This window comes from Nocardioides sp. CPCC 206348 (assembly GCF_048654705.1).
Taxonomy (GTDB): domain Bacteria; phylum Actinomycetota; class Actinomycetes; order Propionibacteriales; family Nocardioidaceae; genus Nocardioides.
Genome location: NZ_JBMCZA010000131.1, coordinates 27,327 through 75,818 on the forward strand (window position 1 = coordinate 27,327; position 48,492 = coordinate 75,818).

49 protein-coding genes and 1 riboswitch are annotated in these 48,492 nt (G+C 69.0%); of the genes, 24 read left to right on the forward strand and 25 right to left on the reverse strand.

What is annotated here, in order from left to right; genetic code table 11:
* The first annotated feature begins 1 nt into the window (after position 1).
* From ACOADB_RS08010 to ACOADB_RS08020, 3 genes are all read left to right on the forward strand, one after another.
* Positions 2-1,075, forward strand: a complete 1,074-nt coding sequence (locus tag ACOADB_RS08010; protein ID WP_378597434.1) for a glycerate kinase — start codon at positions 2-4, stop codon at positions 1,073-1,075.
* A gap of 35 nt (positions 1,076-1,110) precedes the next feature.
* On the forward strand, positions 1,111-2,241 hold the full coding sequence (locus ACOADB_RS08015) for an NAD(P)-dependent alcohol dehydrogenase (protein ID WP_378597435.1): 1,131 nt from the start codon (positions 1,111-1,113) through the stop codon (positions 2,239-2,241).
* Between the two features lie 127 nt (positions 2,242-2,368).
* The gene (locus ACOADB_RS08020) at positions 2,369-2,725 is read left to right on the forward strand and encodes a HesB/IscA family protein (RefSeq protein ID WP_056710524.1); all 357 of its coding nucleotides are present in this window, start codon (positions 2,369-2,371) and stop codon (positions 2,723-2,725) included.
* 87 nt (positions 2,726-2,812) lie between these two features.
* On the opposite strand, the gene ACOADB_RS08025 is transcribed toward ACOADB_RS08020, so the two are convergent.
* Positions 2,813-3,025, reverse strand: coding sequence for a hypothetical protein (locus ACOADB_RS08025; protein ID WP_378597436.1), 213 nt, complete (start codon positions 3,023-3,025; stop codon positions 2,813-2,815).
* Between the two features lie 140 nt (positions 3,026-3,165).
* On the opposite strand from ACOADB_RS08025, the gene ACOADB_RS08030 reads away from it, so the two are divergent.
* Positions 3,166-4,098, forward strand: coding sequence for a carbohydrate kinase family protein (locus ACOADB_RS08030; protein ID WP_378597532.1), 933 nt, complete (start codon positions 3,166-3,168; stop codon positions 4,096-4,098).
* A gap of 18 nt (positions 4,099-4,116) precedes the next feature.
* On the opposite strand, the gene ACOADB_RS08035 is transcribed toward ACOADB_RS08030, so the two are convergent.
* Together ACOADB_RS08035 and ACOADB_RS08040 are read right to left on the reverse strand one after the other, a co-directional pair.
* On the reverse strand, positions 4,117-4,341 hold the full coding sequence (locus tag ACOADB_RS08035; protein ID WP_378597437.1) for a sulfurtransferase TusA family protein: 225 nt from the start codon (positions 4,339-4,341) through the stop codon (positions 4,117-4,119).
* Positions 4,342-4,343: 2 nt separating this feature from the next.
* Positions 4,344-5,462, reverse strand: a complete 1,119-nt coding sequence (locus tag ACOADB_RS08040; RefSeq protein ID WP_378597438.1) for a cysteine desulfurase family protein — start codon at positions 5,460-5,462, stop codon at positions 4,344-4,346.
* A gap of 193 nt (positions 5,463-5,655) precedes the next feature.
* On the opposite strand from ACOADB_RS08040, the gene coxB reads away from it, so the two are divergent.
* The 7 genes from coxB to ACOADB_RS08075 all read left to right on the forward strand — a co-directional run bounded on the left by coxB (position 5,656) and on the right by ACOADB_RS08075 (position 12,887).
* A complete protein-coding gene (coxB, locus tag ACOADB_RS08045) occupies positions 5,656-6,477 on the forward strand; it encodes a cytochrome c oxidase subunit II (protein WP_378597439.1) in 822 nt (273 codons plus the stop codon).
* Complete coding sequence (gene ctaD, locus ACOADB_RS08050; RefSeq protein WP_378597440.1) at positions 6,474-8,228, forward strand: cytochrome c oxidase subunit I; 1,755 nt, start codon at positions 6,474-6,476, stop codon at positions 8,226-8,228. Before coxB ends, ctaD begins: the two co-directional genes overlap by 4 nt.
* Entirely contained in the window at positions 8,228-8,659 is a 432-nt protein-coding gene (locus ACOADB_RS08055; protein WP_378597441.1) for a cytochrome c oxidase subunit 4, read from the forward strand. Before ctaD ends, ACOADB_RS08055 begins: the two co-directional genes overlap by 1 nt.
* A gap of 106 nt (positions 8,660-8,765) precedes the next feature.
* Positions 8,766-9,974 (forward strand): L,D-transpeptidase, encoded by a 1,209-nt coding sequence (locus tag ACOADB_RS08060; RefSeq protein ID WP_378597442.1) that lies wholly within the window; start codon positions 8,766-8,768, stop codon positions 9,972-9,974.
* Between the two features lie 38 nt (positions 9,975-10,012).
* Entirely contained in the window at positions 10,013-11,173 is a 1,161-nt protein-coding gene (locus ACOADB_RS08065) for a glycosyltransferase family 4 protein (protein ID WP_378597443.1), read from the forward strand.
* On the forward strand, positions 11,170-12,264 hold the full coding sequence (locus ACOADB_RS08070) for a glycosyltransferase family 4 protein (RefSeq protein WP_378597444.1): 1,095 nt from the start codon (positions 11,170-11,172) through the stop codon (positions 12,262-12,264). The genes ACOADB_RS08065 and ACOADB_RS08070 overlap by 4 nt, the downstream gene beginning before the upstream one ends.
* Positions 12,261-12,887 (forward strand): class I SAM-dependent methyltransferase, encoded by a 627-nt coding sequence (locus ACOADB_RS08075; RefSeq protein WP_378597445.1) that lies wholly within the window; start codon positions 12,261-12,263, stop codon positions 12,885-12,887. Before ACOADB_RS08070 ends, ACOADB_RS08075 begins: the two co-directional genes overlap by 4 nt.
* 8 nt (positions 12,888-12,895) lie before the next feature.
* Here the strand turns inward: ACOADB_RS08075 and ACOADB_RS08080 are convergent, their stop codons facing one another.
* The 9 genes from ACOADB_RS08080 to ACOADB_RS08120 form a co-directional block, all read right to left on the reverse strand.
* Positions 12,896-13,270: a DUF2304 domain-containing protein gene (locus ACOADB_RS08080; protein ID WP_378597446.1), complete on the reverse strand. Its 375-nt coding sequence runs from the start codon at positions 13,268-13,270 to the stop codon at positions 12,896-12,898.
* The gene (locus ACOADB_RS08085) at positions 13,267-13,968 is read right to left on the reverse strand and encodes a glycosyltransferase family 2 protein (RefSeq protein WP_378597447.1); all 702 of its coding nucleotides are present in this window, start codon (positions 13,966-13,968) and stop codon (positions 13,267-13,269) included. The genes ACOADB_RS08080 and ACOADB_RS08085 overlap by 4 nt, the downstream gene beginning before the upstream one ends.
* 87 nt (positions 13,969-14,055) lie before the next feature.
* Complete coding sequence (locus ACOADB_RS08090) at positions 14,056-15,414, reverse strand: hypothetical protein (protein WP_378597448.1); 1,359 nt, start codon at positions 15,412-15,414, stop codon at positions 14,056-14,058.
* Between the two features lie 14 nt (positions 15,415-15,428).
* Positions 15,429-16,769 (reverse strand): hypothetical protein, encoded by a 1,341-nt coding sequence (locus tag ACOADB_RS08095; RefSeq protein WP_378597449.1) that lies wholly within the window; start codon positions 16,767-16,769, stop codon positions 15,429-15,431.
* 50 nt (positions 16,770-16,819) lie between these two features.
* A complete protein-coding gene (locus ACOADB_RS08100) occupies positions 16,820-17,554 on the reverse strand; it encodes a L,D-transpeptidase family protein (protein ID WP_378597450.1) in 735 nt (244 codons plus the stop codon).
* Positions 17,555-17,604: 50 nt separating this feature from the next.
* Positions 17,605-19,311: a cytochrome b gene (locus tag ACOADB_RS08105; protein WP_378597451.1), complete on the reverse strand. Its 1,707-nt coding sequence runs from the start codon at positions 19,309-19,311 to the stop codon at positions 17,605-17,607.
* Between the two features lies 1 nt (position 19,312).
* A complete protein-coding gene (locus tag ACOADB_RS08110) occupies positions 19,313-20,413 on the reverse strand; it encodes a ubiquinol-cytochrome c reductase iron-sulfur subunit (protein WP_378597452.1) in 1,101 nt (366 codons plus the stop codon).
* A complete protein-coding gene (locus ACOADB_RS08115) occupies positions 20,410-21,285 on the reverse strand; it encodes a c-type cytochrome (protein WP_378597453.1) in 876 nt (291 codons plus the stop codon). The genes ACOADB_RS08110 and ACOADB_RS08115 overlap by 4 nt, the downstream gene beginning before the upstream one ends.
* A 70-nt stretch (positions 21,286-21,355) precedes the next feature.
* Positions 21,356-21,946 (reverse strand): cytochrome c oxidase subunit 3, encoded by a 591-nt coding sequence (locus tag ACOADB_RS08120; RefSeq protein ID WP_378597533.1) that lies wholly within the window; start codon positions 21,944-21,946, stop codon positions 21,356-21,358.
* Positions 21,947-22,114: 168 nt separating this feature from the next.
* Between ACOADB_RS08120 and ACOADB_RS08125 the strand changes: the two genes are divergently transcribed.
* Genes ACOADB_RS08125 through trpD form a run of 3 tightly spaced genes read left to right on the forward strand, consistent with a single transcriptional unit; the run spans position 22,115 to position 24,477 of the window.
* Positions 22,115-23,041, forward strand: coding sequence for a cytochrome c oxidase assembly protein (locus ACOADB_RS08125; protein ID WP_378597454.1), 927 nt, complete (start codon positions 22,115-22,117; stop codon positions 23,039-23,041).
* A 10-nt stretch (positions 23,042-23,051) separates the two neighbouring features.
* Positions 23,052-23,453: a hypothetical protein gene (locus ACOADB_RS08130; RefSeq protein WP_378597455.1), complete on the forward strand. Its 402-nt coding sequence runs from the start codon at positions 23,052-23,054 to the stop codon at positions 23,451-23,453.
* Position 23,454: 1 nt separating this feature from the next.
* Positions 23,455-24,477 carry an anthranilate phosphoribosyltransferase gene (gene trpD / locus ACOADB_RS08135; RefSeq protein WP_378597456.1) on the forward strand — a complete coding sequence of 341 codons (1,023 nt, stop codon included), beginning with the start codon at positions 23,455-23,457 and terminating at the stop codon, positions 24,475-24,477.
* Between the two features lie 15 nt (positions 24,478-24,492).
* Here trpD and ACOADB_RS08140 read toward each other — a convergent pair whose 3' ends face one another.
* Genes ACOADB_RS08140 through ACOADB_RS08150 form a run of 3 tightly spaced genes read right to left on the reverse strand, consistent with a single transcriptional unit; the run spans position 24,493 to position 27,937 of the window.
* Entirely contained in the window at positions 24,493-25,923 is a 1,431-nt protein-coding gene (locus tag ACOADB_RS08140; RefSeq protein ID WP_378597457.1) for a hypothetical protein, read from the reverse strand.
* Positions 25,924-25,925: 2 nt separating this feature from the next.
* Complete coding sequence (locus ACOADB_RS08145) at positions 25,926-26,204, reverse strand: Lrp/AsnC family transcriptional regulator (protein WP_056706115.1); 279 nt, start codon at positions 26,202-26,204, stop codon at positions 25,926-25,928.
* Complete coding sequence (locus ACOADB_RS08150) at positions 26,201-27,937, reverse strand: DEDD exonuclease domain-containing protein (RefSeq protein WP_378597458.1); 1,737 nt, start codon at positions 27,935-27,937, stop codon at positions 26,201-26,203. Before ACOADB_RS08150 ends, ACOADB_RS08145 begins: the two co-directional genes overlap by 4 nt.
* Positions 27,938-28,060: 123 nt before the next feature.
* Here ACOADB_RS08150 and ACOADB_RS08155 point away from each other — a divergent pair, with 123 nt between their 5' ends.
* The 4 genes from ACOADB_RS08155 to ACOADB_RS08170 all read left to right on the forward strand — a co-directional run bounded on the left by ACOADB_RS08155 (position 28,061) and on the right by ACOADB_RS08170 (position 32,119).
* Positions 28,061-28,267, forward strand: a complete 207-nt coding sequence (locus tag ACOADB_RS08155; RefSeq protein WP_378597459.1) for a hypothetical protein — start codon at positions 28,061-28,063, stop codon at positions 28,265-28,267.
* 179 nt (positions 28,268-28,446) lie between these two features.
* Positions 28,447-28,625: riboswitch (cyclic di-AMP (ydaO/yuaA leader) on the forward strand.
* Positions 28,626-28,707: 82 nt separating this feature from the next.
* Positions 28,708-29,625 carry an NlpC/P60 family protein gene (locus ACOADB_RS08160; protein WP_378597460.1) on the forward strand — a complete coding sequence of 306 codons (918 nt, stop codon included), beginning with the start codon at positions 28,708-28,710 and terminating at the stop codon, positions 29,623-29,625.
* 12 nt (positions 29,626-29,637) lie between these two features.
* Positions 29,638-30,852, forward strand: a complete 1,215-nt coding sequence (locus ACOADB_RS08165) for a hypothetical protein (RefSeq protein WP_378597461.1) — start codon at positions 29,638-29,640, stop codon at positions 30,850-30,852.
* 4 nt (positions 30,853-30,856) lie between these two features.
* Positions 30,857-32,119, forward strand: coding sequence for a M48 family metalloprotease (locus ACOADB_RS08170; RefSeq protein ID WP_378597462.1), 1,263 nt, complete (start codon positions 30,857-30,859; stop codon positions 32,117-32,119).
* Between the two features lie 4 nt (positions 32,120-32,123).
* Here the strand turns inward: ACOADB_RS08170 and ACOADB_RS08175 are convergent, their stop codons facing one another.
* From ACOADB_RS08175 to ACOADB_RS08220, 10 genes are all read right to left on the reverse strand, one after another.
* Complete coding sequence (locus ACOADB_RS08175; RefSeq protein ID WP_378597463.1) at positions 32,124-32,282, reverse strand: Flp family type IVb pilin; 159 nt, start codon at positions 32,280-32,282, stop codon at positions 32,124-32,126.
* A gap of 88 nt (positions 32,283-32,370) precedes the next feature.
* A complete protein-coding gene (locus ACOADB_RS08180) occupies positions 32,371-32,553 on the reverse strand; it encodes a Flp family type IVb pilin (RefSeq protein WP_378597464.1) in 183 nt (60 codons plus the stop codon).
* Between the two features lie 153 nt (positions 32,554-32,706).
* Positions 32,707-33,357, reverse strand: a complete 651-nt coding sequence (locus ACOADB_RS08185; RefSeq protein ID WP_378597465.1) for a response regulator — start codon at positions 33,355-33,357, stop codon at positions 32,707-32,709.
* On the reverse strand, positions 33,354-34,928 hold the full coding sequence (locus tag ACOADB_RS08190; RefSeq protein ID WP_378597466.1) for a sensor histidine kinase: 1,575 nt from the start codon (positions 34,926-34,928) through the stop codon (positions 33,354-33,356). The genes ACOADB_RS08185 and ACOADB_RS08190 overlap by 4 nt, the downstream gene beginning before the upstream one ends.
* A 19-nt stretch (positions 34,929-34,947) precedes the next feature.
* Positions 34,948-35,868 carry a type II secretion system F family protein gene (locus ACOADB_RS08195; RefSeq protein ID WP_378597467.1) on the reverse strand — a complete coding sequence of 307 codons (921 nt, stop codon included), beginning with the start codon at positions 35,866-35,868 and terminating at the stop codon, positions 34,948-34,950.
* Positions 35,868-37,796, reverse strand: coding sequence for a type II secretion system F family protein (locus ACOADB_RS08200; protein ID WP_378597468.1), 1,929 nt, complete (start codon positions 37,794-37,796; stop codon positions 35,868-35,870). The genes ACOADB_RS08195 and ACOADB_RS08200 overlap by 1 nt, the downstream gene beginning before the upstream one ends.
* The gene (locus ACOADB_RS08205; protein ID WP_378597469.1) at positions 37,796-39,322 is read right to left on the reverse strand and encodes a CpaF family protein; all 1,527 of its coding nucleotides are present in this window, start codon (positions 39,320-39,322) and stop codon (positions 37,796-37,798) included. The genes ACOADB_RS08200 and ACOADB_RS08205 overlap by 1 nt, the downstream gene beginning before the upstream one ends.
* The gene (locus ACOADB_RS08210; RefSeq protein WP_378597470.1) at positions 39,322-40,506 is read right to left on the reverse strand and encodes an AAA family ATPase; all 1,185 of its coding nucleotides are present in this window, start codon (positions 40,504-40,506) and stop codon (positions 39,322-39,324) included. Before ACOADB_RS08210 ends, ACOADB_RS08205 begins: the two co-directional genes overlap by 1 nt.
* A 7-nt stretch (positions 40,507-40,513) precedes the next feature.
* On the reverse strand, positions 40,514-41,224 hold the full coding sequence (locus tag ACOADB_RS08215; protein WP_378597471.1) for a hypothetical protein: 711 nt from the start codon (positions 41,222-41,224) through the stop codon (positions 40,514-40,516).
* A gap of 263 nt (positions 41,225-41,487) precedes the next feature.
* Entirely contained in the window at positions 41,488-43,278 is a 1,791-nt protein-coding gene (locus ACOADB_RS08220; protein ID WP_378597472.1) for an AMP-dependent synthetase/ligase, read from the reverse strand.
* An 87-nt stretch (positions 43,279-43,365) separates the two neighbouring features.
* Between ACOADB_RS08220 and ACOADB_RS08225 the strand changes: the two genes are divergently transcribed.
* The 6 genes from ACOADB_RS08225 to ACOADB_RS08250 form a co-directional block, all read left to right on the forward strand.
* Positions 43,366-43,824, forward strand: a complete 459-nt coding sequence (locus ACOADB_RS08225) for an SRPBCC family protein (RefSeq protein ID WP_378597473.1) — start codon at positions 43,366-43,368, stop codon at positions 43,822-43,824.
* Positions 43,825-43,834: 10 nt separating this feature from the next.
* Positions 43,835-45,067 (forward strand): ArsA family ATPase, encoded by a 1,233-nt coding sequence (locus ACOADB_RS08230; protein WP_378597474.1) that lies wholly within the window; start codon positions 43,835-43,837, stop codon positions 45,065-45,067.
* A complete protein-coding gene (locus tag ACOADB_RS08235) occupies positions 45,064-45,462 on the forward strand; it encodes a hypothetical protein (RefSeq protein WP_378597475.1) in 399 nt (132 codons plus the stop codon). Before ACOADB_RS08230 ends, ACOADB_RS08235 begins: the two co-directional genes overlap by 4 nt.
* A complete protein-coding gene (locus ACOADB_RS08240) occupies positions 45,459-46,418 on the forward strand; it encodes an ROK family glucokinase (RefSeq protein ID WP_378597476.1) in 960 nt (319 codons plus the stop codon). The genes ACOADB_RS08235 and ACOADB_RS08240 overlap by 4 nt, the downstream gene beginning before the upstream one ends.
* Before the next feature lie 10 nt (positions 46,419-46,428).
* On the forward strand, positions 46,429-47,346 hold the full coding sequence (locus ACOADB_RS08245) for an ROK family protein (RefSeq protein ID WP_378597477.1): 918 nt from the start codon (positions 46,429-46,431) through the stop codon (positions 47,344-47,346).
* Positions 47,343-48,492, forward strand: a 1,150-nt coding sequence (locus tag ACOADB_RS08250; RefSeq protein WP_378597478.1) for a hypothetical protein, incomplete at its 3' end; no start/stop codon positions are given. The genes ACOADB_RS08245 and ACOADB_RS08250, both read left to right, overlap by 4 nt.

Below are 48,492 nucleotides of genomic sequence, written 5' to 3' on the forward strand. Positions count from 1 at the left end.
GGTGGCCCCTGACAAGTTCGCCGGCACGCTCACCGCGGTCGAGGCGGCCGAGGCGATCGCGGCCGGCTGGCGACGCCACGCCCCCGACGACGAGGTCGTGCTGGCCCCCATGTCGGACGGCGGACCGGGCTTCGTCGACGTGCTCCACGCGTCCCTCGGCGGCGACCTCCTGGCCGTCACGGTCGAGGCACCTCCCGGCCACGAGGTCCCGGCGACGCTGTTGCTGGTCGACCGGACGGCGTACGTCGAGAGCGCCCAGGCCTGCGGCATCCACCTCACGGGCGGCAAGCTCGGGGAATTCGGTACGACGGTGGGCGTCGGGTCCCTCGTCCTGGAAGCCATCAACGCGGGAGCCGAGCGGGTCGTGGTCGGACTCGGCGGATCCGGCACCATCGACGGGGGAGCGGGGCTGCTGGCCGCGCTCGGCGCATCGGCTGACGTCGCCCTCGACGTCGGCGGCATCTTCCTCAACGGCGTCACCAGCGTCGACCTCAGCATCGCCCGCGGGCTCGTCGACGGGGTGGAGATCATCGCCGCGACCGACGTCGACAACCCGCTGACCGGACTGTTCGGCGCCAGCAAGACGTTCGGTGCGCAGAAGGGGCTCGACGAGGAGATGCAGGTCGTCATGGACGGGTACCTCGAGGAGTTCGCAGTCGCCACCGACCGTCGCCTCGCACTGGCGCCCGGCGCGGGTGCTGCCGGCGGCCTGGGCTTCGCGCTGATGCTGCTCGGCGGGACGCGCGTCAGCGGCATCGGCCTGGTCGCCGACGCGGTGCGCCTGGCCGAGCAGGCGGCGACGGCCGACCTGGTCATCACGGGCGAAGGCGCCTTCGACTTCAGCAGCCGGGCCGGCAAGGTCCCGGCCGGCGTCGCCGCCATCGCTGCCGACGCCCTGCGCCCGTGCGTCGCCCTGGCCGGCCAGGTCCTGGTCGGCTCCCGGGAGATGCGTGCGCTCGGCATGGACGCGGCCTACTCCCTCGTGGACGCCGTGGGGGAGGAGCGCGCCTTCGCCGATCCGGCCGGTGCGCTCACGGAGCTGGCCGCGCGCGTCGCGCGGACCTGGTCCAGCTGATTCCCGAAAAGTGGAACATGTTCTAGATTGCTCGGGTGACTGAACCCCTGCGCACCACTGCCCTCGTCGTCAACGAGCCCGGCGGCGACTTCGTCCTCACCGACGTGCACCTCGAGGCACCCCGGGCCGACGAGGTCCTGGTGCGGGTCGTCGCGACCGGCCTGTGCCACACCGACCTGACCGTGCCCACGATGCTGCCCGCCGAGATGATGCCGACGGTGATGGGGCACGAGGGCACCGGCGTCGTCGAACAGGTCGGCGCGGACGTTGCCGGGATCAAGGTCGGGGACCACGTCGTCATGAGCTTCCGTTCGTGTCGTGCATGCGACGCGTGCAAGGAAGGACACGTCGGCTACTGCGAGCAGTCCCTGCTCCTCAACTACATGGGCATGCGCGCCGACGGATCGACCACGATGACCAGTGCCGACGGCGAACGCGCCGGACAGACCGTCTTCGGCAACTTCTTCGGCCAGTCCAGCTTCGCCCGCCACGCCCTCGCGTACGCCGACAACTGCGTCGTCGTGGACAAGTCCCTCGACCTGGCCCGGCTGGCTCCCTTCGCCTGCGGCTTCCAGACAGGCGCGGGCACCGTGCTCAACCTCCTGGACCCCGCTCCCGGGGAGTCGCTCGTGGTGTTCGGTGCCGGCGGGGTCGGCCTCGCCGCCGTTGCGGCCGCGCGCGGCAAGGGCGTCGAGACGGTCATCGCCGTCGACCCGCTCGCCGCGCGTCGAGCCCTCGTGGAGGAGTACGGCGCCACGGCCATCGACCCCACGGCGGACGGTGCCCCGGCCGTCGAGGAACAGGTCCGGTCGCTCACGGCCGGCGGGGCGTCGTACGCGATCGACACGACGGCGCTGCCCGCGGTCGTGCTCCAGGCGCAGCGGTCGCTGCGCAACCGCGGGATGCTGGTCGCGCTCGGGCTGGGTGCACCGGAGTACATGATCGACGCGATCGACCTGTTGTCGACCGGCAAGACCGTCCGGTCCTCGGTCGAGGGGGAGTCCGACCCGCTGGTGACCATCCCGGAGCTGATCGCGCTCCGCGAAGCGGGCAGGTTCGACGTCGATCACCTCGTGACGACGTATCCCTTCGAGCGGATCGCGGACGCCATAGCCGACACGAAATCGGGTCTCGTGGTCAAGCCCGTCCTCGTCTGGGGGGAATAACCACAACTGTGCGACCATTGGGTCCAGTAGAACCCCTTTCTGACACGACTTTGGAGTGAGCATGAGCGACGCCTGCTGCGGTGGCGGACACAGCCACGAGGCCGAGGCCACCGGTACGACGACGACCATCGCCGAGCCGGTCTCCTTCGACCGCCGTGAAGACCAGATCAACATCAGCCCGGTTGCTGCCGCGAAGGTGGCCAGCCTGCTCGAGCAGGAGGGTCGCTCCGACCTGCAGCTGCGGATCTCGGTGCAGCCCGGTGGCTGCAGCGGCCTGCGCTACCAGCTCTTCTTCGACGAGCGGACCCTCGACGGCGACGTCGTGACCGACTTCGACGGCGTCGGCGTGGTCGTCGACCGGATGAGCGTCCCCTACCTCAACGGTGCGGTGATCGACTTCGTCGACACCATCGAGAAGCAGGGCTTCACGATCGACAACCCGAACGCCACGGGTTCGTGCGCGTGTGGAGACTCGTTCAACTGAGTCCCCCATACAGAAAGCCCCCGCCTCGGCGGGGGCTTTCTTGCGTCGGTGGTCGAGGAGGTCGCGGGGCGACCGTCTCGAGACCTGTCAGTCCAGGTGGAGCTGGAGGGCGTTGGCGAGGCGCTGGGCGGCCTCGGAGATCTCGATGCCGCGCTTGGGCATCTCGCGGGGGAACTCATCGAAGTGAATGCTCGGCGCAGGACGCGTGGCCTTGACGGCCGCCCGGGCGAGCTGGCGGTTGACCGCCTCGCAGTCGGCGTGCAGGTCGCTGGGGGCGGCGATCTCTTCGTACGGGGTCATGCTTCGACGCTAAGCGTTACTCCTGGGTAGACCCAGTGGGACCGCCCCAACTTCGTGTTACGTCTCCGATAACCTTCCGTGTCGTGACTGCACCCACGGGCTCCCTCCTGATCGCTGGATCCATCGCGACCGACCATCTGATGACGTTTGCCGGCAAGTTCTCGGACTCGCTGGTGGTCGATCAGCTCGACAAGCTCTCGGTGTCCTTCCTGGTCAACGACCTCGAGATCCGCCGTGGGGGAGTGGCGCCGAACATGTGCTTCGGCCTCGCGCGCCTGGGGCTGCGTCCGGTGCTCGTCGGGGCGGCCGGCGAGGACTTCGCCGACTACCGCTCGTGGCTCGAGCGCAACGGCGTCGACTGCGACTCCGTCCACATCTCCGACAGCAAGCACACCGCGCGCTTCGTGTGCACCACGGACACGACGATGGCCCAGTTCGCGTCGTTCTACCCGGGCGCGATGAGCGAGGCCAGCCTGATCGAGCTGGCCCCCATCGTCGAGCGCGTCGGTGCGCCGTCGTACGTCCTGATCGGTGCCGACGACCCGGCCGCGATGAAGCGCCACACCGAGGAGTGCCGTCAGCGCGGCTACCCGTTCATCGCCGACTGTTCCCAGCAGCTCGCCTTCGCCGAGGGCGACCTGATCCGCGACCTCATCGAGGGTGCCGCGATCCTGTTCTCCAACGAGTACGAGTCGCACGTCATCGAGAAGAAGACCGGCTGGAGCGCCGAAGAGGTGCTCTCCAAGGTCGACATCCAGGTCACCACGCTCGGCAAGGACGGCGTCCGGGTCACCACCAACGACGGCACCTCGTTCGAGATCCCGGCCGCCAAGGACGTCGCCGCCCTCGAGCCCACCGGTGTCGGTGACGCGTTCCGTGCCGGCTTCCTGGCCGCCCTGTCCTGGGGCTCCTCGCTCGAGCGCGCCGCCCAGGTCGGTTGCGTCCTCGCCGCGTACGTCGTCGAGACGGTCGGCACCCAGGAGTACGACTTCACGACGGAGCAGTTCGTCGACCGGGTCCGTGACTCCTATGGCGACGACGCCGCGGACGAAGTGGCCAAGTTCGTCATCTGAGCCGGTCGGCTGAGCCGGTCAGCTGAGCCGGCGGACGGTGTAGCGGGGCAGGTTGTCGTCGGCGAGGTCCTCGCCGACGTACTCCTGACCCCGCATCCGGCACCACGCCGGTACGTCGTATCGGGCTGCGGGGTCGCGGGCGACCACGGCCAGCAGGTCGCCCACCGCGACCGACGGCAACGCCTTCGCCAGCTCGATGATGGGGCGTGGGCACGGGAAGTCCCGGCAGTCGAGCTCGAGCACGGTCACAGGCCTGCCCGCGCGCGGATGGCGGTGACGGACTCGACCAGCGCGGCACAGAACCCGTCGACCTGGTCGTCGGTGGTGTCGCGGTCCAGGGACACCCGGACGTTGCCATGGGTCAGCGCGCCCATCGCGGCGAGCACGTGGCTGGGTTCCAGCGTCGAGGCCGTGCACGCCGACCCGCTGGCGACGCCGTAGCCGCGCTGCGCGAGGTCCGAGACGATCTCGTCGCCGCCGACGTACAGGCAGGAGAACGTCACGAGGTGCGGGAGCCGGTTGACCGGGTCGCCGACGACCTCGGTGTCGGGGAGCGCGGCGGCAGCCTCCCGGATCCGTTCGACCATCCGGAACTGACGGGTCACCACCTCCTCCCGTTCGGCCAGCACTGCCTGGAGTGCGGCCGCTGCGGCGAGGGCCGCCGGCACGTTCGGGAAGCCGCCTGTGTTGTCCAGTCCGTCCTCGCCGGGGAACGGGCTGGTCCAGCGCGTGCCGCGGCAGACCGCGAGTATCCCGACGCCCGCCGGGCCGCCCCACTTGTGGGCCGACGCGGTGAGGGCGTCCCACCGCTGTGGGAGTACGACGTGCCCGACTGCCGCAGCCGCGTCCACCAGGAGCGGAACGGTCGCCGGCAGGTCCACCTCGTCGACAGGCTGGAGCGTGCCGACCTCCTGGTTGGCGGCCTGCAGGGCGACCACGGCGACGCCTACGCGCCGCGATGCCTCGGCCAGCATGTCGAGGTCGACCCGTCCGGTGCGGTCGACCGGCACGCTCGCGTGTGCGGGGGAGGGACGCCACTCGGCCGCATGCAGGACCGAGGAGTGCTCGATGGCGCTGTGCACGATCCCGGTGCGCCCCGTCGCGGCTGCGAGGCCCAGGAGCCCCCGGTGCACGGCGTCGGTGCCGGAGGCGGTGAAGCCGATCTCGTCGGGGTGCGCGCCGAGGCAGTCGGCGACCACGGCACGGGCGTTGTCGAGGAGCAGGCGCGCGTCCCTGCCGGGTCCGTGCAGGCGCCGCGGGTCGCCGTACCCCCGCTCGAGCGCAGCGAGCAGCGTGTCGCGCGCGGCGGGGTGCAGGCGCTGCGACGAGGCCGCGTCGAGGTACACCTCAGGCGTGCTGCTCACAGGGGCGACGATAGATCAGGGACAGGGGAGCCGCGTGAGCACGCCGCGCCGCGTCCGAACCACTGACCCCACGCCCCGCACGAGTCCCGTCTCCGCTAGTGTTCGCAATTGTTCTGACCCTCGAGAGGAAGGCTCGTTCGTGGGCTGGTGGCTACCCGAGCGCTCGCGTGGATCCCGACGGCATGTGCGTCGCGTGATCCCGCTCGCCGGCATCGTCGTACTCGCGTTCGCGTTGTCCGGATGTTCGACCGATACCCAGTGGGAACGGGTCGGCATGCCGGAAATCGTGACCGTGCAGGGTGAGCACATCCTCCTGCTGTGGCAGGGCGCGTGGATCGCTGCGCTCGTCACGGGCGTGATCACGTGGGCGCTGATCATCGGCGTCCCGATCTGGTTCCGTCGTCGTAGTGACGACGAGGTCCCGGTCCAGACGCGCTACAACCTGCCGATCGAGATCTTCTACACGATCTTCCCGATCGTGATGGTGGTCGCGTTCTTCGCGCAGACCGTCCGGGTGCAGAACATCGCGCTCGAGCACGACCCCAACCCGGACGTCATCGTCAAGGTGGTCGGCCAGAAGTGGTCGTGGACGTTCAACTACCCCGACACCGAGGCGGCGGACGGCAACAACGTCTTCGTCAGCGGCACGGGCGAGGACATCCCGCAGCTGGTCATTCCGGTCGACAAGACCGTCGAGTTCCAGCTGTACAGCCCCGACGTGATCCACAACTTCGGCATCCCGGCCTTCGCCATGCGCATGGACGTCGTTCCCGGCAACGACAACTCCTACCAGGTGACCCCGACCGAGATCGGTGTCTACGACGGCAAGTGCTACGAGCTGTGCGGCGCCTACCACTCGCGGATGCTGTTCACCGTCGCCGTCGTCTCCGACGCCGACTACGAGGCCTACCTGGCCAAGCTGGCCGCTGACCCCGAGCACGTCTCCGAGGAGCCCGTCGACGGCGGCGTCTACTCCGAGAACCTCATCCACGACGACGAGGGAGGGCACGAGTGACCGCGACTGCCACTCGCTCCGCGGACCTCACCGAGCGCAAGCCGCTCGGGCAGCAGGTCGTGCGGGTGCTGACCACGACCGACCACAAGCTGATCGGCAACCTGTACTTCGTCACCGCGATGGGCTGGTTCATCGCCGGCGGCATCATGGCGCTGCTGATCCGGTCGGAGCTGGCCTACCCGGGCAGCCAGATCGTCAACGAGGAGCTCTACAACCAGCTCTTCACGATGCACGGCACGATCATGCTGCTGCTGTTCGCGACGCCGCTGTTCTTCGGCTTCGGCAACGCGATCATGCCGCTGCAGATCGGCGCGCCCGACGTCGCGTTCCCGCGACTGAACATGTTCAGCTACTGGCTGTACCTCTTCGGCGGCCTCATCGCCGGTGCCGGCTTCCTCACCCCGCAGGGCGCCGCGTCCTTCGGCTGGTTCGCCTACACGCCGCTGTCCGACTCGGTGAACAGCCCCGGCGTCGGTGGTGACCTGTGGATCATGGGCCTGTGGATGGCCGGTCTGGGCACGATCCTGGGTGCGGTCAACTTCATCACCACGATCATCTGCATGCGCGCTCCCGGCATGACGATGTTCCGGATGCCGATGTTCGTGTGGACCGTGCTGATCACGGCGATCCTCGTGCTGATCGCCTTCCCGATCCTCGCCGGTGCACTGCTCTCGCTCGAGGCCGACCGCCAGCTCGGGGCCCACGTCTTCGACACCTCGACAGGCGGCGCGATCCTCTGGCAGCACCTGTTCTGGTTCTTCGGGCACCCAGAGGTCTACATCATCGCGCTGCCCTTCTTCGGGATCATCTCCGAGATCCTTCCGGTGTTCAGTCGCAAGCCGCTCTTCGGGTACGTCGGCCTGGTCGGCGCCACGCTGGGCATCGCGATCCTGTCCGTGGCCGTGTGGGCCCACCACATGTTCGTCACCGGCGCGGTCAACCTCGCGTTCTTCTCCGGCATGACGTTCCTGATCGCGGTCCCGACGGGCGTGAAGTTCTTCAACTGGATCGGCACGATGTGGGGCGGGTCCGTGCGCATGGACACACCCATGCTCTGGTCGGTCGGCTTCCTCACGACGTTCCTCTTCGGTGGCCTGACCGGCATCATCCTGGCCAGCCCGCCGCTGGACTTCCACGTGTCCGACTCGTACTTCGTGGTGGCGCACTTCCACTACACGGTCTTCGGAACCGTCGTGTTCGCCATGTTCGCGGGCTTCTACTTCTGGTGGCCGAAGCTCACCGGACGAATGCTCGACGAACGACTCGGCAAGATCCACTTCTGGCTGTTGTTCGTCGGCTTCCACACGACCTTCCTCATCCAGCACTGGCTGGGCATCGAGGGCATGCCGCGTCGTTACGCGGACTACCTGCCCGGCGATGACTGGGAGGTCCTGAACCAGGTGTCGACGATCGGTGCCTTCGTGCTCGCGTCCTCGATGCTGCCGTTCTTCTACAACGTGTACGTCTCCCGCAAGAGCCCGCTGGTCAACACCGACGACCCGTGGGGCTGGGGACGGTCGCTGGAGTGGGCCACGAGCTGCCCGCCGCCGCGGCACAACTTCCACACCCTCCCGCGAATCCGCTCGGAGTCTCCCGCGTTCGACCTCCACCACCCGGAGATCGCCGCGATCGAGATGTACGACAACCCGGCGGAGTTCGACGGTGGTGGCACGGGCGACCTGCCGGACACCGAGGGTCGCGCGGAGCACCTCGACGAGCAGATCAAGAAGAACCAGGACGGTGACCACTGATGAAGATCGAAGCCTGGATCTTCGGCCTGACCACGATCTTCCTGGTCCTGGTCTCGCCGGCCTACTGGTTCATCACGGACGCGGGTGAGCGTTGCGGCAAGGAGAACTGCGGCGACTGGACGGGCACCTCGGCGCTCGTCATGACCACGCTGCTCTGCGCGATGATGACGCTGTACCTCGGCTTCCACGCCCGGCGGATGGACGCCCGGCCGGAGGACCGCAAGGACGGCGAGATCGCTGATGGCGCGGGCGAGCTCGGCTTCTTCCCGCCGTACTCGTGGTGGCCGCTGTGGTGCGCCGCTGCGCTCGGCGTGATCGTGTTCGCCGTGGCCGTCCTGGCCTGGTGGCTCGTGATCATCGGGTTCGTCCTCGGCGCGCTGGCCGTCCCGGGCTGGATCTACGAGTACTACCGGGGCGAGTACGCCCACTGAGCGCTCGCTCAAGCTGGATTCCGTTGGCGGTGTCCCACCTCACGGTGTGACACCGCCAACGTGTTTCCAGCCGTTCTGGTGAGGTTGTGGCAGGTACCCTTCTCTGGTGTCCACCACGTCCCGTCGCGCCACTTTGATGCGCTCTTTTGCCGTCCTGTCCATCGTTGCGGTGGTCGCGGCCGGTTGCGACGGTTCGGGCGTGCTGCCCGGCGCAGGTGACGACAAGACCGCCGAGACGACGGCTGCTGCCGCGGTCCAGGCGACGGTGCACACCAACATCAAGCCGGGTGCGACCAACGTCCCGGTCGACAAGATCCTGCGCGTCGCGGCCGTGGACGGAACACTGAAGACCGTCACGGTCCGATCGGCTGCCGGCCCGCTGAAGGGCAAGGTGGACCCGGCCAGCGGACGCTGGATCGCCAGCGACCGGCTGGAGCCCGGCGTGCGCTACCGCGTCCACGCGACGGCCGCCAACGCCGAGGGCACCGAGGCCTCCAGCGACACGGTCTTCACGACCCGGGCGCTCTCGCTCGCGCAGCAGACCTACCCCTCCGTGTCGCCACTCGACGGTGAGAAGGTCGGGATCGGCATGCCTGTCGTGGTCACCTTCGATCTCCCGGTGACCGACAAGGCGGCCTTCGAGGCGAAGATGAAGGTCACCTCCACGCCGGTCCAGGCCGGCTCGTGGCGTTGGGTGGGTGACAAGGAAGCCCACTGGCGCCCGCGCGCGTACTGGAAGGCCGGCTCCAGGGTCAAGGTCAACATCGACATCAACAGCGTCTCGGCGGGCGGTGGCGTCTATGGCCAGGAAGACCGCGACATCGCCTTCACCGTCGGCGACGCCCACGTCTACAAGGTCAACGCCAAGACCCACCGGATGAAGGTCATCTCCAACGGCAAGCTGCTGCGGACCATCCCCATCACGACGGGCAAGGCGGGCTTCATCACCCGGTCGGGCACGAAGGTGATCATGGAGAAGTTCGCCACCCGCCGGATGAACTCCGAGACCGTCGGCATCCCGGCGGGCTCCTCCGAGGCCTACGACCTCGATGACGTGAAGTGGGCGATGCGCCTGACGAACTCCGGTGAGTTCATTCACGCCGCCCCGTGGTCGGTCGGCTCCCAGGGCCGCGACAACGTCTCCCACGGCTGCACTGGCATGAGCACCGCCAACGCCGCGTGGCTCTACAACATGACCCGCCGGGGCGACGTCGTCGAGTACGTCGGCACGAACCGTCCGATGGAGTCCTGGAACGGGTACGGCGACTGGAACATCAATTGGGCCGACTACGCCGCAGGGTCCGCGCTCAGTTGAGCACCGAACTCGTCTTCCCGGTGTCGTAGGGACTTCGCGTGCGGATCGCTGTCGTCTACGACTGCCTCTTTCCGTGGACGGTGGGCGGAGGTGAACGCCTCTACCGGGCGCTCGCCGAGGAGTTCGCGGCCCAGGGTCACGACGTCACCTATCTGACCCGTCGCCAGTGGACGGGACCGACGCCCGTGGTGGAGGGGGTTCGGATCGAGGCGATCGCTGCGGAGGCAGACCTGTACGACGCGGTCGGTGCACGGCGTCTTCGGCCCGCCATCGGGTTCGCGCTGGCGCTGTTCTGGCACCTGGTCCGGCATCGTCGGCGCTACGACGCGGTTCTGGTCAGCGCTTTGCCTGCCACCAATGTGCCGGCGGTCCGCGCGGCGTTGGTCGGTTCCCGGGTGGTCGTCTGCAGCGACTGGCTGGAGGTCTGGCCACGCACGCAGTGGCAGGACTACAGCGGCCCTGTGGTCGGGACAGTCGCATGGATGGTGCAGTGTGTGGCGGCTCGGGTCAGTCCGCTGTCGACCTGCCATTCGGCGCTCACAGCCCGCCGGCTCGAGGAGAGCGGGGCGCGGTCCGCGCCTCTCCGGAGCCCGGGCTTGATCTTCGAGACGGATCGCGGTGTTCCACGACTGATCGAGCCGGCAGCCGCGCGCGTTGTGTTCGTCGGCCGTCACATCGAGGACAAGCGCGTCCAGGCCCTGCCGGGGGCGATTGCGTATGCGCGACGTTCATTCCCCGACCTCACAGCACAGGTGTACGGCGACGGCCCGCTGCGACCGGCGGTGCTCGCCGAGATCGAACGGCTCGGGTTGGCTGGGGTGGTGACTGCACCCGGCTTCGTGTCCCAGGCTGAGCTCGACGAGGCCGTTCGGGCTGCGTCTGTGCTGGTGAATCCGTCGGCACGTGAGGGCTACGGATTGGTGGTTGTCGAAGCTGCTGCCCTCGGCACACCTGTCGTGCTGGTGGCGGGGGAGGACAACGCGGCGGTCGAGTTGGTCGAGCACGGTGTCAACGGCGCGGTCGCCCTGTCGATCGCGCCGGAGGACCTCGGCGACGCGATCGTGGAGGTGGTTCGGGCAGGAGCTGGCCTGCGCCGTTCCGCCCATGCGTGGTTCGAGCAGGTGGCACCGACATCGTCCGTCGGGGTCACTGCCGCTCGGATTCTCGACGCGCTCGAGCAGCGTCGGGCCGTGCGATGACCGGCGCACTGAAGGTGGCCGTCGACCTCGTCTACTTCACTGGCCGCAAGGGCGGGACCGAAAGCTACGCGCGAGAGTTGTTCCCGGCGCTGGGCAAGGATCCGGGCCTTCGGTTCGTCGGTATCGCCAGCAAGGAACTGCGGGGCCAGGTCGTCGACTGGTTCCCGGGCGAGATGGTTCATCTTCCGGTGTCCGGCGAGAGCCGGGTGCAGTGGGCGGCGGCTGTCGCGTTCGCACTGGGCCCACGGGCACGCGCCCTCCACGCAGACCTGCTGCACTGCCCAGCCAACTTCGGCCCGGTGGTCCGGGCGTTGCCGACGGTGGTGACCGTCCACGACCTGCTGCCGCTACGCCACCCTGAGTGGGTGCCCGGTGGTCGGGCAGCAGCCGTCCGCTGGCTGTCGCGCCGCACCATTGCTGCGGCAGATCGGATCATTGCCGACAGCGAGGCGACCGCGAGTGACATTCGTCAGCTCACGGGGCGGGTGTCGCACGACATCGACGTGGTCATGCTCGGTGCACCGACCCCGCCCTTGGTCCGGCGCGCTGCGCTACCGGCACGCCCGTTCGTGCTGTCCGGCGGTAACCGGATGCCCCACAAGAACTTTGAGCGGCTCATCGAGGCATGGACCCTGATTCCCGAGGCCGAGCGGCCCCGTCTCCTGATCACCGGGAGCCACGGGGACGACCCACTCCGCGACGTCGTACGCCGGTGCCGGCTCGAGGACGATGTCGAACTGCTCGGCTGGGTCTCCGGTGACGAACTGGCCGGTCTGTATTCGTCGGCGAGTGCGTACGTCTTTCCCACCATGTTCGAGGGCTTCGGCCTCCCCGTGCTCGAGGCGATGGCCGCCGGCTGCCCGGTCATCGGATCGGACCTCCCCGTGCTCCGCGAGGTCGGTGGCGACGCGATGGTGTACTTCGAGCCGACGTCGCCCGTTGGCATCGCGAACGCCGTGCGACAGGTGGTGGGTGACCACGACCAGCAACGCGAGCTCCAGGCGGCAGGCCACCTTCGTGTCCAGCAGTTGACGTGGGAGCAGACGGCGTCGCGCACCGCTGACGTGTATCGACGACTCGCCCGTCGGTGACCATCGAATCCCCTAAACTCGCGCCCGTGGGTTATCACGAGTGGCACGCGCGCCCTGGTTACTACATGGACGTCGCACGGCACTTCGAGCAGGGCAGCAGCCTTCTCGACGTCGGGTGCGGCACCGGGTGGCTGTCTGCAGAGTTCCCGGCCTACGTGGGGTTGGACAACTCGCCTGCTGCGGTCGAGGCCGCGCAGCAGCGGGGGATCGACGTGCGCCTTGCCGACCTCGAGGCAGGTCTTCCCGTCGGCGATGCCGAGTTCGACGGTGCCGTGCTCAAGGATGTCCTGGAACACCTGCTTGATCCTGTAGGGCTCGTCCAGGAGGTGTATCGCGCGTTGCGGCCGGGTGGCACCGTCTTTGCCTCGTCACCGGATGCGCAGCGGTGGGTCTGGCACGACTACACACACCGCCGGCCGTGGACCCGGACATCAATGCGCCGTGTGTTTGCGGATCATGGATTCGAGGTGGTGCGGGTTTCCTACGAGAGCGTCGCGCCCGGGACGGGCATCGTGTCCGGGTGGTTCCCGCGCAAGCGGCGCCCACGCCTTCTCAATGTGCTCACCTGGCTGCCGGGCTGGCGCCGCAACGTGTGGATCCTGGCCAGGCGACCAGCGGACTGACAGAGGCGCTAGCTGCGAGGGTGGACGGAGCCGATGGATGCCTCATGGGCGTCCCGGGACCGGTCGAACTCGAGGAGCGCCTGGGCCCGGGCGAGATTGGCCAGGCGGCGGTCCAACTCACGCAGGCGGACGTTCTGGGTGATCGTGGTGAACACGAACACGACGACGAGGACGTAGAGGATCAGGTTCGGCCCCTCGCGCACGCCGACCAGGTTCGCAGCCTTCGTGACGAGTGAGGGAGCAATGACACTGGCAGCGGCTCCCAGGGCAACGGCGAACCCGATCAGCCGGGTCACGGCGAGCCGGCCACCGCTCGGTCGTGCCTTGAGCAGCACGATGACCATGAGCAGGATGCTCGCCAGCAGGAAGACACGGATGATCATGCGGTCGCTCCGAGGCGATCGGTTGCGAGGTCGAACAGGATGTTGAGCGCGTTGAGGTTGGATTGTCCCTTGCTCCGGGAGTAGTCCGAGTAGTGCATCGTGACAGGGTGCTCGGACCAGGTCAACGAGGCCGCCGCCACCCGTGACTCGATCTCGGAGGCGTGGGCCATTCCGAACTGGCGCAGGTTCATCTGAGCGGCTGCGGAGCGGGTGAGCACCCGAAGGCCGTTGTGGGTGTCGGTCAACTCGATGCCGGTGACGGTACGCGAGAAACGCAGCGCTGCGGCCATCAAGACCCGTCGGGTGAACGGCTGGCCCTCGGTCCGGCCCAGGTTGCGCGATCCCAGGACGATGTCGACGGAGGTGACCAGTGCCTTCGTGACCATTGCGGCTGCATCGCTGACGAGGTACTGGCCGTCGGCGTCGAACGTCACCACGTGGGTCGCGTCGGTGCGGGCCAGCACGTAGTCGAACCCGGTCTGGAGAGCGGCGCCCTGACCGAGGTTGATCGGGTGGCTGAGAACCTTGGCGCCGGCAGCCCGGGCAGCGGCTGCGGAACCGTCCTTCGAGCCGTCATCGACGCACACGACGTGCGGGAACGTGCCGAGAAGATCGGTCACGACCTCGCCCACGACAGGGCCTTCGTTGTACATCGGAACGATGACAACGACGCGGTCGAATGCGGGGCGATTGAGCACACGTTGAGACTAGTGATCTCGGAGCCGGATCGACATGCCCTTGCGTCAACTGTGGTCGACTGGTCCTGGCGTCCTAGTCAGATCGAACTATGTCGGGCTTCGCGATGACGACTCAGCGCCGGACGGCGTCTCGATACCGACCAGTCTGCTGCGGACCAGGTACGCCGTCGTCATGCCGATGAGCAGGAACAGGGCCACGGCTGCGACGGACGTGCCAGCCGCTGATGCCAGCGTGTAGTGCCGCCAACCCCACGCGGCGTCCTTCTGGAGCAGGCCGAGCCCAAGGACCGCGCCGAGTGCCATCGTGCCCAACTGGAAGCCCAGCAGCGGGGTGAGCAGCGCCCTGGATCGTTCCCCCAGGTGCGCGAGCGACATGGCGAGGAGTGGGAACGCGCAGCACAGTGACTCCAGTGGCAACCGGTAACCCCAGAAGCCGTTCCCGCCGTGGTAGGGGTTGAGGTACACCTGAATGAGGAGATAGAAGAACCCTCCGATGGCAAGGGCTCGAGCCCAGTCCGGCACCTCGCGCCATCCCCGAATCACCGACGGGATCAGGATGAGCAGGACCGGCGTCCAGACGAAGATGCCGTAGCCGGGGGAGATCAACATGCCCAGGAGGTCGCCGAGCTGCTCCCACCACGTGCGTGTGGCCGGCCATGCGGCGAGGTCGCCGGCGGCATAACCAGTCGTTGGGCTCCAGGAGCCGTAGAACCAGTGGCCCCACAGCGACAAGACTGCGATCGCGGGCGCACTGGCAGCTCCGACGCGAAGAGCGATGCCCGGTTGGCGACGAGTAGCAGCAACAGAAAGACCCACGATCGCGACTGTCAGCGCGAGGTGCAGGCGCCCGAGGACCGCAACGCCGCCAAAGAGGCCGACGAGCAGCCAACGATCCCGATGAGCAGCCCAGGCCATGCCGCCGATCCCGACGGCCGTCACGGTGTGTGTCCACAGCGATCCGCCGACGACTGTCCAGTACGGCGTCGTGAACGCGAGTGCGGCTGCGGCGGTGAGCGTGACGTGACGTGGCACCGACGTCGGGAGACTGCCGGCCAGCAGCATCAGCGCGCAGGTGGCCAGGAGTGCGGCCGTGAAGCCTGCGGGAAGGAACGACATCTTCGTGCTGCTTGCTCCGGCGCTGATCAGGTACTCGACGGCGTAGGCGGGCACGGCTGCGGCGATCGGGCCGGGGCTCCTGGCGACCACTTCGTGGCCATTGTCGGCATTCGTCGTCGTGAAGAGCGACTCGACCGTCCAGGTGCCGGGCAGGTCGTCGTCCTCGACGTCGTCGAGCCAAGGGCTCCCCGTTGTCGCCAATTGCCAGGCAGCCACGTCGGCTGACACGACGTCGGTGGTGCGAGGCGCGTTCAGGGAGGTCAAGCCGAAGATGATGACGCTTGCCAGACCGAGGGGCGCGAGGCCCGAGAACATTCGACGTGAGGACACGGGGCGATTCTCGATCATGAAGCGGATTCCTCAGCGCCGTTTCGTTGGGCGGGTCGAAGATCGGCGGCCCGAGCGGACCCAGGCGGTCGACCGAGGACGGTCCGGCCGACGAACCAGACCGCCAGGCCGCTGAGGGCGACGATCGTCAGGAACGCCGGTGGATTCTCGAACAGAGCATCCAGGACGATGTTCGAGCGCCAGGGCGAGCCATCCGTGTTGGTGTGCGCGCGGCCGAACATCACGCCGATGACCATCACTGCGAGCTGGAATCCGATGATCGGCAAGAACGCAGCGCGGGCCCGTCGCCCCATGTGACCGGCCGTCAGGACCAAGAGCGGGAAGGCTGCACACAGCGCTTCGAGCGGCAAGCGGTAGCCCCAGAAGCCGCTGCCGCCGTGGAACGGGTTGAGCAGGGCCTGGATGATCAGGTAACAGAGACCTCCAGCAGCCAGCGAACGGATCCAGTCCGGGGCCTCGCGCCAGGCTGCTGGGACCGAGGGAGCCATCAGGAGGAGACAGGGCGTCCAGATGAGGATGCCGTAGCCGGGGGACACGAACATACCGGCCACGTCCGCGGCCTGCTCGACCCATGTACGGGTGGCGGGCCACGCGGCCAGGTCGCCCGCCATGTATCCCGCACTCGGACTCCACGAGCCGTACCACCAATGGCCGAGCACGGAGCACAACCCGACGAAGGGAAGGCTCGTGCAGGCCACCTGCACCGCGATCGCTGGACGGCGACGGGCGAGGGCAACGCACAGGCCGACCACGGCGACGATCACTGCCAGGTGGAGGCGCCCGCAGATGCCGAGGCCTCCGAAGAGTCCGACCAGCCACCAGCGCTCACGGGCGGCTGCCCACGCCATGCCGGCGAGCCCGAGGGTCGTCACACTGTGTGGCCACAGGTCGTTGCCTGCCACGCTCCACATCGGAGTGGTCAGCCCCAGGGCCAACGCGCCCATGAGGGCGACGCGCAGGGGCACGAGGGTTGAGGCGGCCGCGGCGAGGAGGGTGACGGCGATGGCAGCCAGCAGTGCGGCAGTGAGTGAGCCGGGCAGGTCCCTCAGCTGATCCGGACCGCTCACAGTCGTATCGATGGCGTACGCCGGCACAGCTACGAGGACGACACCCGGGCTCCTTGCGACCGCGCGGTGACCGTTGTCGAGATTCACAGCGGTCCACAGCGCTCCGCTGTCGCTCGATTCCACGGTCCACTGGTCAGGGAGTTGTTCGGGCGTGACGTCATCGATCCAGGGTTCGCCGGTGGTGGCCAGTTGCCACGCACCCAACTCCGCGGACCACACGTCTCCGCTGATCGGAGCGTGCATGCCGCCGAGCGCGAACACGGCGAACACGATGACTCCAAGAGCACCGAGAAGACGACGCCGGGGTGCGGGCCGCGGGATCACAGCACCCGGACCGTCGTACGACGGCCGGCAGTGAAGTCCCAGAGCTTGAACGACATGGCCCGGCTCAACCGAACGCAGCCGTGCGAGTCCCCGGCCAGGTTCGTCCCCAGGAAGTAGTTGGCGTGGATCTGGCGACCGGTCGCCTTGCTGCGGGGGATCCGGTGGAAGCCGATGCCGCACGGTGCGAAGCGGACGAAGTTGTCCATCCACACGTTGCCGCTCTGGTTGAGCCGCACGCGCGCAGGGCGCCCGCAGTAGGACCCCGTGCGCCAGGTGCCCTTGCGCAGGACCGCGGGGTTGTCGACGATGCCTGCCTGGGCAACGACGCGGCCGCCCGCCGCGACCAGCCAGATCCAGTTCTGGCGTTGGCTGATCACGATCCGGCGCCCGGATCCGGAGTGGGCCGGAACGGGACGGATGTCGCAGCGCTTCGCGGTCGACGAGTACAGCGCCTGCCGTGTGCTGGTCCCGAGCCTGCCCGTCTGGGACAGCCGGTGCCGTGACTGGAAGCGGATGACGGCGGATCGGGTGTGCGACCCGAAGCGTCCGTCTGCAGGACCTGCATCGCAGTGCAGGGCGTTGAGACGCTTCTGGACCCGCACCACGCCGGCGTCGGCCGCGGCCGGTGTTGCCATGAGGGGAGTGACCAGGGCGAGACAGGCCAGCGCCAGCAAGGGGAGTAAGAGGCGGCGCACCAGGACCTCCTGCGTGGCGTCGGCGAAAAACGGCAACGGGCGCCGTCATCCTCGCACGCGAGGCTGGACGACGCCCGTCGAACGGATCAGTGATCCGCCGGGCCGTGCTTGTTCGGGCCGGCGGCGATCTGCGCCTCCAGCTCGTGCAGCTCGTGCTCGGCGTGGTGCTGCGCGTCGTGCAGCTCCTCGGCGGTGGGCTTCTGCACGTTGTCCGCGAAGAAGACCGCTGCCAGCTTGGCGCGCAGGCGCCGGAGCTTGACCTGACGACCGGCCAGGCCGGACGACTCGATCTCCTCCACCGTCTCCGGCGTCGGGTCGATGTCGCGGGCGCTGAGGCGGTAGGCCTCGCCCTCGGGGAGCGGCAGGTGCTTCTCCGCATAGCCGCCCTCGGGAGAGCGGACCAGGACGCCCGACTCGTAGCCGTGCAGGAGCTTGCCCTCGTCGTGGCGCTGGAGCGAGATGCACCAGCGCTTCGTGATGATGAAGGCGATGACCGGCCCGATGAAGACCGCGCCCCGCATGAAGTAGGTGATCTGGTTGATGCTGAGGTGCATCTTGATCGCGATGATGTCGTTACCGCCCGCGGCCCACGAGAGGCCGTAGAAGGTCATCAGCGCCACCATGATCGCCGTACGGGTCGGGGCGTTGCGCGGACGCTGCAGGAGGTGGTGTTCGCGCTTGTCGCCGGTGATCCAGGCCTCCAGGAACGGGAGCGCGATCAGGATCATCAGCATCAGCGGCGGCATCACGAGGATCGGCAGCATGACGTTCCACGACAGCGTGACCCCGAAGATGTGGGTCTCCCAGGCCGGGATGATCCGGAGCAGGCCGTCGGGCCAGCCCATGTACCAGTCGGGCTGCGAGCCTGCGGTCACCTTGGACGGGTCGTACGGGCCGAACTTCCAGACCGGGTTGAGCGAGAACAGGCCACCCAGCAGGGTGATCACGCCGAACACGATGAAGAAGAAGCCACCGGCCTTGGCGGCGTAGACCGGGAGCATCGGGTAGCCGACGACGTTCTCCTCGGTGCGGCCGGGACCGGCCCACTGCGTGTGCTTGTGGTAGACGAGCAGCAGCATGTGTGCGGCGACCAGGGCCAGCAGGATGCCCGGGATCAGCAGGATGTGCATGGCGTAGAACCGCGGGATGATCGAGTCGCCCGGGAACTCACCTCCGAAGAGGAAGAACGACATGTAGGTGCCGACCACGGGGGAGGCCTTCATGAAGCCGTCCGCGGCCCGGACGCCCGTGCCCGAGAGCAGGTCGTCGGGCAGCGAGTAGCCGGTGAAGCCCTCGATCGTGCCCAGGAGCAGCAGCAGGCAGCCGATCACCCAGTTGAGCTCGCGCGGCTTGCGGAACGCGCCCGTGAGGTACACGCGCAGCATGTGGATCATCATCGAGGCGATGAAGATCATCGCTGCCCAGTGGTGCATCTGCCGCATGAGCAGGCCGCCACGGACATCGAAGGAGATGTCCAGGGTCGAGGCCATCGCCGACGACATGTGCACGCCGCGCAACGGGTCGTAGGAGCCGTTGTACTGGACCTCGGTCATGCTCGGGTCGAACCACAGCGTCAGGAACACGCCGGTCAGCAGCAGGACGACGAAGCTCCACAGGGCGATCTCGCCCAGCATGAAGGACCAGTGGTCCGGGAAGACCTTGCGCAGGTTCTTCTTCATGGCGGTGCCGAGGCCGAGGCGCTCGTCTGCCCAGTTCGCGATGGCGCCGGCGGCCTTGGCCCCCTTGGGAGCGGTGGCGGGCTCGGTGCCGTTGGTCGTTGCGACCTTGCTCATGTCACCAACGGTCATAGTAGTCACGCTCCCAGTAGCTCGGGCCGACCGGTTCGTCGAAGTCGCGGGTCGCGACGAGGTAGCCCTCGGCGTCCACGCCCAGCGGGAGCTGGGGGAGCGGACGGCCAGCGGGACCGAACACGACCTTGCCCGAATCGGCGAGGTCGAAGGTCGACTGGTGGCAGGGGCACAGCAGGTGGTGCGTCGTGCGCTCGTTCAACGAGATCGGGCAACCGACATGGGTGCAGATCTTGGAGTACGCGACGATGCCGTTCACGGTCCAGTTCTCGCGGCTGTTGCCGTCCTTGTCCTTGCCCGGCTTGATGTCCTCCGGGTTCATCCGGAGCAGGACCAGCGAGGCCTTGGACTTGTGGACCTGAGCGGCGATGCCCTCGACCTCGGTCGGGTCGATGTCGTAGCGCTCCGGGTTGTGCAGGGCGTCGGGCTGGCAGTTGACCAGGTCACCGATCTCCAGGTCGGAGGCCAGGATCGGGGTCCAGATGCCGTCGCGCACGACGCGCATCGGCTTGTCCTTGAGGCCCTGGCCCCAGATGGTGTGCTCGAGCTTGTCGCCGGGCAGCGGACCCAGGTCGCGCAGGAGCACGACGGCCGGGAGACCGACCAGGCCCATCGCGCCGAGCAGCGAGTTGCGGATCAGGGGACGCCGGCCGATGCCGGACTCCTCGATGCCGACGTTGAGCGCCTCGAGCGTGGCGACGCGGTCCTCCTCGGGGGAGTTGGCCGGGTGGCGGAGCTCGGAGATCTCGTGGTCGGCCATCAACTTGCGCGACCAGTGGATGATCCCGATGCCGATGAACATCAGCGACAGGCCGAGGGTGGCGCCGAGCGCCATCGTCGAGGCACCGAAGCCGGCGAACACGTGCCAGTTGTCGTCGATGTCCAGGGTGAAGTACGCCACCAGGAACAGGACGGTGCAGATCGCGGAGAGCCCGAAGAATCCGGCGACCTGTCGCTCCGCGCGCTTCTCCTTGGCGGGGTCGACGTCCGTCGGCCGCCAGGTGTGCGCGGGCAGGCCCGGGTCGGCGATCGGGTCGGCGACCGCCAGTTCCCCTCCGTGGGGGTCGTTGTTGTGTGCGTCGCTCACGCTTCCGCCTCGTCCTTCTTGTTGCTCGAGCGGGTGGTGTGGGCCGCGATCCAGACTGCGAAACCGACCAGGGAGCCGATGCCGACGAGCCAGGCGATGATGCCTTCGCTCACGGGACCGAGGCCACCGAGGGTGAGTCCGCCGTAGCTGGGCGCCTTGTCGAGGGTGTCGAGGTAGGCGATGACGGCCTTCTTGTCCTCCGGCGGGATGTTGCCGTCGGAGAACGTGTCCATCGACTGCGGACCGGTCAGCATCGCCTCGTAGATGTGCTTGGAGTCGACGCCGCGGATCTTGGGGGCGTAGCCGCCGCGGGGCATGGCGCCGCCGGAGCCCTCGAAGTTGTGGCAGGCGGTGCAGTTGGCGAGGAAGATCTGGCCACCGCGGACGACGAGCTCCTCGAGCTCCTTGTCGCTCATGCCCTCGGTGGAGTACAGCTCGGTGTCCGGGATCTGCGGACCGGTGCCGAGGGAGCCGACGTACGCGGCCAGCGCGGCGGTCTCCTCCTCGTTGTAGGTGACCTCCTTGCGGGGGGCCTGCACGCCGGGCTGGGCCATCGGCATCCGGCCGGTGCCGACCTGGAAGTCGACAGCTGCCTCGCCCACATCGGTGAGCGCCGGGCCGTACTGCGAGCCGCCCTGGGTCAGGACGCCCTCGCCGTTCTGGCCGTGGCAGAAGGCACAACCCACGAGGAAGAGCTCGCGGCCCTCCTTGACCAGTTCTTCCTGGCTCTGGGCGGAGTCGGCCTGGGCCGGAGCGAACGCGGCGTACAGGCCACCGGTGAGCAGCAAGCCGCACACCAGGACCATCAGGCCGGCGATCGGGCCACGGCGGTGCCGGGAGAGGCGACCGGCGGAGCGGTTCAGAAGGCGCACAATCAGTCCTTGCGGGTCCGGGTCGGATCGGTGGGCGTACAACAGTTCTTCATCGCAGCGGTTCCTGGTGTCACTTGACCAGGTAGATCGTCGCGAACAGCCCGATCCACACGACGTCGACGAAGTGCCAGTAGTAGGAGACGACGATCGCGCTGACCGCCTGCTCGTGGGTGAAGCGTCGCGCGATGTACGTGCGCCCGAGCACGAAGAGGAAGGCAATGAGACCGCCGGTCACGTGGATCCCGTGGAAGCCGGTGGTGAGGTAGAACATCGTGCCGTAGCCGTCGTGCGGGATGGTCACGCCTTCGTGGATCAGCTCGGCGTACTCGAGCGCCTGGCCGCCGATGAAGATCGCGCCCATGACGTAGGTGAGGATGAACCACTCACGCAGGCCCCAGCCGGTCTTGCCGCCCCAGAACTTCCAGATGGGGCCGCCGCGGCCGACCTGCCCGCGCTCGGCGGCGAAGACGCCCCATTGGCACGAGAACGACGACAACACGAGGATCGTGGTGTTGATCGCGGCGAACGGCACGTTGAGCAGGGCGGTGTTGTCCGCCCACATCTCGGACGAGACCGATCGAATCGTGAAGTACGACGCGAAGAGCGCCGCGAAGAACATGAGCTCGCTGGACAGCCAGATGATGGTGCCGACGGCGACCATGCTGGGTCGGTCGTGCTGGCCGTGAAGGCGCGAGGCCGGGAGAGATGCCGTTGCTGTGGTCGCCACGGGCGTCATTATGGCGGTTCCTGACGGCATCGGCATCCCGACCCCCCGATCTGGCGCGTCAACGGGCACGACCTACGCTCGATCCAGTCGAGGAGGTGCCCCGTGGGGTTGGTCGTGACAGTGGCCGCAACAGCAGTGGAGACGCTGCCCCGGTTTGATCTCGGTGCCGTCTGGACCGAGTGGTCCCTGGCCCCCCTGCCGCTGATCGCGACCGTCTGGGGCGTCGGTCTCTACGCCCTCGGGGTGTCGGCGATGCGTCGCCGCGGGGACCGCTGGCCGATCGGGCGGTCGATCGCGTGGGGCATCGGGATGTTCGCCTTCTACTTCGCGACCTCATCGGGCCTGGCGGCGTACGACACCGTCCTGGTGAGCGTCCACATGGTCCAGCACATGGTGCTGTCGATGGTCGTCCCGCTGTCGCTCGCGCTGGGCGCGCCGGTGACGCTGGCGCTGCGCACGTTGCCGAAGACGCCTCGTGGCTGGCTGCTGGCGTTCCTGCACTCGCCCGTGGCGAAGGTCCTCGGCTTCCCGCCCCTCGCGTTCGCCCTCTACGTGCTCTCGCCGTGGGCGCTCTACTTCACCGGTTGGTACGACGCCTCGCTGGACTCGGTCTACGTCCACGAGATGATGCACGTCCACCTGGTGGCGGTCGGCGCGCTGTTCTTCTGGCCGATCGTCGGGATCGATCCTCTGCCCGGGCGGGTCCAGCACCCGTTCCGGGTGCTCCTCACCGTGATGACGCTGCCGTTCCACGCGTTCCTCGGCGTGACGATCATGGGACAGAACACGCTGCTCGGCGGCGACCACTATCCGTCCCTGCACGACGGGCCGATGGGTGCGTGGCTGCCGGACCCGTTCGATGACCAGAACCTCGCCGGCGGGATCCTGTGGGCCGCGGGCGACCTGGTGGGCATCGGGTTCTTCCTGGTGCTGTTCATCCAGTGGGTGCGGGCGTCGATGAAGGAGGCCGAGCGCGAGGACCGCCGCCTCGACCGACTCGAACGGCAGCAGCAGGCGCGGACCGAGTAGCATCGCGCGGGTGACCTCACCGAAGACCCTGAAGGTGCTCGTCTACAGCGACGACGTGCACACCCGCGAACAGGTCATCCTGGCGCTGGGTCGCCGTCCGCACCCCGATCTCCCGGAGCTCGAGTACGTCGAGGTCGCGACCGAACCGGTCGTGATCCAGCACATGGATGCCGGCCACCTCGCGCTGGCGATCCTCGACGGCGAGGCCGTGCCGGCCGGCGGGATGGGCATCGCCAAGCAGCTCAAGGACGAGATCTACAACTGCCCGCCGCTGCTGGTGCTCACTGGTCGGCCGCAGGACGCGTGGCTCGCCACCTGGTCCCGTGCGGACGCCGCGGTGTCGCACCCGATCGACCCGATCGTGCTGGCCGAGGCCGTCGTCTCGCTGCTGCGCGCTCGCGTACCGGCCTGAGATGACCTGGCCAGATGTCCTCGGCTCGCTGGTGGCCGGGGAGAACCTGACGCCTGCCCAGTCGGCCTGGGCGATGGGCGAGATCCTCGACGGCGCGGCGACGCCCGCCCAGATCGCCGGCTTCGTGGTGGCGCTGCGCGCCAAGGGCGAGACCACCGAGGAACTCACCGGACTGGTCGACGCCATGTACGGCGTGATGACGCCCATCTCGGTGCCCGGCAGGTTGCTCGACGTGGTCGGCACCGGCGGTGACCGGTCGTTCTCCGTGAACATCTCGACCATGTCGGCGATCGTGGCTGCCGGTGCGGGCGCTCGCGTCGTCAAGCACGGCAACCGGTCCGCCTCCTCGCAGGCGGGCACCGCCGACGTGCTCGAGGCACTCGGCGTCCGGCTCGACCTGCCGGCCGACCGGGTCGCCCAGGTCGCGATCGAGGCCGGCATCACCTTCTGCTTCGCCGCCTCCTTCCACCCCGCGATGCGCCACGCGGCGGTGCCCCGCAAGGAGCTTGGTATCGCCACTGCCTTCAACGTGCTCGGCCCGCTGGCCAACCCGGCCCGCCCCGCGGCACAGGCCATCGGTTGCGCCGACCTGCGCCTCGCGCCGGTGATGGCCGGCGTCTTCGCGGACCGTGGCGTCGACGCCTGGGTGTTCCGCGGCGACGACGGCCTCGACGAGCTGACGACCACCACGACCTCGCAGGCCTGGGTCGTCCACGGTGGCGAGGTCGTTCCCACGACCATCGACCCCCGTGCGTTCGACCTGGCCCCGGCGACCCCCGAGGACCTGCGTGGCGGCGACGCGGCGCACAACGCGGACGTCGTACGACGGATGCTGGACGGTGTCCGGGGGCCGGTGCGCGACGCCGTGGTGCTCAACGCCGGCGCGGCCCTCGCCGTCTACGACGCGCCCGGATCACCGGTCCAGGAGGCCCTGGCAGCCGGCGTCGTCCGGGCGGCCGAGGCGATCGACTCGGGCGCAGCGAAGGCCACCCTCGACCGCTGGGTTGCCGCAGCTGCAGGCTGAGCCCGGACCAGTCGGTCAGTCCGTGCGGGGCTGGGTCAGGTAGACGAGGTCGTTGTTCGTCGTGACCGTGTCCCAGCCGTGCTCCTCGAGTGCCCCGGCCAGGGGCGCGTCGTCGGGAAGCAGCGCGACGTGTGCGTCGAGGTCGGCGAGCGTGGCCTCCCAGCCGGGAACCAGCTTGAACAGGTCGTCGTACGCGTTCAGCTCGTCGTCGGTGTAGACGTCGCCGTACCCGTGCATCGGGACGTCGAGGCCCGGCTCGGTCCAGAGCAGGACAGCGCCGTCACTGCGATCGGTCAGCACGACGGTGCCGTCGGGGAGGTCGTCGAGGAGGCTGGCGAACGGACGCAGGTCGTCGGCGGGGACATCGCGCAGCGGCAGTGCCGGAGCCAGTACGACGACCCCGACCGTCAGTGCGGCCACGACCGACAGTTCGCGCCGACCCGCCACGCGGGTGCCGGTCGCGGTGCCGCTCTCCCGGCGCAGGGCGGTCAGTTCGCTGGCGACGACGAGGGAGAGGACGACCAGGGCGAGCGGCAGCGTGCGGTTCGAGTAGATCGCGAACACGCAGCCGAGGCCGAGCAGCGCCATGTCGTAGGGACGCACCCCGTTGCGGCGGACGAGGAGCACGACGGCGACGGCCAGCAGGACGGTGACCGGCGCCGCGGCGAGGGTGATGAGCTCCGGCGCGCGCCACTCGCGGAAGTGATCGCCGCGTGAGTTGACCAGGAGGATCGCCGACACCAGTCGCGGACCGACCGGCGTGACGCAGGCGGCGAGCAGCATGCTGGCCGGGACGGCCAGCATGCGCAGGACCTCGGTGCGGGTGCCGCGGCGCTCCAGGCACACGGCCACGGCCAGGACCGCGCTGGCGCCGACCCCCAGGATCCACATGCCGTGGCTGGCGGCCCACACCCAGGCGAGCGGCACCAGCCACCAGGGGAGACGCCCGGTGCGGCGGGCCAGGCTCCAGGAAGCGAGCACGGCCACCAGGCAGAGGTAGCTGAGGACCTGGGGTCGCAACGAGAGACTGGGGAGGCAACCGAGCAGGGCCACGGCAGTGAGCGTGGCGGCGGTGCCGGGTGTGGTGTGCGCGCGGACCAGCAGGTAGACCGCGGCGGCGAATCCGCTGACGAGTGCAGCGAACAGGACGACCAGACCGGTGTCGCCGAACGCATCGGCCAGCCAGGACATCCCGATCTGGGGGAGCCACTGCGTCGGCGCCCAGTCGTTGGTCGAGGCGGTGCTCACCTGGCCGGGACGGGCCAGCGACCAACCGTTGCGGAACTCGTCGCCGAACCGCAGGTGGAAGTACGTGTCGAAGGCCCGGAACGGCCGACTCGCCAGCATGGCGAGGGCGGCGGCCACCAGTACCCCCGCGAGCGGTGGCCACGCGGCAGCGAGCAGCGGGAAGCGGCCGGCAACCTGCGTCGGCGGGGCCGTCGCCACCGTCAGTCGAGCCCGATGGAGAAGGCGGCCTCGAGGTCGTGGCGCGAGTAGGCCCGGTAGGCGATGTGGGTCTCGGTGTCGACGACGCCGTCCACCTTGTTCAGCCGGTCTGCGACGACCGTCGCGATGTCGTCGTGGCTCGCGACGCGGATCAGCGCGATCAGGTCGATCTGTCCGGTGACGGAGTAGACCTCGCTGACTCCCTCGAGGGCGGCGATCGCCTCGGCGACCTCGGGGATCCGCGCGGTCTCGGCCTGCACGAACACGATGGCGGTGATCATGCGCCCACTCTAGGAGACACCGGCGTGTGCAGGAGCGACTCCCGGTGTCGACCTGCTCCGGCCACCGGACACACCCACTCGCCGACGACGTCGACGAGCCGGATGCCCGGAGCCTCGAGCCAGCGCAGGATGCGCTCGGACTCCTCGGCGGTCGCCGCAGGTGCCGGACCGATGGACGGCACCACCGTCTCGGCGGAGGCGCGCAGGCCCGCCACGTAGGCGAGGGCGTCGCCACCCGTCGGAATCACGCCCGCTGCCGCCAGGCGGCCGTGGCGTACGACGTGGACCGACCAGCGGCCGTCGTCGCCCCGTCGTGCTGCGACCACCTCGGGGCAGCCGGTCAGCGCGGTCAGCCGTTGGGAGCGCGCGGCGCCACGGATGAAGTCGGCCAGCCGGTCGCGGTGGTGGGCGGCCTCCTCGAAGCGCTCCTGGTCGGCGAGTGCCGTCATCTTCGCCTGCACGAGGTCGACGACGTCGTCGGGACGGCGCAGCAGCGTGTCGCGCAGCTGGCGCACGACGGCGGCGTACGTCTGCGCGTCGGTGCTCCCGTCGCAGGGCGCGAGGCAGCGCGCCATCTCCGCGAGGACACAGGCCGACCGCGAGGGCCGCAGGCCGAAGCGGTCGTTGCACTGCCGGATCGGGAACACCTCGTGGAGGGCGGCGAGGGCGCTCTCGGCCGAGGACTTCGAGGAGAAGGGGCCGATGTAGTCGGCGTCGTCGTCCAGGACGCGCTTGACCAAGGACAGCCGCGGCCACGGCTCCCGGGTGAGCTTGAGGTAGGTGACCTTCTCCGGGAAGCGGGAGCGGCGGTTGTAGCGCGGCTTGTGCTCGGCGATCAGGCGGAGCTCACGGACCTCGGCCTCGAGCGGCGTCGCGCACTCGACACCGGTGACCGAGGTGGCGATCTGCACCATCTCACCGATCCGGGTCCGCTTCTCCGATGCGGTGAAGTACGACCGCACCCGTCGCCGCAGGTCCTTCGACGTGCCGACGTAGAGCACGTGCTCCTGTGCATCGCGGAAGAGATAGACCCCGGGAGCGTGGGGGAGTCGGTCCGCAAGGTGGCGCTTGCGACGCGCCGCCGGTGCCACCTTGGAGGAGTAGCCCTGCAGCTCCTCGAGGGTGTGGACGCCGAGTCCACCGAGTCGTTCCATCAGCCCGTGGAGTACGTCGACCGTCGCTCGCGCGTCCTCGAGGGCACGATGGTTCGGCGTGGTGCCGGCCCGGAAGACCCGGGCGAGCGAGGACAGCTTGTGGTTGGGCGCCTCGTCGCGGGTGACGACGTGGCGCGCGAGCTTGACGGTGTCGAGCACCTCGAAGTCGGGCCACACGAGGTCCTGCTCGCGGCAGAAGTGCTTGAGGAACCCGACGTCGAAGCGTGCGTTGTGGGCCACCAGGACGGAGCCGGCGGCGAACTCGAGGAAGGCCGGTAGCGCCGAGGTGATCCGCGGCGCGTCGGCGACCATCCGGTTGGTGATGCCGGTGAGCACCGCGATGAACGCCGGGATCGCGGTGTCGGGATTGACCAGCGTCTGGAACTCGCCCAGCATCTCGCCGCCCCGGACCTTGACCGCGCCGATCTCCGTGATCCGGTCGCCGTCACCCACCGAACCGCCGGTGGTCTCCAGGTCGACGACGCAGAAGGTGACGTCACGGAGCGGCTGCCCGAGCTCGTCGAAGGAACGCTGCGCCTCCCACCGGCTCGGCGGTGTGGTGGTGGCGCTGACGGTCATGTCCTCACGGTAGGCAGGACGTCCGACACGTCGTCACTCCCGCGCCGAGGAGAGGCCCGTGGTCGTCGGCCGGGCGCACCCGGCCGCCCATCAAGTGTCGGACCCCCCTGCGACTCTCGAGGCATGACAACGAGGATCGATTGCGACACGTGCGTGGTGCGCGGGCTCGCGTGCCACGACTGCGTGATCACGGTGCTGCTCGGGCCGCCGCCCGAGTTGCTCATCGACGACGAGGAGCTGCGCGCCCTGGACGTGCTGGCCGAGGGCGGACTGGTCCCACCGTTGCGGTTGGTGCTCCCCGTCGACGGCCCGCACGTCGAGTCGGCCTGACGGTGGGTCCTGGCGCGTTGCCCCCGGGGCATGTGTGACAGGTGTGGCCGGTGTGATGTGCGCCTCACCTGTTCGGTCCCCAACACGCCAGCTGAGGTTTGGCGTCCCCGCGACCCCCGATTAGGCTGCCCCCTCAGGTGTTCGAGGAAGTGGGTCGACCGACCCGCGCGGACACCGCGTTGAATCCAGGGCCGCTTGCGGCTCCGGAGCCGGGGAACCAACCACATCTGGGGTGAATCCCGCACGAGGTGCGACCTCGACAATCCCGACCGGATTGAAGAGGACGCGAGGAGTGCGGGTAGGGCAAGTCGTGCCCGAATCCGTCAGCTCACCCGGTAGGCGTACGACACGAAGGGGACCGCCAGCTCGTGCTGAACGGCCGTAACCGCACCACCGCTGCGCTCGCTGCGCTCGCTCTCACCGGAACCCTTGCTCTCTCCGTGAGCACCCCCGCCCAGGCGGAGCCCGACATCGACACCGTGCGTGATCGTGTCGAGAAGCTCCTCCACCAGGCCGAGCAGGCCTCGGAGCGCTACAACGACGCCAAGCTCGAGCTCACCGAGCTGAACCGCGAGCTGCGCTCCCTCAAGGCGGACCAGTCCCGTCAGGGCGACGCGCTGGACGGCGTCCGCTCCGACGTGCGCGACTCGATCATCCAGCGGTACCAGACCGGCGGCCTCGGCCCCACGGGCGAGCTGCTGTCCTCCGACTCCGAGGCCTTCCTCGACGAGCTCTCGACCCTGTCGACCATCACCGGCCTCCAGGACGGCTTGCTGTCGGACTACGACAACGAGCTCGAGGCCTACTCGATCCGTGAGAGCCAGACGGCCAAGCGCCGCAACGACATCGCCGACCTCAAGGCGACCCTGGCCGCGGAGAAGAAGGCCGCTGACTCCAAGCTGGCCAAGGCCGAGTCGCTGCTGTCGCGCCTCGAGGAGGAGGAGCGCGCGGAGATCCTGTCGCGCGACGGCGGTGTCCGCGCCCCCGATGCCTCCTCGATCCCGGCCTCGGGACGGGCTGCTGTTGCGATCAAGTACGCCCTCGCCCAGGTCGGTGACTCCTACGTCTACGGCGCAGCCGGCCCCAACGCCTGGGACTGCTCGGGCCTGATGATGGTCGCGTGGGGCCAGGCCGGCGTCGGCCTGCCGCACTCCTCGCGTGCCCAGTCCGGTGCCGGAGCGCGGGTATCGAAGAGCCAGTTGAAGCCCGGGGACCTCGTCTTCTACTACAGCCCGATCAGCCACGTCGGCATGTACATCGGCAACGGCATGATCGTCCACGCGGCCAACCCCGGCGCAGGCGTCAAGGTGTCCAGCGTCGACGAGATGCCCTACTCCGGGGCCGTTCGTCCTGGCTGACCAGGTGATCAGGTGACCCGCCGGGTCCTCCCGGGGGTCGTCCTCGTCGTCGCCCTGGCGACGGTTGGCTGTTCGCCCGACGAGTACGTCGCCCCGCCGCCGGCACAGAGCACCGAGGTCGCCGCTGCGGCGACCGCTGCGGACACGCTGGCCGCACTTCAGGATGCCGTCGCTGCCGGTGACGGTGCTGCTGCGTCCGATCTGGCGACCGCTGGCGCGCGGGCGCTCGTCGAGTCGGTCGCGACGAACGCGCACGCGATCGGCCTCACCGACGTCACGTTCCGCTACGTCACCGAGACCGGGCGCACGTCCGGAGCCGATGCCTGGGACGGGTTGGTCGCCCTGACCTGGCGGGTCGACGGCTTCGACGGGGCCTCCGCCCGTGCCGAGGTTCCCATGTCGTTCGCCGACGGGGGTCGCCGGATCGCCGCCATCGGTGACCAGACCGGTCGGCTTCCGGTGTGGCTCACCGGACCGGTGACCGTCGAACGGGTGCCGGGAGCCCTCGTGCTCGCCTCGGACGACCCGTCGGGCTCCCCGACCGGCCGGACGTCGTACGCCCGATGGGCCCGCAAGGCCGTGGCGGAGGCGCGCGCGGTCGTGGGTGGTCGGACCGGACTCGTGGTGGAGGTGCCTCGTGACGCGACCGCGCTGCACCGGGCCCTGGGAGCAGACCCGGGTTCCTACGGCTCCATCGCTGCTGTCACGGCACCGGTGGACGGGTCACGGGTCCCGGGGAGTCCGATCCACGTCTTCCTCAATCGCGCCGTCTACGACGACCTCGATGCAGTGGCCGCCCAGGTCGTGATGACCCACGAGGCGGTGCACGCCCTCACCGGGGCGGTGCTCGCCCGGAACGTGCCGCTCTGGCTGGTGGAGGGTTTCGCCGACTACGTCGCCTTGCGCGACGTGGGGTTGCCGTTGGCGAAGACGGCCGGTCAGATCCGGTCGCAGGTGCGCAAGAACGGTGTACCGAAGGCGCTGCCCGAGGACGCCGAGTTCAATCCGGCGGGGACTCATCTCGGCGCGGTGTACGAGGCGGCGTGGCAGGTCACGGTCACCCTCGCCCACCGCCGTGGCGAGCAGGCACTGGTCGACTTCTATCGCGCGATGCTGGGTGGCAAGAAGCTCGCGCCGGCGTTGCGTGCGGCTTTCGACTGGTCGGTCGCCGACCTCACCGCAGGATGGCAGGCGCAGCTGGCCATGTTGGCGGGCGTGCCACAGTAGGGCCGTGGATCCACGCCCTGCTGCCGATCGGGTGGCGCTCGGCACTGCCCTCCTCGGTGTTGCTGCCTTCGTGCTGATCGCGGCCAATCGAGTGCCCTGGGAGCCGGTCCCCGGGGGGATGCCCTCGCCCGTGGCTGCTTCCTCGGTGTTCTCTGCCGACGAGATCGCCCGTGCCGAGCACTTCGCCCAGTGGGGCCGGATCTGGAGCTGGTCCTCGCTGGCCGTGTCGCTCGCCGTGGCGGCCTGGTTCGGGTTCAGCCGGCGGGGGCGCCTGTGGGCCGACCGGATGCCGGGCTGGTGGTGGGTGCGCGTCCTGCTCGTCGTCGCGGCGCTGACCCTGGTCGCCCGGTTGGCGACCTTGCCGTTCGGGATCGCACTGCGTCGACTACGCCTCGACGAAGGTCTCGCTGCCGGCTCCTGGTCGGCGTGGGCACTGGATCTCGCGAAGGGTGAACTGGTCACCATCGTCTCGACCTCGATCGCGCTGATCGCACTGGTCGGTTGTGCGCGGCGCTGGCCGCGGATGTGGCCGGCGATCGGGGGAGTGCTCGCGGCGGCGCTGGTCGTCGCAGGGTCGTTCGTCTATCCGCTGGTCGTGGAGCCGCTCTTCAACCAGTTCGACCCGCTGCCCGACGGCGCACTGCGCACGGAGATCCTGGCGCTGGCCGACAGGGAAGGCGTCGACGTGGACGACGTGCTCGTCGCCGACGCATCACGTCGTACGACGACGCTCAACGCCTACGTGTCCGGGTTCGGGCACACGCGCCGGGTCGTTCTCTACGACACCCTCGTCGACGACACGCCCCGGGCCGAGACCTTGTCGGTGGTGGCGCACGAGCTCGCCCACGCGAAGTACGACGACGTCGTGACGGGAACGATGCTGGGCGCCGCTGGTGCGTTGGTGGGCGTCGGCCTGCTGGGGCTGCTGCTGCCGCGCCGACGCCTGAGCGGTGAAGTCGCAGACCCGCCGGACGTCGTACCGCGGGGGATCGCGATGAGTGCGGTCCCCACGGTCCTGGCGCTGGCAGCACTCGCAACGGTGCTCGCCGCGCCGGTGCAGAACGGCGTCAGTCGCAGGCTCGAGACCCGGGCAGACCAAACGGCGCTGGAGGTGACCAACGCCCCTCAGGCGTTCGTCGACCTCCAGCGCCGTCTGGCGCTGCGGTCCCATGCCGACCCCACACCCCCGGCATGGTCACAATGGTGGTTCGGTTCGCACCCGACCGTGCTGGAGCGACTCGCGCTCAGCGGGCCTCAGGAGCGGTGACCGGTCACCAGCGACTGTCGTTCGAGATTTCGAACAGGCCGAACACGCTGTCGCCGAAAAGGAGCACGGCAGTGATGATCACGCCGGCGATCAGGGCGATCAGGAGCGCGTACTCCACCGCCGTCGCGCCACGGTCGGACCGGCTAGCGGCAAGTGCGAACACGGGTTCCCCCCGGGGAATCGATGGGTCAAAAGCGGATCGGCCGCGCCACCGTGGTGACGCGGCCGATCACAGGCTTCGGTTTGCTCGATCAGCCGATGCTGCTGTTGACGTCGGTGAAGGCGTCCTTGAGGTTGTCACCCAGAATGGCGACGATGCCGACGATGACGGCGGCGATCAGGGCGACGAGCAGGCCGTACTCGACAGCGGTGGCGCCACGCTCGTCCATCTTCGCGATGCGGGCGTTGAGCAGGATGGTGAGGTACTGGACCATTGGGGTTCTCCCTTGAACTGTGGTGCTTCGGTGTCCCCGGGGAGTGTTCCCCGATGAGAGAACTCTGCCCGAGTTGACCGGGCCGCGGATCGGGAGTTCGTCTTGTCGCACCTAGTCACTTAGGACTACCGGTCGACGCGTTCCGGAAGCCCCTCAACGGGCCGACGGCTGGACCGTCGAGAGCAGTCCGATCCGCATCGCGGTGACCAGGGCCTGCGCGCGGTTGGAAGCGCCCAGCTTCTGGTAGATCCGGGCGATGTGCGACTTGGTGGTCGACTCGGACAGGTAGAGCTTCTGGCCGATGGCGGCGGCGTTGAGGCCTTCGGCGAGGAGGAGCAGTACGTCGTGCTCGCGCTCGGTCAGCGCGGTCGATTCAGCCGACTGGCGACGCATCATGGCGCCGACGAGGCCTGCGCACACGAAGGCCTTGGGGGACACCGCGGCGTGGCGGGCCGTCTTGATCACCTCGGTCGAGGGCGCGTCCTTGCCGACGAACCCTGACGCGCCGGCCTGCATCGCTGCGAAGATCTGCTCGTCGCCCGAGTGCATCGTGAGGACGATGAGCCCGACCGTGTCGCTCTCCTTGCGGATCGTGCGGACCACGTCGAGCCCGGTTCCGTCCTGCATCTGGAGATCGGTGATCACCACGTCGGGCTGGAACTGCCGCCACCGCTCGATGCCCTCAGCGACCGAGCCGGCGGTGGCCACGACATCGAGGTCCTCCTCGAGGTCGAGCACTGCCCCGAGCCCGTTGCGGATCAACTCGTGATCGTCGATCAGCAGGACCGTGATCTTGTCGCTCATCGCGTCTCCTCTGTGGTGGTCAGGGCCGGTACGGCGCCGACAGGATTCCGTGTGGTCTTCACCGACACCGAGACGGTGAGACCCCTGCTGGCATTGTCGCGTACCACGAGTTCCGCGCCGATCAGTCTTGCACGTTCGCGCATGATCTTGAGGCCGTGTGAGTCGCTGCGTGCGGTCTGGAGGCCGACGCCGTTGTCGGTGATGGTGATGATGGCGTCCGGGGCGTACACCTGGCACCGCACGTCGATCGCGGTGGCGCGCGCGTGCTTGACGGCGTTGTTGATGGCTTCCTGGGTGATCCGGAACAGTTCGGCCTCGACCTCGGGACGCAGCCGGGTCGGCTGTTCGTCGAGCCGGACCCTGATCGGGATGCCGGAGGACTCCGACAGGTGGCGGGCCACGCTGCTGATGGCTCCGCCCAGGCTTTCGTTCTCCCCGATGCTGGTGCGCAGGTTCATCACCGATTGCCGGACCTCGGCCACGACCTTGGTCACCCGCTCACGCAGCATCGCGAGGGCCTTGGCTTGTTGTTCATCGGCGGGCCGGGCCGCAAGCGCGTCGATGATGTAGCCGAGGGACGCAATGTCCTGCGCGACGCCGTCGTGCATCTCGCGCGCGAGCCGGTTCCGCTCGTCTGCCGTTGCTGCATCGCGGAACTGGGCGAACAACAGGGCGGCGTCCAGCTTGACGGCGTTGCCGGTGAGCTGGCTGGCCACGGCAGCGAGGGGGAGTGGTTCGGTGGTGTCCGATCCCGAGGGCCGCAGGCCGGCGACGATCGCCTGGTCGCTGACCCGGAAGGCGAAGCCCTGCCCGATCTCCACCGGGCCGGCCCTGTTCCCGGTGCTCTGGCGTACGTCGTTCGCCAGTGTTTCGCTGGCGACGGCATCGCCCGCTTCGAGCTCGACGGTCGAGGCGACGGGCGTCAGGGAATCCCCCCGGGCGACGTACAGGACCAGGCCACGGTTCGGGATCTGGTCGCTGACCTCGCTCAGGAGCTCGCCACCGAGCGCGCCGACGTCCAGCCCCGAGCTGAGGCTGCCGGCCAGGTCCAGGAGCTGCTTGAGGTGCTCCTGGGCGTCGCGATAGGGCGCGAGCGGGTCGGGGACCCGGTCCGAGGAGAAGGTCACTGCGGCGATCAGGCTCAGGCCCAGGCCGGCCATGATCCAGGTGAAGATGCCGACAGCTTGGTCGGAGGTGATCTTCTCCCACCACATCAGGCCGAGCGCGACCACGGCGATCAGCTCGACCAGGACGGTGCGCACCATCGTGCGCAGGCCAGCGACGGCGGTGGCGTACAGCGGCGGGACGACCAGTGCGGCGAGGACCGACGGCGCGTAGTTCATGCCGATGGCACCCACCACGCCGAGCGCGGCCGCCTCGGTCGAGGGGCTGAGCGAGAATCCGAGGTCCCGCCGGATCGACGTCACGCCCTGGTAGCCCCAGATGGCCGTGAGCGCCGCGAGCACCAGCAAGCCCTGCTCCTGGTGGAACCAGAGGATCGGTCCACCGATGGCGAGCAATGCAAAGAACCGCGACGCCCCGACGACCGCGTAGGCCTGGCTGCTGGGCATGTGCTCAGCCTAGGCCCAGCTACTGCGCATTGAAGCTGTCCATCGCCGAGAGGACGGGTGGACCCATGACGACGACGAACAGGCACGGCAGGATGAACAGGATCAGGGGGATCATGATCTTCACCGGGACCTGCTGTGCCTTCTCCTCGGCGTACTGCCGGCGCTTCGTACGAATCTCGGACGACTGCACGCGGAGCACCTGGCCGACGGGGATACCGAAGGCGTCTGCCTGCACCATGGCACCGACGAAGGTGTGCAGGTCCTCGACCTGGCTGCGGGTGCCCATTGCGCGCATCGCCTCCGAGCGCCCCATGCCCAGCTGCATCTCACGGAGCACCCGCGAGAACTCCTCGGAGATCGGGCCAGTGGTGTTGCGTGCGACCTGCTGGAGGGCGCCGTCGAACGCGAGACCGGCTTCAACGCTGATGGTCAGCAGGTCGACGGCATCAGCCAGGGTGCGCTTGATCTGGTCGGCACGCTTGGCCGCGGCCTGGTACAGGTAGAGGTCGGGTCCGAAGAAACCCAGCAGGAGGGCGGCGACAGCCGCGAGCAGCATCGTCGACACCGACAGGTTGAGAAGGGCGCAGTAGGCCAGTGCGCAGAGCGGCAGGACGACGGCGCAGATCACCTTGAGCGACACGACGCGGTCGACGGACCAGCCGCGGGGGTTCCCGGCGAAGTCGAGCTTGCGACGGATGCGTTCGGCCTTGTCGGCACCCGTGATCCGGCGCCCCAGGGTGAGCGCCCTGGCCTGCATCGGGTCCACGACGCGATCGGCAAAGGACCTGTCCGCCTCTGCAGCGAGCTCGTGGCCGGCCGTGCCGGACCTCTCGAGCGCCTGGAGGGCCCGCTCGAGGCCACGCGGCTGCTCCTTGGCGAAGGCAGCGGCAACGGCGGCGATGGCGCCGACGAACAGAAGGAAGGCAAGCAGTAGCAACATCAGGTTTCCACCTTCACCATGCGTGACATCCAGAAGGTCCCGATCGCCATCCAGACGACCCCGAAGCCCAGCAGTGCGTAGCCACGGACATCGGCGACGAGAGGATCAAGGAAGTCGCGGTTGGTCAGGAACAGATAAAGAGCGAAGACAGGCGGCAGCGCGCACAGGATCACGGCGGACATCCGGCCTTCCGCCGACAGCGCCTGCACGTGTCGGCGAAGGTACTGGCGTTCGCGCATGGTCGCCGCCACCGTGGTGAGGAGTTCGGCGAGGTTTCCGCCGACCTGGCGCTGGATCCGGATGGCCATCACGGCCCACGCGAAGTCCTTGCTCTGGAATCGCTCGGCGACGCCGTCGAAGGCGTCTTCAAGGGCCACGCCGATGCGGGCCTCGACCAGCACCCGCTTGAACTCGGAAGCGATCGGCTCGGAGCCTTCGCGGACCACTGTGTCGACGGCCTGGGCGAGGGACAGTCCTGCGCTCAGGGCGCCGGAAATCAGCTGCAGGACCTCGGGCAGCGCTTCATTGAACTTCTTGCGTCGCCGTCCCGCCTTGAATCGCAGGTAGACCGGCGGAAGGACGAACCCGAGGAGGACGAACAGGAGACCGATGATGATGTTGCCCTTGCCGAGCAGCAGCCCGACGACGCCGGAGGCGAGCACGACACCAACGTGGACGAGCAGCCATTCGGAAGGCTTGAACTCGCTGCCCGCGCCCGCGAGACGCAGGCTCAGCCGCTCATTGAGCGCGCTGTTGCGTTCCAGCACGCCGGCGGCGGCCGCCTTGGCCTGTTCGAGCACTGGCTCCCCGGCGGACTTCTCGTCCGACGGCTCGTCGCTGCGCGAGGTGAGGGTGCTGTAGGCAGTCACCCGGTCGGCAATGCTCATCGGTGCTGCAGGCGCAGGGACGAGGAGCATGGCTGCAGTCACGAGCCCGGCACCCATGACGGCAAGACCGACCCAGAGCAACCAGCCCGGTGCGTTCCAGCCACCCTCGTTGGGCAGGGTCGGGATCGCGTCCGGAAGGTCGGGCGTGCTGGCTGCCTCGATGGGAACCAGTCCCCGCGCCACCACCGGCTCGCCCGAGGTGGGGAGCGTGACGACGACGTTCGCGACATCGGCGTCGAAATTGGCGGGCAGGGGAGCGGTGACGAGCACCTGGTTCGCGATCGCCTGCGCCTGACTGGCGAACGCGTCGCCCAGCGCCGTTCCCGTGGAGGTGATGACGTCACCCTTGCCGGCGCGCGCAATGGTGCGCAGGGGGGCCAACTGCCGGTCGGCCAGGTCGAGGCCGATGATGTGGACGCTGGTCGCGTTGGTCTCGACAGCAGAGACAACGGCGTCGAGATCGGCCTTGCTCCCGGTGTCGGCACCGTCGGAGAGGACGAGCACGGTCCGCTGGCCGGATGTGCCCGCTGCGGTGACGGCGGCCATCAGGCCGTCGTACAGCAGCGTGTTCTGGCGCAGCGTCAGTCCGTCGATCACGGTCTCCGCGGCGCCACGGTCGGTCGTCGGCGCGAGGGCGACGTTCACCTCGGAGTCGAAGGTGACGATGCCGACCTCGACGTCTGGTGGCACGGTCTCCAGATAGGTCGTCGCCGCCTGCTTGGCCGCCTCGAAACGACCGGCCTCACGCATCGAGCGACTGGTGTCGATGGCGAGCACGGTGGTCCGCTTGATCACCGAACCGCTGCTCGTGGCCGACGCCGTCGCGTCCAGGTCCGTTCCCTCGAGTGTGGCGCTGACGCCGTCGAGGTCGGTCTGGACTCCGGCCGGTACGTCGACCAGGATCCGGAGGCCGTCGGCTGTGGACTCGACGTGGGCGATCGAGCCGTCCTCCGCCGACGCCGGGCTCGCAGGGAGCAGCAGCGCGGCGACCACGACGACGAGCAGCGCCGCGAGGCGGTGGAGTGCCCGACGCCCCGGCATCAGATTCGTTCCGTTCGGAAGATCGTCGGATCGACGGCGACGTTGGCGTAGGCGAGCTTCTCGAGGAACTTCGGTCGAAGTCCGGTCGTGCGCAGACGACCGAGGATCCGGCCGTTCTCGTCGAAACCGGCCGAGTTGTCGAAGACGAAGATGTCCTGGAGGGTGATGATGTCGCCCTCCATCCGCTCGACCTCGGTGATGTGGGTGATGCGACGCGAGCCGTCCTTGAACCGGGTCTGGTGCACGATCAGGTCGACAGCGGAGGACACCTGCTCGCGAATGGCCCGGATCGGCAGGTCCATGCCCGCCATCAGCACCATCGTCTCCATGCGGGCCAGCGTGTCGCGCGGGCCGTTGGAGTGCAGGGTGCAGATCGAGCCGTCGTGGCCTGTGTTCATGGCCTGGAGCATGTCGAGCGCCGAGGCGTCACGGACCTCACCGACGACGATGCGGTCGGGGCGCATGCGCAGACAGTTGCGGACGAGGTCACGGATGGTCACGGCACCCTTGCCCTCGATGTTCGCGGGACGCGACTCGAGGCGGACGACATGGTCCTGCTTGAGCTGGAGCTCGGCAGCGTCCTCGATCGTGACGATGCGCTCGTCGGTCGGGATGAAGGACGACAGCACGTTGAGCGTCGTGGTCTTTCCGGCACCCGTACCGCCCGACACGATGACGTTCAGGCGCCCTCGCACGCAGGCGTCGAGGAAGTCCGCGGTCTGCGGGGTGAGCGAGCCGAAGTTGATCAGGTCCTGCACCGTCAACGGATCCGTGGAGAACTTCCGGATCGTGAGGGCGGAGCCGTCGATCGCCAGCGGCGGGACGACAGCGTTGACACGGCTGCCGTCAGGCAGACGGGCATCCACCATCGGCGAGGACTCGTCGACTCGTCGGCCGATGCGCGACACGATCTTGTCGATCGTGCGGCGCAGGTGCGCCTCGTCGGCGAAGTGGGCATCCGACTTCGTGAGCCGGCCATTCTTCTCGAGCCACACGCTGTCGTAGCCGTTGACCATGACCTCGGAGACCTCGGGGTCGCGCAGGTGCGGGTCGATCGGTCCGTAGCCGAGGATGTCGTCGGTGATCTCCTGGGTGACCCGGCTGCGGTCGCCCGCGCTGAGCGGTCGGTCCTGTGCGCCCAGCACCTCGGACAGCACGGAGCGCACCTTCTGGTCCAGCTCGTCCTGGTCCATCTCGGCGTCGTACAGGTGCGGGCCGAGCTGCTTGAGCAGCTCGGCGTGCACGCTGCTCTTCAGCTCCTCGATGCGGTCGGCTTCCTGTGCCGCCATGGTCCGGCGTGCGCCGGGGCGCCCTTCGGTGGCGGCGACGGCGGTGCGCGAGGACAGCGGGCCGGGTGTCTTCGCCTTGGACTCCACTTCGGCCGCCGCGGTGGGGACGGGGGCGTCGGGGGTACCGGCTCCCTCGACCGCGAGGTCGTCCTCGGTGGAAGGTGCTGCGTGCTTGCCCTGGGCGGCGGCTGCTGCTTCCTGGCGTGCCGCGGCGAGGCGATCGGAGAGGCTGGACATCAATTCCTCCCGCGGCGGAAGAGTCCGCGCGACCGCGTGTGATCGGTCTGGTCGGTGGTTCTGGACTGGGGTACCGGGACCGGCTGACCGGTCACGGAGGCGGCAAGCCGGGTGTAGGCGATGCTGGCTGCGTGGCCCGGCTTGTGCGTGATGATCGGCGTGCCGGCGTTGGTGGCCGCCGCGATGTCGACCGCCGTGGCGACCTGCGCCGAGACGGGCATCGACAGGATGCTCTCCACCTTCTCGACACTGATCCCGACCTCGTCATCGGCACGGTTGAGCAGCAGGTGCCGGTGTCCTCGGGCGATGTTGAGCATGTCCATCGTCTCGAGTGCGACCTTGACGTTCTTCAGGGTCGGTACATCGAGCGTTGCGATGATGACGCACTCGTCGGTCTCGTCGAGGGCGGTGAGGGTCGCGTCGTCGAACGACGGCGAGGTGTCGACCACGATGTAGTCGAAGCCGTCGCGCAGGGTGCGCAGGATCCGTGAGATCAGCAGCGGGGTGATCCGCTCGCGGACGTCGGGATGGGCCGGCGCAGCCAGCACGACCAGTGAGTCCTGTGCGCGCGTCAACAGGCCTTCGATCATGCCGAGGTCGATCGAGTCCTCGGCGCCGACGGCCTGCTCGATCGAGTGCGTCGGGAACAGCTGCATGGTGATCGCGACGTCGCCGAACGCGAGGTCCAGGTCGACGAGGCACACCTTGCGGGCGCCGCCATCGGTCAGCGCGAGCGCCAGGTTCACCGATGAGGTCGTCTTGCCCACGCCGCCCTTGGGGGAGAAGACGGTGACGATCCGCCCCAGCTGGCGTGCCCCACCGGGGCCGCGCAGTGCCTGGTGCAGCTGGTGGGCGCGCTCGATGGCTCCGGTGAGCGACTTCTGGTCGGCTGCAACGACGACGTCGCGGACCCCGGCGTGCATGGCACGCGTGAGGACATCCGTGTCGTACTGGTCGCGGACGAGGACGACGCTCACGGTCGGGCGCTTGATCCGCAGGTCCTCGGCCGTGGCGAGTGCGACGGCGAAGTCCACGGACGGTCCGAACGCGACGACGTACTCGTCGGCGTGCTGGTCGAGCCAGGCGAGCCCGCGTTCGCTCGTCCCGACGGCCTGCGAGCCCGGCGGCATGCCACCGAGGAGCTGGTCGACGAGCGAGGAATCCTGTTCTACGAGAACCGGCATGAGGACCTCACCGAGCGTCGCGGATGGTGGCGCAAGGACCGGTCTTGTCGACCTTGACGTCACTTGCCGAGTTCAGCAGGGCGACGGACAGCACGCCGCGCTTCTTGCCGTCCTCGATCTGCTCGAACTGCTCCTGCGTGACCGCAAGGTGCAGCGCGGGCGATGCTCCGACCACAGGCGCTTCCTCGCCCTCGGGTACGACGGTGGTCGTCGCGCCGACGGAGATGACCGAGACACGGTCGATGAGGAGACAGGTCGGGGTGCTGGCGTCCGTGGTCAGGAAGACCGCGAGCTGCGAGCCCGGCAGGATGAACGAGCCCACCGGAAGGTCGAAGGACTGCGGCTTGGCGATCATGCCGGCCGGCAGTGGCAGCGTGGCGACGTCGATCGTGTCGCCCACCCCGCCGAACTTCGTCGACAGCAGTTGCTCGCCGGCGTACAGCGTGGTGAGTGCGACCTTGTCGTCCAGGCTGGTCAGCTCGCTCTGGCGAAGGGCACTCTCGAGGACCGAACCCTTCGGGACATCGGTCTCGCTGAGCTTGCCGGAGTCGAGCGCCGACTTGATGCTCTCACCCGGCAGGACGGTCTTTCCGGCAGCGACGGTGACGACCTTGGTCGTCTCGTACTTCTCGGCCGCCCTCGACTCTGCGCCGCGCGCAAAGATGAAGACGAGTCCGACACCGAGGGCTGCAATCACTGCAGCAACAACAAGCATCAACCTGCGACGGTCCACTTCAGAGCCCTCCCGCTCCCCATGCGTTGTCCGGGGCGATCCCTCCCAGGACCCCGGCAACAACTCACTCCGAAAGAAAATGTCAGTACGCCCGCCCTCCCCGGCTGTGGCGCATCGCGAGGTTAGCGAAAGACGCGGTATGGAGGTGACGAAAGTCGCAAAATCGCCACCATTCGATACCGGACCGAGACCAGACCCGGGACCGCCTGGTCAGATCGGATGGTTGAACTCTGACCGATCGGTGGTCGTCAGGCGTACAGGGCGGCGATCTCGTCCCGGCTCTCGCGCATCACGACGTTGCGCTTGAGCTTCAGGCTCGGGGTGACCTGGCCGGCTTCCTCGGTCCAGTCGTACGGGAGGATCGTGAACTTGCGGATCGACTCCGCCTTGGAGACGGCCTTGTTCGCCTCGTCGACCGCCGTCTGGATCGCCGCGCGCAGGTCCTCGTCCTCGACCAGGTCCGCGATCGTGCCCGACTTGCCGTGCTGGTCTGCCCATGCGGGGAAGGCCTCTTCGTCGATCGTGACGAGCGCCCCGATGAACGGCTGTCCGTCGCCGACCACCAGGCACTGGCTCACCAGGGCGGCCGAGCGGACCCGGTCCTCGAGGACGGCGGGGGCGACGTTCTTGCCGCCCGCGGTCACGAGAATCTCCTTCTTGCGACCGGTGATCCGGACGAAGCCCTCGTCATCGACCTCGCCGACGTCCCCGGTGCGGAACCACCCGTCGGCATCCAGCGCCTCGGCCGTGGCCGCATCGTTGTTCCAGTAGCCGGCGAACACCTGGCCACCGCGGAAGAGCAGCTCGCCGTCGTCGGCGATCCGGACGGCGACACCCGGCAGGGGACGTCCGACCGTGCCCACCTTCTGGGCGTCGGGCAGGTTCACGGTGAGGGCGGCCGTGGTCTCGGTGAGCCCGTAGCCCTCGAGGACCGTGACGCCGACACCCCGGTAGAAGTGCCCGAGGCGGTCACCCAGCGGTGCGCCGCCCGACACGGCGAACTCGCAGTGGCCACCGAGGGCTGCGCGGAGGCGTCCGTAGACGAGCCGGGAGAAGAGGGCGTGCTGGGCGCGGATCCGGACGGGGATGCGGCCGTTGTCCTGCGCGCGGGAGTAGGCGATCGCCGTTTCGGCGGCGCGGTCGAAGATCTTGCCCTTGCCGTCGGCCGTGGCGTTCTGGGACGCGGTGTTGAACACCTTCTCGAAGACCCGAGGGACGGCGAGGATGAACGTCGGCTGGAACGTCGCGAGCTGGGGGAGCAGGGTCTTGATGTCGGACGTGTGGCCGAGTCGGGTGCGGGACTTGATGCAGCCGACCTGGATGATCCGCGCGAAGACGTGCGCGAGCGGCAGGAAGAGCAGGGTCGAGGCGTCCTCGGAGTCGAAGAGCCGGTCGAGCTCGGCCACGGCCGTGGTCAGCTCGGTCTGGAAGTTCCCGTGGGTCAGCATGCAACCCTTCGGGCGGCCGGTGGTTCCCGACGTGTAGATGAGGGTGGCCAGGTCGCCCGGGCCGGCCGTCGTACGGCGGGCTTCGAGCTCCTTGTCGCTCACGCCGGAGCCGAGACCGGTCAGCTCGGCGACGGCGTCGCCGTCGATGGTCCAGAGGTACTCGAGCTCCGGCAGGTCGGGGCGCGAGGGCCGCACCCGGTCCGCGTGCCCGCGGTCCTCCACGACGATCGCCCGGGCACCCGAGTCGGAGAGGATCCAGCGGATCTGTTCCTCCGACGAGCTCTCGTAGATCGGCACCGTGGCAGCGCCGGCGAACCAGATCGCGTAGTCGAACAGGGTCCATTCGTAGCGTGTGCGCGAGATCACGGCGACCCGGTCGCCGGCCTCCACGCCGGCCGCCATCAGGCCCTTCGCGACTGCCGAGACGTCGGCGAGGAACTGGGCACACGAGACGTCGTACCACCCGCCGGCGTCGTCCGAACGGCTGAATTGTGCCTCGTCAGGAGCCTGTTCGGCGTTCCTGACGACATCGTCGGTCAGGTTCCCGGACGTCGGGATCGTGATCGTCTGCGGGGTGGAGTACTCGCGCACCGTTCCTCCTGCTGTGGGGCCGCACGAAGGGTACTCCGCCGTCCGGCCCCTGCCATCCCCAGGGACGAAGTCCGGTAGCCTGCCGCCATGGCCGAACAGACGTCTTCGTCGATCGTTGTCGACGCCCCCGCAGCGGATGTGATGGCCGTCATCGCGGACTTCCCGGCGTATCCCGCGTGGGCCAAGGGTGTCACCGTCGCGGACGTCACGGCATCCTTCGACGCTGACGACGATGCGCAGCGTGGCCGGGCTCGTGAGGTGTTCTTCGCGCTGGACGTGTCGCCGATCAAGGACGAGTACACGCTTGCGTATGAGTGGGACGGCGACAACCAGGTCACCTGGTCGCTGGTCGAGGGCAAGATGCTCAAGGCGCTCGAGGGCGCGTACGTGCTGCGCGAGACTGCGCCGAACACGACGCAGGTGACCTACCGACTGTCCCTGGACGTGTCGATCCCCCTGATCGGGATGCTCAAGCGCAAGGGCGAGAAGATCCTGATCGACACCGCGCTCAAGGGCCTGAAGAAGCGCGTCGAGTCCGGCGCCTGAGGCGCCGCGGATGCAGGACCAGTCCGTGCGGATCATTCTGTTCACCGGCAAGGGTGGCGTCGGCAAGTCGACCGTCTCCGCTGGTACGGCTGCGCTCGCAGCCGCCCGCGGACTGCGCACCCTGGTGATCTCGACCGACGCGGCGCACTCCCTGGCGGACGCCTACGGCGCGCCCGGTGACGCCCGCCCGTCCGAGCCGACCGAGGTGGCACCGAACCTGTTCCTCCAGCAGGTCGACGCCCAGCTGCGGTTCGAGCAGTCCTGGGCCGACATCCAGCGATACCTGTTGACCGTGCTCGACGCGGTCGGCATGGATCCGGTGGCGGCCGAGGAGATGACGGTCATTCCGGGCGCCGAGGAGGTGCTGGCGCTGCTCGAGCTGCGCCAGCACGCGCGCTCCGGCACGTGGGACGTCATCGTCGTCGACTGCGCCCCGACGGCCGAGACGCTGCGACTGCTTGCTCTCCCCGAGGCCCTCGGCTGGTACCTCGAGCGGCTTCTCCCGATCCAGCGTCGCCTGGTCAAGGCTCTGCGCCCGATCCTCAACCGTGCGGCCGGTGTGCCCATGCCGGGCGATGACGTCTTCGATGCGATCACCCGGCTCCACGCCGAGCTCGACGACGTGCAGGCCCTGCTGTCGGGCCCCGACGCCAGCGTCCGGCTGGTCCTGACCCCCGAGAAGATGGTGCTGGCCGAGGCCCGACGGGCGTTCACCAGCCTGTGCCTGTTCGGTTACCGGGTGGACGGCGTGGTCGCGAACCGGGTGTTTCCCGCCGACGCGGCCGACGAGTGGCGCGCCGGATGGGTGGCTGCACAGCAGGGCGTGCTCACCGAGGTTGCCGAGTCCTTCACCGGCCTGCCGATCTTCACGTCCGAGTACCAGCCGGCGGAGCCGGTCGGGGTCGAGGCGGTCGCTGCCCTCGCCGCAGCGTTGTACGACGGCGCCGACCCACTTGCCCCGCCGATCGGGGAAGGCCCGTTCCGGGTGTCCCGACCCGACGAAGGCGGGGCCGTGGTCCACTTGTCCCTGCCGTTCGTCACCCGCTCGGAGGTGGACCTTGCCCGCAACGGAGACGAGCTCGTCATGACGGTCGGTTCCTATCGCCGGTTGCTGACCCTGCCCGCCGGGCTTGCCCGGCTGCGGGTCGCCGGTGCGCGCGTGGTCGACGGTGAACTACGAGTCCGGTTCGCCGAGCCGACACCGGCGGCGGCATCTGCCGGCACAGGCGAGGAGCGCCGATGACCGACGAGAAGGAACCCGAGATCGGCAGCGTCGGCGAGGAGGCGATGAAGCTCTTCGGTGCCCTGGCCGATGCCGCGCGCCAGCAGGCGGGCGAAGCGGCCGGAAGCGCCGGCGGATTCGCAGCGCAGGCAGCCGCGATGGCCCACGAGGTCAGCGAGCACATCGCGACGGGCGAGGCGGAGTGCCGCTACTGCCCGGTCTGTCGTGTCGTGCACGCCGTGCGCCAGACCTCCCCGGAGGTCAAGACGCACCTGATGGTCGCGGCGTCGTCGTTGCTGCAGGCCGCTGCCGGACTCATGGAGACCCTCCCGCCGCCGCCTGGCGCGGACAGTGGGCATCCGCGGACTGCCGAGGTCGAGCACATCGACCTCGACGACGGAGACGAGACGACGTGACGACGATCCAGACCGGTGGCCTGACGTGCGGCATCGACATCGGCGGCACCAAGATCGCGGGCGCCGTGGTCGACGCCGAGGGCAGGGTGATCGCGGAGTCACGGGTGGAGTCGCCCGCCACGGACCCCGAGGCCATGGAGGCTGCTGCGGCAGGACTCGTCGCTGAACTGGTGGCGGAGCATCCGGTGACGGCCATCGGCGTGGGGGCCGCCGGTTACATCGCTTCCGACCGGTCGACGGTGCTCTTCGCGCCGAACATTGCGTGGCGCAACGAGCCCCTGGGCGTCGATCTGGCCCGGCTCACCGGACTGCCGGTCGTCGTCGAGAACGACGCCAACGCTGCGGCGTGGGGCGAGTTCCGGCACGGCGCCGGACGCGACGTCGACGACCAGTTGATGGTCACCGTCGGTACGGGTGTCGGCGGCGGAATCGTCACGGGTGGCCAACTGCTGCGCGGCGCCTTCGGCGTTGCGGCCGAGATCGGCCACCTGTGTGTCGTCCCGGACGGACGACTGTGCGGCTGCGGCAATCGAGGCTGTCTCGAGCAGTACGGCAGCGGCTCGGCGCTGGTGCGGGCGACGCGGGAGGCAGTCGCCGGGAGCTCGCTGCTCGCACAGGGCCTCCTGGACCGCGCAGGGGGCGACCCGTCCGCGATCACCGGTCCGATGATCACCCAGGCTGCCCAGGACGGTGACCGCTTCGCCATCGAACAGCTGGAGGAGCTCGGTGCGTGGCTCGGCCACGGCATCGCTTCCCTGGTGACTGTTCTGGATCCCGCGGTGATCGTCGTCGGCGGTGGCGTCAGCCTGGCCGGTGACCTCCTGCTGGACCCGTTGCGGGCGACCTTCGACCGCGAGCTGGCAGGGCGTGGATTCCGTCCGCGCGCCGAGGTGCGACCGGCAGCGCTCGGCAACCGCGCCGGCGTCATCGGCGCGTCCGACCTCGCGCGCATCTGAGGTAGCGCTGATGGCCGGGGACACGTGGGTCGGTGTCGACGTCGGCGGCACCAAGGTGCTGGCGGTGCGGGTGTCGGCCGACGGTGCGGTCGAGGCGATGGCGACCCGCCCGATGCCGGGCCGGAACGCCTCCGAGTCGGCCGTCGAGGACGCCGTCGAGCTCGCCGCCCGCGACGTGTACGACGACCGGGCGCCGGTCGCGCTCGGGGTCTCCGCCGCGGGGCTGGTCGACGCCGCCGGGGAGCGCTACCTGTTCGGCGCCCACCTGCCCTGGCGCAGTGCTCCCGTGCGGGAGCGGCTCGCGTCGCGGACCGGCCTTGTCGTCGTACTCGAGAACGACGCGAACTGTGCGGCCCACGCCGAGCTGGTCGTGGGGGCGGGGCAGGGTGTCGACTCGATGCTGATGATCACCATCGGCACCGGTATCGGCGGCGCGCTCGTCCTCGGCGGACGTGTGGTCCGCGGAGCCAACGGGCTGGCCGGAGAGTTCGGCCACATGCAGGTCGTGCCGGACGGCCTGGCGTGCGAGTGCGGGCTGCGCGGGTGCTGGGAGCAGTACTGCAGCGGGCGGGCCCTCGAGCGCGTCACGCGCGTGGCACTGGGCCGCCACCTCGACGGTCCCGAGGTCGCCGCCATGGCGTTCGCCGGTGACGAGGTCGCCCGGCAGGCCTTCGCGTCGATCGGCACCTGGCTGGGTGTGGGTGTCGCAGGACTGGTGTCCGCCTTCGATCCCCAGCTCGTCGTGGTCGGCGGCGGCGTCTCCGCGGTGGGGGACCTCCTGCTCGCTCCTGCGCGTGCCGCACTCGCCGACTCGTTGCAGGGAACCGCCTACCGTCCGGTTCCGCCGCTGGTCGCGGCGCAGAGCGGGCCCGAAGCCGGAGCCGTCGGCGCCGCGCTCCTGGCGCGCGACAGGGGAAGCCGCCGATGACGACGACGCGAACAGCCTGGCTGTGGTGGGCCACCACCCGACTGGTGCTGCTGATGGCCATGGTCACGGTCGAGACGGGTGTTGGCTTCGATCTGAACCATTACCGCGAGAGCCTCGCCGATCTCGGTGCAGACGGCGTGGCCGGGACACTGCGCGAGTACCCCGTGCCGGCACTCCTCGTCCTCGCGGTGCCCTACGCGTTGCTGGCCTTGATCGACGCCACCAGCTACTACTCGCTCGTCGTGATCCTGTTGGCCGTCGCGCTCGACGGGGCGTTCTTGCGCGTCCTCCTCGCGCGCAGGATCGTTGCGACACAAGGGCAGATGGGCGGACTTCCCCTGCCGTCAGCCGTCTGGCTGGCCGCCGTACCGGCCATCGGGTCGCTGACGTACGCGCGCTTCGACCTCCTGCCAGGTGTCCTGATCGCGCTGGCCCTGCTCGCGCTGGTTGATGCGCCGCGCCGGGCAGCCGTGTTCGGTGCCTTGGCGACGGGCGTGAAGTACTGGCCCGCACTGGTGCTGCCGACACTTGCCGCGACGCTGTCGAGCCGGGTTCGGGTGCTCGTGAGCGGTGCGGTGGCCGGTGCGTTCCTGCTGGGAGTCAGCTTGTTGCTCGGTGGCTGGGACCGGGTCGTGTCGCCTCTCGACTACCAGGGCGACCGTGGCCTGCAGATCGAGTCCGTCGCGGCCACTCCGGCGATGGTGCGCTGGGCCATCGACCCTGCGGCTTACGACGTCTCCTTCGCCAGAGCGCTGGCCTGGGAGATCGACGGTCCCGGTGTCTCCGTCCTCATCATGGTTTCGACGATCGCGACGGCGGCGCTCTTGCTGGGCATGGTCGCGCTGTGGGCGCTCGGTTGGCGCTGCCTGAAGGATTTTCAGCACAGTCTGCCCGCGACGATCTGGCTGACCCTCGCGGCGGTGTCAGCGTTCCTCGTCAGCGGGAAGGTGTTGAGCCCGCAATACCTCATCTGGCTGCTGCCGGCGTCGTGCGCCGGGCTGGCGCTGCTCGAGGACGCGGACGAGCTGCGGCGCCTGAAGCGCTGGACGGCCGCGCTACTGGTGACGGCAGTGGCCACGCACGTGATCTTCCCGCACGGCTATCTCGAGCTGGTCGAGCACACTTCGTGGAGCGGGGCAGTAGTGG

Excerpts from the sequence above, each read along its gene's own strand:
- ACOADB_RS08025 (WP_378597436.1), bottom strand. The coding sequence starts at position 3,025 with ATGACCCCGTACGAAGAGATCGCCGCCCCCAGCGACCTGCACGCCGAC.
- ACOADB_RS08030 (WP_378597532.1), top strand. The coding sequence starts at position 3,166 with ATGACGTTTGCCGGCAAGTTCTCGGACTCGCTGGTGGTCGATCAGCTC.
- ACOADB_RS08055 (WP_378597441.1), top strand. The coding sequence starts at position 8,228 with ATGAAGATCGAAGCCTGGATCTTCGGCCTGACCACGATCTTCCTGGTC.
- ACOADB_RS08070 (WP_378597444.1), top strand. The coding sequence starts at position 11,170 with ATGACCGGCGCACTGAAGGTGGCCGTCGACCTCGTCTACTTCACTGGC.
- ACOADB_RS08080 (WP_378597446.1), bottom strand. The coding sequence starts at position 13,270 with ATGATCATCCGTGTCTTCCTGCTGGCGAGCATCCTGCTCATGGTCATC.
- ACOADB_RS08105 (WP_378597451.1), bottom strand. The coding sequence starts at position 19,311 with ATGAGCAAGGTCGCAACGACCAACGGCACCGAGCCCGCCACCGCTCCC.
- ACOADB_RS08120 (WP_378597533.1), bottom strand. The coding sequence starts at position 21,946 with ATGGTCGCCGTCGGCACCATCATCTGGCTGTCCAGCGAGCTCATGTTC.
- trpD (WP_378597456.1), top strand. The coding sequence starts at position 23,455 with ATGACCTGGCCAGATGTCCTCGGCTCGCTGGTGGCCGGGGAGAACCTG.
- ACOADB_RS08145 (WP_056706115.1), bottom strand. The coding sequence starts at position 26,204 with ATGATCACCGCCATCGTGTTCGTGCAGGCCGAGACCGCGCGGATCCCC.
- ACOADB_RS08150 (WP_378597458.1), bottom strand. The coding sequence starts at position 27,937 with ATGACCGTCAGCGCCACCACCACACCGCCGAGCCGGTGGGAGGCGCAG.
- ACOADB_RS08155 (WP_378597459.1), top strand. The coding sequence starts at position 28,061 with ATGACAACGAGGATCGATTGCGACACGTGCGTGGTGCGCGGGCTCGCG.
- ACOADB_RS08180 (WP_378597464.1), bottom strand. The coding sequence starts at position 32,553 with ATGGTCCAGTACCTCACCATCCTGCTCAACGCCCGCATCGCGAAGATG.
- ACOADB_RS08185 (WP_378597465.1), bottom strand. The coding sequence starts at position 33,357 with ATGAGCGACAAGATCACGGTCCTGCTGATCGACGATCACGAGTTGATC.
- ACOADB_RS08190 (WP_378597466.1), bottom strand. The coding sequence starts at position 34,928 with ATGCCCAGCAGCCAGGCCTACGCGGTCGTCGGGGCGTCGCGGTTCTTT.
- ACOADB_RS08195 (WP_378597467.1), bottom strand. The coding sequence starts at position 35,868 with ATGTTGCTACTGCTTGCCTTCCTTCTGTTCGTCGGCGCCATCGCCGCC.
- ACOADB_RS08200 (WP_378597468.1), bottom strand. The coding sequence starts at position 37,796 with ATGCCGGGGCGTCGGGCACTCCACCGCCTCGCGGCGCTGCTCGTCGTC.
- ACOADB_RS08205 (WP_378597469.1), bottom strand. The coding sequence starts at position 39,322 with ATGTCCAGCCTCTCCGATCGCCTCGCCGCGGCACGCCAGGAAGCAGCA.
- ACOADB_RS08210 (WP_378597470.1), bottom strand. The coding sequence starts at position 40,506 with ATGCCGGTTCTCGTAGAACAGGATTCCTCGCTCGTCGACCAGCTCCTC.
- ACOADB_RS08225 (WP_378597473.1), top strand. The coding sequence starts at position 43,366 with ATGGCCGAACAGACGTCTTCGTCGATCGTTGTCGACGCCCCCGCAGCG.
- ACOADB_RS08230 (WP_378597474.1), top strand. The coding sequence starts at position 43,835 with ATGCAGGACCAGTCCGTGCGGATCATTCTGTTCACCGGCAAGGGTGGC.
- ACOADB_RS08235 (WP_378597475.1), top strand. The coding sequence starts at position 45,064 with ATGACCGACGAGAAGGAACCCGAGATCGGCAGCGTCGGCGAGGAGGCG.
- ACOADB_RS08245 (WP_378597477.1), top strand. The coding sequence starts at position 46,429 with ATGGCCGGGGACACGTGGGTCGGTGTCGACGTCGGCGGCACCAAGGTG.